Origin of the sequence: Lactobacillus sp. ESL0679 (assembly GCF_029433515.1) — a bacterium.
Taxonomy (GTDB): Bacteria; Bacillota; Bacilli; order Lactobacillales; family Lactobacillaceae; genus Lactobacillus.
In genome coordinates this window covers 115,343-163,266 of sequence record NZ_JAQTIG010000005.1, presented here as the reverse complement: position 1 = coordinate 163,266, position 47,924 = coordinate 115,343, and the positions used below count along the sequence as shown (strand labels likewise).

At 38.4% G+C, this 47,924-nt stretch carries 69 protein-coding genes, 2 tRNA genes and 1 other annotated feature (1 of these 72 cut by a window edge); of the genes, 9 read left to right on the top strand and 62 right to left on the bottom strand.

Features of this window, described 5'->3' with window-relative positions:
• Window positions 1–86: 86 nt before the first annotated feature.
• The 40 genes from PT287_RS07830 to PT287_RS07635 form a co-directional block, all read right to left on the bottom strand.
• On the bottom strand, window positions 87–296 hold the full coding sequence (locus PT287_RS07830) for a hypothetical protein (RefSeq protein ID WP_277133961.1): 210 nt from the start codon (window positions 294–296) through the stop codon (window positions 87–89).
• Window positions 277–687: a DUF6838 family protein gene (locus PT287_RS07825; protein ID WP_277133959.1), complete on the bottom strand. Its 411-nt coding sequence runs from the start codon at window positions 685–687 to the stop codon at window positions 277–279. The genes PT287_RS07830 and PT287_RS07825 overlap by 20 nt, the downstream gene beginning before the upstream one ends.
• Window positions 684–1,085 carry an HK97 gp10 family phage protein gene (locus PT287_RS07820; RefSeq protein WP_277133957.1) on the bottom strand — a complete coding sequence of 134 codons (402 nt, stop codon included), beginning with the start codon at window positions 1,083–1,085 and terminating at the stop codon, window positions 684–686. The genes PT287_RS07825 and PT287_RS07820 overlap by 4 nt, the downstream gene beginning before the upstream one ends.
• The gene (locus PT287_RS07815) at window positions 1,082–1,444 is read right to left on the bottom strand and encodes a hypothetical protein (RefSeq protein ID WP_277133955.1); all 363 of its coding nucleotides are present in this window, start codon (window positions 1,442–1,444) and stop codon (window positions 1,082–1,084) included. Before PT287_RS07815 ends, PT287_RS07820 begins: the two co-directional genes overlap by 4 nt.
• Entirely contained in the window at window positions 1,441–1,836 is a 396-nt protein-coding gene (locus PT287_RS07810; protein WP_277133953.1) for a hypothetical protein, read from the bottom strand. Before PT287_RS07810 ends, PT287_RS07815 begins: the two co-directional genes overlap by 4 nt.
• 16 nt (window positions 1,837–1,852) lie before the next feature.
• On the bottom strand, window positions 1,853–2,836 hold the full coding sequence (locus tag PT287_RS07805) for a hypothetical protein (RefSeq protein ID WP_277133950.1): 984 nt from the start codon (window positions 2,834–2,836) through the stop codon (window positions 1,853–1,855).
• Window positions 2,837–2,839: 3 nt separating this feature from the next.
• On the bottom strand, window positions 2,840–3,448 hold the full coding sequence (locus PT287_RS07800) for a phage scaffolding protein (RefSeq protein WP_277133948.1): 609 nt from the start codon (window positions 3,446–3,448) through the stop codon (window positions 2,840–2,842).
• A 118-nt stretch (window positions 3,449–3,566) separates the two neighbouring features.
• Complete coding sequence (locus PT287_RS07795; protein ID WP_277133945.1) at window positions 3,567–3,713, bottom strand: hypothetical protein; 147 nt, start codon at window positions 3,711–3,713, stop codon at window positions 3,567–3,569.
• 15 nt (window positions 3,714–3,728) lie between these two features.
• Window positions 3,729–3,962, bottom strand: coding sequence for a hypothetical protein (locus PT287_RS07790; RefSeq protein WP_277133944.1), 234 nt, complete (start codon window positions 3,960–3,962; stop codon window positions 3,729–3,731).
• Window positions 3,955–6,492, bottom strand: a complete 2,538-nt coding sequence (locus PT287_RS07785) for a minor capsid protein (protein WP_277133941.1) — start codon at window positions 6,490–6,492, stop codon at window positions 3,955–3,957. Before PT287_RS07785 ends, PT287_RS07790 begins: the two co-directional genes overlap by 8 nt.
• Window positions 6,473–7,906 (bottom strand): phage portal protein, encoded by a 1,434-nt coding sequence (locus tag PT287_RS07780; RefSeq protein WP_277133940.1) that lies wholly within the window; start codon window positions 7,904–7,906, stop codon window positions 6,473–6,475. The genes PT287_RS07785 and PT287_RS07780 overlap by 20 nt, the downstream gene beginning before the upstream one ends.
• The gene (locus PT287_RS07775) at window positions 7,897–9,147 is read right to left on the bottom strand and encodes a PBSX family phage terminase large subunit (protein ID WP_277133938.1); all 1,251 of its coding nucleotides are present in this window, start codon (window positions 9,145–9,147) and stop codon (window positions 7,897–7,899) included. The genes PT287_RS07780 and PT287_RS07775 overlap by 10 nt, the downstream gene beginning before the upstream one ends.
• Window positions 9,137–9,583 (bottom strand): terminase small subunit, encoded by a 447-nt coding sequence (locus PT287_RS07770; protein WP_277133978.1) that lies wholly within the window; start codon window positions 9,581–9,583, stop codon window positions 9,137–9,139. Before PT287_RS07770 ends, PT287_RS07775 begins: the two co-directional genes overlap by 11 nt.
• Before the next feature lie 18 nt (window positions 9,584–9,601).
• On the bottom strand, window positions 9,602–9,991 hold the full coding sequence (locus PT287_RS07765; RefSeq protein ID WP_277133937.1) for a hypothetical protein: 390 nt from the start codon (window positions 9,989–9,991) through the stop codon (window positions 9,602–9,604).
• A gap of 2 nt (window positions 9,992–9,993) precedes the next feature.
• Window positions 9,994–10,263 carry a hypothetical protein gene (locus PT287_RS07760; protein WP_277133936.1) on the bottom strand — a complete coding sequence of 90 codons (270 nt, stop codon included), beginning with the start codon at window positions 10,261–10,263 and terminating at the stop codon, window positions 9,994–9,996.
• A 59-nt stretch (window positions 10,264–10,322) separates the two neighbouring features.
• A tRNA-Gly gene (locus tag PT287_RS07755) sits at window positions 10,323–10,396 on the bottom strand.
• A 251-nt stretch (window positions 10,397–10,647) separates the two neighbouring features.
• Complete coding sequence (locus tag PT287_RS07750; protein ID WP_277133935.1) at window positions 10,648–10,800, bottom strand: hypothetical protein; 153 nt, start codon at window positions 10,798–10,800, stop codon at window positions 10,648–10,650.
• Entirely contained in the window at window positions 10,800–11,129 is a 330-nt protein-coding gene (locus tag PT287_RS07745) for a hypothetical protein (protein WP_277133932.1), read from the bottom strand. The genes PT287_RS07750 and PT287_RS07745 overlap by 1 nt, the downstream gene beginning before the upstream one ends.
• Window positions 11,130–11,221: 92 nt before the next feature.
• The gene (locus PT287_RS07740; RefSeq protein ID WP_277133930.1) at window positions 11,222–11,692 is read right to left on the bottom strand and encodes a DUF3850 domain-containing protein; all 471 of its coding nucleotides are present in this window, start codon (window positions 11,690–11,692) and stop codon (window positions 11,222–11,224) included.
• Window positions 11,685–12,095 carry a hypothetical protein gene (locus tag PT287_RS07735; protein WP_277133928.1) on the bottom strand — a complete coding sequence of 137 codons (411 nt, stop codon included), beginning with the start codon at window positions 12,093–12,095 and terminating at the stop codon, window positions 11,685–11,687. Before PT287_RS07735 ends, PT287_RS07740 begins: the two co-directional genes overlap by 8 nt.
• 2 nt (window positions 12,096–12,097) lie before the next feature.
• Window positions 12,098–12,274 (bottom strand): hypothetical protein, encoded by a 177-nt coding sequence (locus tag PT287_RS07730; protein ID WP_277133926.1) that lies wholly within the window; start codon window positions 12,272–12,274, stop codon window positions 12,098–12,100.
• A gap of 184 nt (window positions 12,275–12,458) precedes the next feature.
• Window positions 12,459–12,923: a RusA family crossover junction endodeoxyribonuclease gene (locus PT287_RS07725; RefSeq protein WP_277133924.1), complete on the bottom strand. Its 465-nt coding sequence runs from the start codon at window positions 12,921–12,923 to the stop codon at window positions 12,459–12,461.
• Entirely contained in the window at window positions 12,920–13,402 is a 483-nt protein-coding gene (locus PT287_RS07720; protein ID WP_277133923.1) for an ArpU family phage packaging/lysis transcriptional regulator, read from the bottom strand. Before PT287_RS07720 ends, PT287_RS07725 begins: the two co-directional genes overlap by 4 nt.
• 20 nt (window positions 13,403–13,422) lie before the next feature.
• Window positions 13,423–13,920 (bottom strand): hypothetical protein, encoded by a 498-nt coding sequence (locus PT287_RS07715; RefSeq protein ID WP_277133921.1) that lies wholly within the window; start codon window positions 13,918–13,920, stop codon window positions 13,423–13,425.
• The gene (locus tag PT287_RS07710) at window positions 13,913–14,377 is read right to left on the bottom strand and encodes an ArpU family phage packaging/lysis transcriptional regulator (protein ID WP_277133919.1); all 465 of its coding nucleotides are present in this window, start codon (window positions 14,375–14,377) and stop codon (window positions 13,913–13,915) included. The genes PT287_RS07715 and PT287_RS07710 overlap by 8 nt, the downstream gene beginning before the upstream one ends.
• Window positions 14,370–14,780, bottom strand: a complete 411-nt coding sequence (locus PT287_RS07705; protein WP_277133918.1) for a hypothetical protein — start codon at window positions 14,778–14,780, stop codon at window positions 14,370–14,372. Before PT287_RS07705 ends, PT287_RS07710 begins: the two co-directional genes overlap by 8 nt.
• Window positions 14,780–14,992 (bottom strand): hypothetical protein, encoded by a 213-nt coding sequence (locus PT287_RS07700; RefSeq protein WP_277133916.1) that lies wholly within the window; start codon window positions 14,990–14,992, stop codon window positions 14,780–14,782. Before PT287_RS07700 ends, PT287_RS07705 begins: the two co-directional genes overlap by 1 nt.
• A 206-nt stretch (window positions 14,993–15,198) precedes the next feature.
• Window positions 15,199–15,399, bottom strand: a complete 201-nt coding sequence (locus tag PT287_RS07695; protein ID WP_277133914.1) for a hypothetical protein — start codon at window positions 15,397–15,399, stop codon at window positions 15,199–15,201.
• A gap of 11 nt (window positions 15,400–15,410) precedes the next feature.
• On the bottom strand, window positions 15,411–15,866 hold the full coding sequence (gene ssb / locus PT287_RS07690) for a single-stranded DNA-binding protein (protein ID WP_277133912.1): 456 nt from the start codon (window positions 15,864–15,866) through the stop codon (window positions 15,411–15,413).
• Window positions 15,867–16,097, bottom strand: coding sequence for a hypothetical protein (locus PT287_RS07685; protein WP_277133910.1), 231 nt, complete (start codon window positions 16,095–16,097; stop codon window positions 15,867–15,869).
• Complete coding sequence (locus PT287_RS07680; RefSeq protein WP_277133908.1) at window positions 16,090–16,260, bottom strand: hypothetical protein; 171 nt, start codon at window positions 16,258–16,260, stop codon at window positions 16,090–16,092. The genes PT287_RS07685 and PT287_RS07680 overlap by 8 nt, the downstream gene beginning before the upstream one ends.
• Before the next feature lies 1 nt (window position 16,261).
• Window positions 16,262–17,065, bottom strand: a complete 804-nt coding sequence (locus tag PT287_RS07675) for a DnaA/Hda family protein (RefSeq protein ID WP_277133907.1) — start codon at window positions 17,063–17,065, stop codon at window positions 16,262–16,264.
• 11 nt (window positions 17,066–17,076) lie between these two features.
• Window positions 17,077–17,895, bottom strand: a complete 819-nt coding sequence (locus tag PT287_RS07670) for a conserved phage C-terminal domain-containing protein (protein ID WP_277133904.1) — start codon at window positions 17,893–17,895, stop codon at window positions 17,077–17,079.
• A 1-nt stretch (window position 17,896) separates the two neighbouring features.
• Complete coding sequence (locus PT287_RS07665) at window positions 17,897–18,685, bottom strand: ERF family protein (RefSeq protein ID WP_277133902.1); 789 nt, start codon at window positions 18,683–18,685, stop codon at window positions 17,897–17,899.
• 11 nt (window positions 18,686–18,696) lie between these two features.
• A complete protein-coding gene (locus PT287_RS07660; protein WP_277133901.1) occupies window positions 18,697–19,176 on the bottom strand; it encodes a siphovirus Gp157 family protein in 480 nt (159 codons plus the stop codon).
• Entirely contained in the window at window positions 19,163–19,423 is a 261-nt protein-coding gene (locus PT287_RS07655; RefSeq protein ID WP_277133899.1) for a hypothetical protein, read from the bottom strand. The genes PT287_RS07660 and PT287_RS07655 overlap by 14 nt, the downstream gene beginning before the upstream one ends.
• Window positions 19,423–19,854, bottom strand: a complete 432-nt coding sequence (locus tag PT287_RS07650) for a hypothetical protein (protein ID WP_277133896.1) — start codon at window positions 19,852–19,854, stop codon at window positions 19,423–19,425. Before PT287_RS07650 ends, PT287_RS07655 begins: the two co-directional genes overlap by 1 nt.
• Window positions 19,855–20,193, bottom strand: coding sequence for a hypothetical protein (locus tag PT287_RS07645; protein WP_277133894.1), 339 nt, complete (start codon window positions 20,191–20,193; stop codon window positions 19,855–19,857). It lies immediately after the preceding gene.
• Between the two features lie 80 nt (window positions 20,194–20,273).
• Window positions 20,274–20,501, bottom strand: coding sequence for a hypothetical protein (locus PT287_RS07640; RefSeq protein ID WP_277133891.1), 228 nt, complete (start codon window positions 20,499–20,501; stop codon window positions 20,274–20,276).
• Between the two features lie 11 nt (window positions 20,502–20,512).
• Complete coding sequence (locus PT287_RS07635) at window positions 20,513–20,848, bottom strand: hypothetical protein (protein WP_277133889.1); 336 nt, start codon at window positions 20,846–20,848, stop codon at window positions 20,513–20,515.
• A 77-nt stretch (window positions 20,849–20,925) separates the two neighbouring features.
• Here PT287_RS07635 and PT287_RS07630 point away from each other — a divergent pair, with 77 nt between their 5' ends.
• The gene (locus PT287_RS07630; RefSeq protein WP_277133886.1) at window positions 20,926–21,663 is read left to right on the top strand and encodes a DUF4145 domain-containing protein; all 738 of its coding nucleotides are present in this window, start codon (window positions 20,926–20,928) and stop codon (window positions 21,661–21,663) included.
• On the opposite strand, the gene PT287_RS07625 is transcribed toward PT287_RS07630, so the two are convergent.
• From PT287_RS07625 to PT287_RS07615, 3 genes are read right to left on the bottom strand one after another with little or no spacing between them, the layout of a single operon-like run.
• The gene (locus PT287_RS07625; RefSeq protein ID WP_277133883.1) at window positions 21,652–21,873 is read right to left on the bottom strand and encodes a hypothetical protein; all 222 of its coding nucleotides are present in this window, start codon (window positions 21,871–21,873) and stop codon (window positions 21,652–21,654) included. The genes PT287_RS07630 and PT287_RS07625 overlap by 12 nt on opposite strands.
• Window positions 21,874–22,665 carry an ORF6N domain-containing protein gene (locus PT287_RS07620; RefSeq protein WP_277133881.1) on the bottom strand — a complete coding sequence of 264 codons (792 nt, stop codon included), beginning with the start codon at window positions 22,663–22,665 and terminating at the stop codon, window positions 21,874–21,876. It lies immediately after the preceding gene.
• 14 nt (window positions 22,666–22,679) lie between these two features.
• Complete coding sequence (locus PT287_RS07615) at window positions 22,680–22,868, bottom strand: XRE family transcriptional regulator (protein WP_277133880.1); 189 nt, start codon at window positions 22,866–22,868, stop codon at window positions 22,680–22,682.
• A 79-nt stretch (window positions 22,869–22,947) separates the two neighbouring features.
• Between PT287_RS07615 and PT287_RS07610 the strand changes: the two genes are divergently transcribed.
• Window positions 22,948–23,199: a hypothetical protein gene (locus tag PT287_RS07610; protein ID WP_277133879.1), complete on the top strand. Its 252-nt coding sequence runs from the start codon at window positions 22,948–22,950 to the stop codon at window positions 23,197–23,199.
• On the opposite strand, the gene PT287_RS07605 is transcribed toward PT287_RS07610, so the two are convergent.
• The gene (locus PT287_RS07605; RefSeq protein ID WP_277133877.1) at window positions 23,188–23,367 is read right to left on the bottom strand and encodes a hypothetical protein; all 180 of its coding nucleotides are present in this window, start codon (window positions 23,365–23,367) and stop codon (window positions 23,188–23,190) included. The two genes, PT287_RS07610 and PT287_RS07605, sit on opposite strands and share 12 nt — an antisense overlap.
• Window positions 23,368–23,657: 290 nt before the next feature.
• Between PT287_RS07605 and PT287_RS07600 the strand changes: the two genes are divergently transcribed.
• The 5 genes from PT287_RS07600 (at window position 23,658) to PT287_RS10100 (ending at window position 26,756) form a co-directional block, all read left to right on the top strand.
• On the top strand, window positions 23,658–24,023 hold the full coding sequence (locus tag PT287_RS07600; protein ID WP_277133876.1) for a helix-turn-helix transcriptional regulator: 366 nt from the start codon (window positions 23,658–23,660) through the stop codon (window positions 24,021–24,023).
• Window positions 24,016–24,456, top strand: coding sequence for an ImmA/IrrE family metallo-endopeptidase (locus PT287_RS07595; RefSeq protein ID WP_277133875.1), 441 nt, complete (start codon window positions 24,016–24,018; stop codon window positions 24,454–24,456). Before PT287_RS07600 ends, PT287_RS07595 begins: the two co-directional genes overlap by 8 nt.
• 82 nt (window positions 24,457–24,538) lie before the next feature.
• Window positions 24,539–25,051, top strand: coding sequence for a hypothetical protein (locus PT287_RS07590; protein WP_277133874.1), 513 nt, complete (start codon window positions 24,539–24,541; stop codon window positions 25,049–25,051).
• 59 nt (window positions 25,052–25,110) lie between these two features.
• Entirely contained in the window at window positions 25,111–25,485 is a 375-nt protein-coding gene (locus PT287_RS07585) for a transporter (protein WP_277133872.1), read from the top strand.
• A gap of 143 nt (window positions 25,486–25,628) precedes the next feature.
• On the top strand, window positions 25,629–26,756 hold the full coding sequence (locus tag PT287_RS10100; RefSeq protein ID WP_277133871.1) for a site-specific integrase: 1,128 nt from the start codon (window positions 25,629–25,631) through the stop codon (window positions 26,754–26,756).
• A 70-nt stretch (window positions 26,757–26,826) separates the two neighbouring features.
• Here the strand turns inward: PT287_RS10100 and PT287_RS07575 are convergent.
• The 11 genes from PT287_RS07575 to PT287_RS07525 form a co-directional block, all read right to left on the bottom strand.
• Window positions 26,827–26,899, bottom strand: a tRNA-Arg gene (locus PT287_RS07575).
• A 53-nt stretch (window positions 26,900–26,952) separates the two neighbouring features.
• A complete protein-coding gene (locus PT287_RS07570; RefSeq protein ID WP_277133870.1) occupies window positions 26,953–28,281 on the bottom strand; it encodes a PTS transporter subunit EIIC in 1,329 nt (442 codons plus the stop codon).
• Window positions 28,278–29,516, bottom strand: a complete 1,239-nt coding sequence (locus PT287_RS07565; RefSeq protein ID WP_277133975.1) for a DEAD/DEAH box helicase — start codon at window positions 29,514–29,516, stop codon at window positions 28,278–28,280. Before PT287_RS07565 ends, PT287_RS07570 begins: the two co-directional genes overlap by 4 nt.
• A complete protein-coding gene (locus PT287_RS07560) occupies window positions 29,513–30,223 on the bottom strand; it encodes a lysozyme (RefSeq protein ID WP_277133868.1) in 711 nt (236 codons plus the stop codon). Before PT287_RS07560 ends, PT287_RS07565 begins: the two co-directional genes overlap by 4 nt.
• A gap of 144 nt (window positions 30,224–30,367) precedes the next feature.
• On the bottom strand, window positions 30,368–31,369 hold the full coding sequence (locus PT287_RS07555; RefSeq protein WP_277133866.1) for a D-2-hydroxyacid dehydrogenase: 1,002 nt from the start codon (window positions 31,367–31,369) through the stop codon (window positions 30,368–30,370).
• A gap of 110 nt (window positions 31,370–31,479) precedes the next feature.
• Window positions 31,480–32,958 carry an MFS transporter gene (locus tag PT287_RS07550; protein WP_277133864.1) on the bottom strand — a complete coding sequence of 493 codons (1,479 nt, stop codon included), beginning with the start codon at window positions 32,956–32,958 and terminating at the stop codon, window positions 31,480–31,482.
• A 132-nt stretch (window positions 32,959–33,090) separates the two neighbouring features.
• Window positions 33,091–34,272 carry an amidohydrolase family protein gene (locus PT287_RS07545; RefSeq protein ID WP_277133863.1) on the bottom strand — a complete coding sequence of 394 codons (1,182 nt, stop codon included), beginning with the start codon at window positions 34,270–34,272 and terminating at the stop codon, window positions 33,091–33,093.
• Between the two features lie 87 nt (window positions 34,273–34,359).
• Window positions 34,360–35,544, bottom strand: a complete 1,185-nt coding sequence (locus PT287_RS07540) for an amidohydrolase family protein (RefSeq protein WP_277133861.1) — start codon at window positions 35,542–35,544, stop codon at window positions 34,360–34,362.
• Between the two features lie 43 nt (window positions 35,545–35,587).
• Window positions 35,588–35,827 (bottom strand) — a binding site (T-box leader).
• Window positions 35,828–35,871: 44 nt separating this feature from the next.
• Window positions 35,872–36,237 carry an ester cyclase gene (locus PT287_RS07535; protein WP_277133859.1) on the bottom strand — a complete coding sequence of 122 codons (366 nt, stop codon included), beginning with the start codon at window positions 36,235–36,237 and terminating at the stop codon, window positions 35,872–35,874.
• Between the two features lie 640 nt (window positions 36,238–36,877).
• The gene (locus tag PT287_RS07530; RefSeq protein ID WP_277133858.1) at window positions 36,878–38,062 is read right to left on the bottom strand and encodes an amidohydrolase family protein; all 1,185 of its coding nucleotides are present in this window, start codon (window positions 38,060–38,062) and stop codon (window positions 36,878–36,880) included.
• A 30-nt stretch (window positions 38,063–38,092) separates the two neighbouring features.
• Entirely contained in the window at window positions 38,093–39,292 is a 1,200-nt protein-coding gene (locus PT287_RS07525) for an amidohydrolase family protein (RefSeq protein WP_277133856.1), read from the bottom strand.
• Window positions 39,293–39,474: 182 nt separating this feature from the next.
• On the opposite strand from PT287_RS07525, the gene PT287_RS07520 reads away from it, so the two are divergent.
• On the top strand, window positions 39,475–40,662 hold the full coding sequence (locus PT287_RS07520) for a hypothetical protein (protein ID WP_277133973.1): 1,188 nt from the start codon (window positions 39,475–39,477) through the stop codon (window positions 40,660–40,662).
• Window positions 40,663–40,731: 69 nt separating this feature from the next.
• On the opposite strand, the gene PT287_RS07515 is transcribed toward PT287_RS07520, so the two are convergent.
• The gene (locus tag PT287_RS07515; RefSeq protein ID WP_277133971.1) at window positions 40,732–41,241 is read right to left on the bottom strand and encodes a GNAT family N-acetyltransferase; all 510 of its coding nucleotides are present in this window, start codon (window positions 41,239–41,241) and stop codon (window positions 40,732–40,734) included.
• A 292-nt stretch (window positions 41,242–41,533) separates the two neighbouring features.
• On the opposite strand from PT287_RS07515, the gene PT287_RS07510 reads away from it, so the two are divergent.
• On the top strand, window positions 41,534–42,988 hold the full coding sequence (locus tag PT287_RS07510) for a DASS family sodium-coupled anion symporter (RefSeq protein WP_277133854.1): 1,455 nt from the start codon (window positions 41,534–41,536) through the stop codon (window positions 42,986–42,988).
• A 67-nt stretch (window positions 42,989–43,055) separates the two neighbouring features.
• Here the strand turns inward: PT287_RS07510 and PT287_RS07505 are convergent, their stop codons facing one another.
• The 6 genes from PT287_RS07505 to PT287_RS07480 form a co-directional block, all read right to left on the bottom strand.
• Window positions 43,056–43,208 carry a hypothetical protein gene (locus tag PT287_RS07505; protein WP_277133852.1) on the bottom strand — a complete coding sequence of 51 codons (153 nt, stop codon included), beginning with the start codon at window positions 43,206–43,208 and terminating at the stop codon, window positions 43,056–43,058.
• A gap of 3 nt (window positions 43,209–43,211) precedes the next feature.
• Entirely contained in the window at window positions 43,212–43,433 is a 222-nt protein-coding gene (locus PT287_RS07500; RefSeq protein WP_277133849.1) for a hypothetical protein, read from the bottom strand.
• A 47-nt stretch (window positions 43,434–43,480) separates the two neighbouring features.
• Window positions 43,481–44,986: a gluconokinase gene (locus tag PT287_RS07495; protein WP_277133846.1), complete on the bottom strand. Its 1,506-nt coding sequence runs from the start codon at window positions 44,984–44,986 to the stop codon at window positions 43,481–43,483.
• A gap of 114 nt (window positions 44,987–45,100) precedes the next feature.
• Window positions 45,101–46,291 carry an HNH endonuclease family protein gene (locus PT287_RS07490; protein ID WP_277133844.1) on the bottom strand — a complete coding sequence of 397 codons (1,191 nt, stop codon included), beginning with the start codon at window positions 46,289–46,291 and terminating at the stop codon, window positions 45,101–45,103.
• 37 nt (window positions 46,292–46,328) lie between these two features.
• Window positions 46,329–47,249, bottom strand: coding sequence for a hypothetical protein (locus tag PT287_RS07485; RefSeq protein WP_277133843.1), 921 nt, complete (start codon window positions 47,247–47,249; stop codon window positions 46,329–46,331).
• 50 nt (window positions 47,250–47,299) lie between these two features.
• Window positions 47,300–47,924 carry the 3' portion of a GIY-YIG nuclease family protein gene (locus PT287_RS07480; RefSeq protein ID WP_277133842.1) on the bottom strand. 572 nt of this gene lie beyond the right edge of the window, so the window shows 625 of its 1,197 coding nt (coding positions 573–1,197); its start codon lies off the right edge, out of view; it ends in the stop codon at window positions 47,300–47,302.

Sequence of the window (47,924 nt, the reverse complement as noted above, 5' to 3'; positions counted from 1 at the left end):
TCAGAAGTTGGTTGAGCAACGCCTTTAACATTAATATATGCTCCAGGACGTCGCTTATTCTGCGTTTTCCATGTTCCGCCTGCCATTTAAATACCCCCTTTAAATTTCTTAATTGCTGCTTGCAATTCTTCAATCGTGTATGTCTTACCATCTTCTAAAACAGTACGTAAGATGTCCTTATCAACGGTTGCAAACAAGTTACTATTAAGAATAGCTTTCTTCGTAAACCTGTTTTCTTGCTTAGTAATAGTGCTAAACGGTTTTTCCTGCACTGTTTCAGTTTTTGACTCCGCCATTTACATCTACCTTTCTTTGTTTAATCGTTCTATCTTGCTTAATTGCCCATGTCCAAACCTCAAATTTGACTTCTAACACAGTGTTAGCTGTATCAATTTCAAATTCGCGATTATGAATACTGGCAAAATTAGTTAATTGCGTAAAATTGTTTAGCAGCTTATCTTCCACACGCTCCATATCTGCATTGGGGTGATCAGGATCAGGAAAATATACTAATTGATAGTGATATTTTCGGTCTTGATTCTCAAATAACAATGATGCAGTTGCAGTTAAAATTTTTTGAATAAAAAAAGACGGCTCCTGAAAGTTGCTGTCTTGGTTCTCTGTATAAATTACTGCGTCTGGAAAAATTGCTGCTATTTCGCCTGCTATTCGTTTTGTAATCGTCATGATAATAAGTTCCTAAACTTAACTAACAATGGTGTAATTAAGAATGGCAATTGACTTTCAATCTGGTTCTTGGACTTTTCCATGAAGAATTGTCCTGGTACCCAACTGCCACCGCCACGAGTTCGGTGACCGTTCTCAACGAAGGATGCATATTCAGTGTTGTTACTGAGTTTCATGCTCCAGCTCATGCCGTCATAGTGCGGGCCAGCTACAGTCCAAGAGCGCCTTAAATTGCCAGTATCAACTGGCGTATTAGCTTTGAACTGCTTGAGTGACTGCTGACCAATTCGGCCAGCACTCTCGCCAATTGCTTGTTTAAGCTGGCCACCATTTACGACATTCGTAATCTTGTCAGTGAATGCCTTGAACTCAGCATCATCAACCGTTCCCAAACTCATGCTTTCTCATCCCTCACCATTGCTAGTTCTTGATGACTAGCATAACCGGTATAGCCTTTGCTGGCTCGCTTATACTGAACCGTTTTGCCATTTACATCAGTTACATTGATACGACTACCTGCTGGAATATCTATGCCTGTTCTAATCAGCAATTCTGCATCATATTCATCAGTACCGAAAAACGATTGTGTGCTGGCTTTTTGCCCTTTTAAGATAACTTTGCATGGCTCATCAGATACAATCGTCACGGTTTCGCTATCAGTGATAGCGCCATGCTTAATTGTTCGTTTGCCAGTAATCGTTGCTTTATCATACCAAAGCAGTGGTGCTGCTCTGGTCAGTCCGCCAAACATACTCATTGTGGTGGTAACCTCCTAAATCTGTTCAATATCGAGCGATAATCATCGCTGATGGCATTAACTACCTGCAAATCTTTATAGACCTCGCTTGGTTGCTTAAACGTAACTGAAACATCGCCCTCGGTGATTGAACCCACGTTGCTGTCGTCCTGCTGACTGTTAAGCCAGCCGTGAGTATCAAGCAATTGTACAGCTAGACTAACAATTGTGCTGCATAGCTCCGCTGGTAGCTCGTCAATCGGTGTATTGCAGTAAGTAGAAACATCATTGACTGCTTTCTCAATCGTAAAGTCAACGGTGCTGTCATAGCTAGGATTATTGTCACTATTGGGTAGCAGCAGTTTAGTCTTCTTAACTACGTCATCGTATTTGGAGTAGTCTTTGTAGTCCATTCAGGCCACTTCCTAACTACTTGCTAGACTTAGTTGCCGTCTTCTTTGTGTCATCTGTCGAATCTTCTTGCGTACTTGGTGCAGCTGATTCACTTGAAGGTGTGCTTGGCGTTGATACAATTGGTGCATCTTTAACCGTAGCAACCAATACTTTACTTGCATTCTGCATATATGGTGCTGAAATTTTTGACGCATAAATGCTATTAATTTGTTTCGACACATCACGTGTATTTTCTACAAGCAAATCGCGCTTGTTATAAATCTTAAATGCACGTCCAGTATTGAACTCAGTAATCTTGCCATTTTCGTCTCGATCACTGTTAGCTTTAATGTCATCACTGCCAGAATAGACAACTACAACTTTACCCTTAGCCATCTTGTCAGTAGTAACAACAGAAGCACCGAGTGCTAACGGCACTGCACCACTAACAACCAATTGCGCACCTGTGTCAGAACCACGTGTGTAATCACGTACAGCACGGCTAATTTTAAGCGCATCTGCTGGATTGGCAATAATTGTGTAAGCTGGGCTTCCACTCTGTGTACCGAACGTTGCTCGGAAAGTATCAATCCCATCAATACTTAGCGGTACATTTGATAATGTGTTGCTTGATGTGAGTGCAGCCGCCAGCAGTTTGTCATCAATTCCTTGTGCAATCGCATTTGTTAACTGATTAACTGCTTGCTGAACTGCAGCACCAACCGAATTAAGAATTGCTTCATCTGTAAGTTGTACTCCTAAACCAATTTTAGAAACCTTTGTTGTCGTGAAGCCTTGCTTCAATTGCGATACCGGAATTGCTTCGCCTTCACCTACATCTTGCGCACCACCAATCGTGCCCCAGGTTGGTACCGTCACAGTATCTCCCGGCTTACCAACTAATGTGTTATCAACATCAGCTAACGGCAAGAATGCCATTTGTTTTGTATATCCATTTTCAATAATCGGAGCTAAGACTTCTGGGTCTAAAAACTCTTGCGTTGTTGTTAAATCTGCCATATTTTATTCAATTCCTTTCTTGAATTCTTCATTTTCTCGTTCAAAAAGTTCTGGGTTATCATGTTTCAGTTGAACGCGCTCAACAAGTGATAGGTCTTTAAATGCCTTGGTATTAGTTGCAGGGCTGCCGCCAGCTGGATTATATGGTTGTGTGCTGCCTTCATCAAATAGGTAAGCATCACTCTTTTTAATTGCAGCAATTTGCTCATCTAAGCCAATCAATTCACCTTTATCGTTTAACTTAATATCGTCCATATTCAGCAAACCTTTAATTGCCTTAGGATTGCGTACCTTATCAGCTGTCAGAGCTTGATTGATTGCATTGGTCAGCTTAGTCTGACTTAATTGCTCATTAAGCTGCTCGGTATCTTGCTTATACTTGTCTTGCAGCTCCTTAAGCTGACCAGAAACATCATCATTGTCCCTGACTTGCTTCTTTAGCTTGCCCAAGTCTTTATCTCTGTCAGCAATTTGTTGCTTCAAGCTCTCGTTTTCCGTACTAAGCTCCGCAGATTTTCCTTTAGCTGCATTAATATCTTCGCCATTCATCGACATAACCTTGTCAATGACTTCTTCACTCAAACCTAATTCTTTTAAACTATCTCTTTTCATAACTGCTCCTTTAACATCTTTTTACGAGTTGACTTCTCGCAAGGGTATAAAAAATAAGCCTTTTTATGCCATGCTCAGGGCAAACAAATAGCGGTTAGTAGATTTTACTAATCGCTATTTACACATATCTTACTATTCCGTTCTTATCAGGCTTCTCATCCATTGCTTGCATGTATTCAACATATTCGTCCTTAGCCCATTGAGGTGCTTTTGGATTAATACCGTCATCAGTCCAATATTTAAGTCCCTTAGGTTGACCTATCATTCTAACTTCCTCCTTCTAAAGATTTTCATCTTCAGGAAAGCCGTACAATTTATTAGCTTCTTTAATTTTCTGTCTTATTTTTTCAGCGTGTTCATTATGATAAAAAGAATCAGGTAAAGCTTTGACTTGTCTTATAAGATCTTCATGTTTTTTCTTTTCTTCTTCAGTTTGTGGATGATCCCTACCGATTACTTTTCCACCAAGAGGCATGTGCCATCTTAAACCAGAATATGGTTCTTCATCAGTCAATTTCATCAACCTCCAAAAAAATCTTATTATCTTTCAGATAACCATCTAACACTTTAAACTTAGTTCCTCGCTTAAATAATACTTCTTTTTCAGCTTCAAGTCCATATCCAGCTAAGTCACGACCATTCTTATGATGTTTAACAATAATTTGTATATTATCATCAGAAGCGTAAACCCCTTTACTTGCTGATGTATAGCTTGGTTCTTCTACTATTTTCCCAGGCTGCCATTTTTTTAAAAATCTTATGATATCTTCTTCATTAAATAACTCTATTGAACGCTGTAATTGCTTATCAGATTTATATTTAGGCAAGTTGTTTAAAGCGGAATCAAGTTTCTTCATAGTCGCTTTATCAAAACTATCAAGTTTAATACCACGCCTAAGTTTATCATTTATTTTATACGACCATGAAGACAGATAGCTATTCAAGCCCTGTTTTTCATCAAAGGTAAGTTTAGCTTTCTTAATCTGATTACGTTGAGCTTGCTCTGTAGGTATAACTTTAGCTTGATCTGATTTATTAAGGACTTCCAAAGCCATTTTTTCGAATTCCTGTTTAAAAGCAAGAGCCTGTTTACCTGGCGTTGGACCATAAGCTTCTGTCATAATTTCAGCAAATGCTTCAACATGACTATGCTGCTTTTCTAAAGAGCTTTCTGCATATCTTCCTATTGCTTTTACATCAATAGGATTGCCTTCATTTGCTATTCTAGTAAATAATTCATCAGAAAAGCCTTTCCCCATGAGTTTAGACAATTGCCTATCTATATGATGACAAAATTCATGCAGCATTATATGATTTGCATCTGCATTATCTGAGAACCAATGAGATTTTACGTTTGCTTCAACTGTTCTCTTTAAATATTCACTGTCTTTAAAGAATAACGTATTCAAGCCAAATTCAACCGGCGTGTAGTCATGGACATAACTTGAATACCAAGCTATTGTATTCCCCATTTTTGACTTTGGATAAGCATGCAAAACAGGTATCTTATCAGGAAACGCACTATATAGATCTTTGAACTGATCAATTGTCTTTATAGTTTCCTTCAAAGCAATATTAGATAATTTAGTTCTACTTGTCTCTTCAAATTGCATCCCATAATTGCTACTGATATAGTTACGCAGCTCATCATTAGTAGCTTTGTCGATATCAATACCCAATGGCTTAGGCTTAAACAAATCGGCAGTATACTTTTGAGATGTTTGCTCTTCAGTAATAGGCTTAACTGGCTTAGATAGATAATCTTTGTATTTCTTTATCCAATTAAAAACAGAAGATTGTTGCTTTTCATCGCCCTTATAATATTCGCCAAGTGTGTCTTTGACATCTTCATCATCCCAACGCGCCATTTTGTCTAATGATTCAGAACCTAATGTGCGTCCTTCTGGCGATTCAAAACTAATCTGCTTACCAAACATATCAGAATCAGAAACTCTAATATGTTTTGGCCACTGCGTCTTGTCCATTGGATCAAACTTAGATTCTGGTGCAACGCCATCAACATATTGCTTCTTCCAATCTTGAAAGCTCATGCTATCGACTAACTTGCCTTTGCCAGTTTTTGGGTCACGCATCCAGCGTGTTTCAATGTCTGGCAGTGTATTGTCATACGGTACAGTTGTGCAACGACAGTAAGGATGAATTAGTGGGTAATTCTCACCGTCAATTCTATCCTTAACATTAAAAATCTTGCCATCTAAATAACCACACTGCTCGCAGGTATGCGACTCAAGTGTGGCCATATATTCGTACTGTTCAATTTTCGAATCTTCATAAAACTCAGCTGTTGCGTTCTCAGCAGCGTGTCCCATTTCCGTAACAACTAACCGATGAATCTGATTGTTCGTAACATCAGCAAATCGATCTTTGAGCATTCTTGTAACTCGATCAGCAGAATAACCAAGCAATGTTCCTCTTAGCAAAGCGTCTGTCAGTTGGTTAGGCAAAACATCATGGTAATTCTTCCAAATTCTCTTAGAAAAGTTACTACCTTGCCAGGGCTGATTAGCAATTTGCTTTAATTGCGTTTCGTTAAAGTGTGTGAAATCAATGCTGAAGCCATTATGCGAATCCTGCCAATTATAATTCTGATGCAGGTAAGTGTCTTGAAACTGGTTTGCTAACGCGTCCCCCATTCTGTCGGACTCTTTGTCCGCAAATTTACCACCTAATTCCTGCAGTTGCTTGTTAATGTCCTGTAAACGAGCAATTCTGCTCTTGAAATACTCGTTGTCTAACTCTTTATCAAAGCCGCCTGCCTTAGCCTTCTCTTCAAATTCTTTAAGAGTCATCTGCCAGTTAGTCGTATTGATATGAGCTAGTAACTTTCTTGCACTAGGCACATCAATGTCATTGTTTGCTGCATAACGTGCCAGGAACTTGTCAATTTCTTTTTGAATCTCATTAAACAACATCTTCATTCTACTACGAAGTGCTGCTTCATAGTCTGTGGCATTGTCTAACTGTCGTTGTTTTAACTCAAGCTGTCGGTTCTTCCAGTAATTTCTAGTCTTCCTTGTCGTCATCTGGACCACCGTTTAACTTACCAGGCTTATCATGCTCATCATCACTAGCATATGGATCACCTGCAGCAATATCTTGCTTCTGGTCTTTCAGTTCTTGCTGCCAATCATCAACTAACGGATTGTTCTTTGCAATTGCTTCCTTACTGGTGTAATTTGCCAGCTGAGCAATTGTTTGCGCTTGTGTTAAATCATCTTCAACCTGTGTTCTCGTCCATGTCTGCGTGATTTTACGCCCTTCTGGATTAGATAAATTCAGATAGTTCATGATTGCCCTAACTAATTCGTTAATTGCATCTCTGAAATGTGTCTCAGTATTAGCTGCTTTCATTTCCAAATGTGAATACAACATTTTGATAGCTACACCACTCGCATTAGTTGATTCAAACTTGCTAGGGTCAACTCCTTGACCATAAAGGAATATGTCTTCACGAGTGATTTTCAGTGCATCATCTCGAGCTTCTGTTGGTATATCAATCGTCAGCTTATCAACGCCAGACTTGTCACCCAAACCATCATTTTCAAACTTTATAGCACTGTGCTTTCGTAAATCAGCCATAAACTGATCTAAGTCAGCCTTACCAAAGTTAGTCAGAACTAATATTACTTGCTGAACATCGTCAAGGTCATTCAAGAAGCCATTGTAAATGTCATCGTAGGCATCAATCAGACCTTTGTATTTCAACAAATCAGGTTGTTGATACTTATTCTTTGGGAATGCAATAAATGGCACACGTCCTAGCTCATGCTTGTAAACATTACTCTGACCTGTTTCATAGCCGGCTGTCATGTCGTAACTAGTAAAGCAATTGTACGGCTCCAATTCGAATCGATCTGCATTATCAACTTCTCTATATACTTGGCATTCTTTATCTGTCCAATACTCATGAATATTGAAATACTTACCTGTATCAGGGTCCAACTGCCGATAACTGCGAAGCACAGCTAATAACTTGCGATTAAGCTCAGTCGACCATATCGGTGTTATCTGACTAGGTTCAATCACACCATATCTGAAATTACCGTCTTCATCTATCCAATAGTGCAGCCATGCAAGACCAGCATTAGCTGCGTCAATGACCAGCTGGTTCAAGGCTAAATTAAAATTATCGCCTAACACTGCACTAACTTTATCGCTATCTGCCTGACTGCCTACATCAATCTGTGGTGCTACTGTAGCTACATAACCTGCTTCTTGGTTAACTAATAGTTGATGAAAGTTTGAACTGACACGGTTATCTGCGTGCCTTAATGGCTCGTCCTTGCCGTCTTTATTCATCTCAGACTTGCCTCTGTTCTTGTTAGTAATATCATTCTGCGTCTTGTAATAGCGTAACGATTTCTCATAATCTGCAGTAAAACGGGCTCGTTCTTTTGCAGTGCCCAATATTAATTCTTGTACTGCCTTTATTTCCAAGGTACATAACCTCCTCTCTTCATTGCTGTTCTCATACCATATCTGACTGCATCAATTGTATGGTCGTTACCGTCTGGATACTTTTCGATGAAATTCCCCATACCATCACGTTGATATTCATAGCCTTGAAACTCCCTTGCTGCGTTAGGGCATGCTCTAGGATCAATTACAATCTCAGATAAGCCTTGCAGCCACTTATAAGTAAAGTCACGACTCCCAGGGCCTTTCTTAACGCCCACAACATTCAAGCCTAAATCACGCAATTCTCCAATTGCATCAGGTGAAGCTGAGTCCGCTGAGATCATTTCATTCCTTGGATTTAACGGCTTAATCTTTGCAGCAGCTTCACGACTCAACATTTGCGTTTGATAAATTTCATCAAGCAGGAATATCCGCCGCCTATTTGGCTCATAGGCAATATCCAGATATGCTGTTGGGTCCTTAGCATAACCAAAGTCCATGCCGTGATAAAAGTCATCAAAGTTAGCACGTTCTTCCTGCGTAATAACTCGGATAGTAAGATTGTCAAATACCTCCGCACCTGTACCAGTTACTTCACCCAAATATTCGTGCTGATAGGCTTTTTCATTATCATGTTTGAGCTGTTCAGCGTCAGCAATAAACTCTTTACCAAGCCATTCTTGCGGGACTGAGCGGTAATCAGACGAATGTACTAATGTATCTTTTCGTAAACTTTGCTGTTCTGTTGCTTCGTTGACCCAATTACGCTGACTAGCTGGTGGGTTATAGCTGCTAAACGTAACAATGCCGCTGCCACCTCTGTTAAGTGACTGGTTAATGTTACGTATCTCTTCCATGCCCTTGAAGTCACTGATTTCTTCAAAGTGCTTGAATTTCGTGTAGCCATGTCTAAACTTCTGCGACTTAATCTTTTGCGGCTTGTCAGCACCTTTAAAACGTATTTGCTGACCTGTCGGTAAATATGTTAGCTGCATTGGACTGGTTGAGCTTGCCCAGTAATCAGCAACGCCTAGCTTGTCAATCGCCCACAGATATTGGTCAAATACCGAATCACGTAGCGTTGCAGCAACCTTACGAATAACCACTGCATTGGCTTCTGAGTCTTGCATCATGCCCAGGATAATTACGAGCGAAACAAAAGAGGACTTGGTCGAACCACGTCCTCCTTTTAGCCAATAATTAGCATATTTATGATGCTTTACATCTTGATAGACCGAATAAAAAGACGGCGCAATTAGCTTTGTTAGTCTAACTGTCATCGTCTTCGTTCTTTTCTTCGTCTGGTACATCGTCAATAATCTTTACTGGACTTGCTATATTCGCATTAACCTCATGCTTCTCTGTCCACATTGCTGACCGCTTGCCTAGCAGTTCTGCTGCTTTAATCCTGTCTCTTGCACCAACTGGAACATCTTTGTAAATTCCTTTAGCAGTTGCCACGTCTTCGACCTGTTCGCCTCGCATGACAGATGACAAATACTCAAGTATTTCTTGCTGATCAGCAACTTTATCGCCAGAAACTTTCTTCTGCAATTTTTGCAGGTATGTCGAAATTTCAACTTTCTTCAAGTTTTGTTGTCCAATCGAATAGGCTGTTTTTTTCGAATACCCAGCCTTTCTCGCTGCGTCCGTAGCGTTTCCCGAAATAATATACTCTTCTGCAAATCTCTTTTGTTTAGCAGTTAAACTCAATATTTATCATCTCCTTTCAAGCTAACTTGCTAAGTATTTATCTATGTTTTCTTTGATTTTCTTAGAAAAAGCAGCATTTTCCTTACTCATTTTCTGAAATTCTTTGTCACGATCTGTCATGACCTTGCTTGTTTCTTCATCGAATTTATCAAAATCAGTTGCATCATTCGCTACACATTTTTTTATTTGACTTATTAGCTCTTCTGCTATTTTTGCAGCATTTTTAAAATTAATACAATCTTGTGGTGCATCGCATTTTTTCACTTCATCAGCTGCAAACATCGTTGTACGATTTTCTTGATCATCATAATAATTAACAACCAAAAAATTATTAATAAGTTCTATACTTGTTGCTGAATTACACGTAAATTCTTCAATACCATTTTTAAGTTTAATTGTTACTTTTCCCATTTTTAGACTTCCTTCACAAGCTCATATGTTTTCTTGAAAATGTCAGGCTTGCATGGATAAAGCTCACCATTTACGCCTTTAATGATGTAATCACCTACATTAGCAATCATCATGCCTTCAAGTGTTTCAATTTTCAGCACCGGATGCTTCGAATCTTTATAATCAACTCTTACCGGATCAAGTCCTAACTCATCTTGCAATTTGTTCATTACATCAACATCGTCTAAAAATTTAACTGCATCGATAACTACGGGTTTCTTTCTATATTTCATAATTATTTTTCTCCAAACAAAAGACGGCTGATTAAACCGTCCATAGCTATTAAGAATTATGCTAGAGGCTGGACTCGAACCAGCGACATAAGGTTTGGTTACCTCTTTGCTCTACCGACTGAGATACTCTAGCAATAGCAATGGCAGGAATCGAACCTGCATTATAGCTGACATAGCTATCCTCGTACCTAACGCACTGCTGCCTTTTGTATTTGCACAATTTTTTCGCCTGTCAAAGCTGCTTTTCCATCACCGCTTCGACAATACCACTATACCCCCTTATGGCTCCATGTGTTCGCCACCGTTTCGCCAGGCTTTCGCCACCAAATCTCCACCGTTTCGCCACCTTAAGCAAAAAGCCACGAGAATAATCCCGTGACTTTTTTATTTACTCGGCATGTACGCTATTAACACCGAATTGCTATCTCGCTCACGTTTGACACTCTTAATAAATAAATACTCGCCAGACAGAATAAAACTGAAAACATCCCGTTTTACCTTTTCAAAACAATCATCATAGATAAGCAAGGTGTGCATTAATTGTCCTCCTTATCCACGCCTTGTTTCGCTTCATCAAATGAAATTGTCTTGTCTTGATCATCTGAGTTTTTATCTATTGACACATAATCGTCATCGTCAGGCTCATCAAACAGGTCACCTTGCCCGTCTGGAACCTCGCCATTGTCATCAATCATTTCCTGTTGGCTTGCTTCTAACTGGAAACTTAATCCGCCAGCCTGTGCAATCTCACTTAGTTGGTCCAGTGACATATCTTGTGCGTCTGCAGTAACTGTGATAGTTACCGTACCGTCTTGCGCCTTAAAATTTTTGATCTTACCGTTAAAATCTAACGTTTTACCTGCCATGTTGTTCTCCTTAATTTAAAAAACGCCCATTTTTTGATTTAACAAGCTGATATTTACTCTCTTAATTCAAAAAAGAGCAATTTTTTGATTATCTACCATGCTTTATCTAGTTTTTTTGTTCCTAATACTACATATCCATTTTGCTGCTTATAGTCAGTCACAAAGGTTACTTTTACAAATAATGAGTGTCCTGTATATCTTTTATTCTCATACTCTCGCAGCCGTAATATATCGCCCACTTTGAATTTTTCTTCATGATCGTCTTTTCTAATTTCGAATTGCTTTGAACCGTCTATTTGAGCTTTAAAATATTTAGGCTCAATTTTTAGTTCAAACATTTTAGGAGCAGGCTTACAGTAGTCCCACCAGAATTTAGTAATGCCTATAACATCTATAATTTCGCATCCAATAAAATGCTTTCTTTGCAGTTTCTCTAAGTCTTTAAAGGTAAAGGGATCTGGCGTTGGCCCATAAAGCCAAGAACCTTCAATTTTTAATTCATGTTCACTATCAAATCGTGCGACTATTTTACCGTTATCAAAAATACGTTTTTCTTCAGTCATCAACTGGCACCTTCTCGCAATCTTCAAGATGATATTTTTTAATTTCAGAATCGGTAAAATGAAATGAATCGTCATCTCTAGAGCTTAAACTTGCAACAATACATGTAGAATCGCCACACTTACCAATTTGATACCAAGAACTGGGATAAGTATGTGGTACCTTTACATACCATTTCTTTTCTGGAACTCCAAACTTATCCCAAAAAGTACTTACTCCCCCAGTAAACTGAATCAAGCACTTTAATTGCTCAGATACTTTATTGCCTAGCGCATAACTCTCAAATTCATCTTTGGTCATAGGTAAAGCATATCTATTACTTTCCCTACCCATGTTCAATATTTTGTTTTCAGATCTATAAACTTTCACACCATTTTGCTCAATGGTTCTTTTTTCTTCACTCATCGCTATGCCTCATCCTTATTTAATAAGCCTAAAATTTCATTCGTATCATCAACAACATCAGATACCAAGTCGCTTAATAATTGATGCGCACTAGCATTCTCACTAAGTTCCATCTTAGTACCAGCCTCAATCGCTTTATTTTGTAATTCGTTAAGCTTAGTAATTACTTTTTTATCCATTATTCTTCTCCATATTCATTTCACACTGTTTAAAATATAATTTTCCAGCTCTTTCGCGGCTTTATTAAAGGCTCTAATGTATCTATCCAAGCAAGCCTGACTGCAAAATATCATTGTGCCTTTTCTAATAGCACTAAAGTTAACTAACCTTCTGCATACACTACAATATTCATATTCAGTCATGCTATGCCTCAAATTCTGTAACTACTACCTCAACTCGTGCAGGCTCGCCATACAGTTTGGTTGTTTTACCAGCGATAACTTGCTTATCATCTAAATAAAGCCCCTCAGCTTTAACAACTCGCTTTCTAGTTGCCTTGTTTACGCCAGATAAAGGATTCATGCCATCAAGAACTATCTTCTCGATGTTGTCCTTATCTGGCTTTTTTGTCGGTCTTTCAAGTCCCGCTAAACATCTTCTCTTTTTCTTCTTAGAAAAATATTTAGGTATCTTGAAATACGCCTTTATGTCGACTACCACAGGTACAGTAATCATTCGCACTTGTCTAGTAGCAGCTTCGCGAACTCTAGCTTCATAGTCCTTTGTTTCTTGTGGCGTATAAATGTGGATATGACCTCCCCTTATGGTTGCTCGCGGACGTTGCTTGCCAAACGGGTCCCCCATGATCGTAAATTCATACCGTTTCAATTGGTTTCTTCTTTCTTGTATACATGCAAGTCAGGGATGCGTGTGCCGAAGCGATATGCCCAAACCTCAATTCTGTCGGCGAATTCACATAGTGCGTCCTGCTTCTTGTTGTAATAAGCAGTTTCGGACAATTGCAGTCTGTCTTGAACCTGCCAATTCTCCAAATCTTGAATGTACAAACCATGTAGTATCGTTTTGTTACGTACCCCACGATTGATATTTTCGCGACAGTTATCTATCGCCTTGATAATAGCCATACACTTGTTCTCGCAATCCAGAATCAACATCATCTTGCTTTCAGCACTATTGCCTCCATGACTGCTCACTCCTGTCGGGTCTAACTGTGGTGAACTAAGGTCAGTCTTATGCATACCAGCCTTATCAAGATAGTGGACAAAGGTTTTAGTCAAAAAGCTGCTTACTTTTTCAGCTGTTTTAACTCTGTCAATGTCCAGCTCCTCTAACTCATTGAATTCCACAATCACAACCCCTTTACTTATTACTTAACAAAAATCGTTTCGTTGTTGCCCTTAACCATATAGTTGTCGCCTCTATCAAGGTCGAACCAGTGATTGTCAAAGCGGTACAACTTAAAACCTAGCTTGCTGAATGCACGCTGATCTGCTTTAAAGTTTTCACGCACTTTACCAAACGGCTTTAGATTTTCTAACTGCTCCAGGAAAAACGGACAGCCATACGGGTCAACTAACATATAGCTAAACTTAGGCTTTAGCTCTAGACGGCGTTCCTTCATAACAGCAGATATTTTTCTGTAGTCAACTTTAAGTTCTTCTTCAACTTCCCTGACACCGTACCCAATTTCGATATATCGGGCAATACTGTCAGCACTTTTACTATCTGGATTCATAATCAGAATTATCTCGTTCAGCTTGCGAATGTCGTCAGCATTGCCGCTCTTTTCAACTTCATCTAAATTGTTGTCATACCGGTCCTCAAGATAGTGAAGCTGGTCCCAGGGGATTTTAGTTCTAGTCATCTTTAATGACCTCCAAGTTGGGAATATCTGCGTCGTACTTAATCTTTTGAACCTCAAGCGCTTTTGCAAATTGGCACAATGCCTGTTGCTTTAAGCGACCATAATTTGTCTTGGCATATCCTACTTTTTGCATTACTTTCCAGTCCTCAAGTTCATCCAGATATACTTCAGACAAAATTGCTTTAAATGGTTGCTTAGGCTTGTTAGGCAAGCTATCTATTGCCTGATATACTGCTTTGCACTTGTTCTGCATATTGTAGATATGCTTCATTTTTTGTTCTGCGCTGTTTCCGTTATGCGAAGCAATGCCAGTCTGGTTTATTTGACTTGTCTTTAAGTCGGTACGATGGTACCCTGCTTCAATCAAATAATCAGGGAAAACAGTTTGAAAAAAATTTCGTACATTCTTGGCTGTCTTTACATTATCCAGCTTTGTAATTTCTATTTCTTCACTCATCAGCTGGCACCTTCTCGCAATCTTCAAGATGATATTTTTTAATTTCAGAATCAGTGAACTTAAATGAGTCATTAGGTACACATTCGATATTTGTAATAATCATTGTAGAATCATTGCATTGACCTATTTGATACCACGAGCTTGGATAAGTATGTGGCACTTTCACATACCACTTTTTTTCTGGAACAGGGGTACCGTACTTATCCCAGAATTCGTCAATACTAATAAAGTTTATCAAGTCCCTAGTTTCTTCATAAAAATAATTTTTTATAACTTTTTTAAAAGTTGATTTAGTAACTGGCGTTGGTGCCATTCCACACCTTTCCCAATCCCACCATTGCATTGGTTCATTATAGAAAAGTACATATCCATTCTTACTAAATATTCTTTTTTCTTCAGTCATCATTCTGTTCCTAACTTTCTGCCACACCAAGGACAGTAATCAACTAAAAATTCCATAGTACTATTGCCATAGCTTGAATATATTTTAATCTGCGCAAACATTTTTCCATTCTTATCTTTGCGTCTATGCAATCTAACCAGTCCACTTAAATCATCATCTTCGCCATAAATTGCCGCATTGTCTTGACAGTATTCACATTTGCTCTTTGCCATTGTTCCTTATCTACTCCCGCCAAACAGTCCTCGAGCTAATCTAGTGTTAAAGTCCTGATTAACCCAAGCATTATCAAAATCAAAGCAAAAACTGGTGCTACACTCCTTAGTACAAAAGTAATAAGTTTTACCTTTAAATGAGACTTCCCAGTTCTTTCTTGCAAATTCTCTACCACAGTAATCACAAATATTCATAATATTGCTCCTTACATAAGGTCAGCTAATTGTTTAATAGCTTTTGCTTTTTTAGCTTTTGCTAAATCATATTCCGTTTGCCAGCGTATATCTTCTGAAGAGCCCGCATCTGTAAAACGTATGTCTGACCTACATTCAGACATAATCTCATTCATGTGTGCAATAGTTCCTCTTAGTGAACGCTTTTGAAAATTTCTTTCCTGATAATCCATAGTATCGCTCCTTAAAATGGCAAATCATCGTCACTGATGTCAACCGTATCGCCACTACCTGCGAATGGATCTCTACCACCAGACTGATTATTAACACCATTACCATTGTTATTTGGCGTGTAACCGCCTTGCTGTCCTTGATTGCTATTCTTTGAATTAAGCAGCGCAATCTGATCTGCAATAACTTCGGCTACATAAACTCTCTGTCCATTCTTGTCATCGTAGTTTCTAGTTTGAATACGACCGTCAACTCCCAGCATTGAACCCTTGTGGCTGTACTGGCTGATAATTTCTGCCGTCTTCTTCCACGCTACACATTGAATAAAATCGGCATCACGTGAGCCGTCTTGGTTTTTGAAGTTTCGGTCAACTGCCAATGTGAATGACAAAACGTTTGCTCCACTTCGAGTCGTTCTTAATTCTGGGTCCCGTGTCAGGCGACCAACTAATACTGTCCGGTTAATCATCTACTCCATCTCCATTACTGTGTCACTCAGCTTAACTGGAACGGCTCCAGCTTCGATTAATTTCTTTCTTGCTTCAACTACACTCGTTGCTATGTCAACGCCTCTGTGAGTGCCCACATCAACCGTTACCACAATGTAGATATAACCCTCTAGTCCCTGCTTGACTACTTCAACCAATTCGTAGCACTTTCCGTCCTTAGCCTTGTAGGCTTTAATTTTCTTATTATGCATTTACTATCTCTACTTTCTTTCCTAACTGGAAACCACTCAACATAAACTTGGGTTCGCTTTCATCATTACAAACAATAATGCCGCCATCTTGCATGGCCTGTTTAGCCCAATAGCTAGGATTGTTCTCATACACCCATTCGGGTATCTCGCACATGCTGCTCATGTTACAGTCCCCGGCGTTTATCTCTAATTTTGCTAAAGTCAATCACGTGCCCTGCTCCGCCTTCTTGCATACGGCTAACAAGCCTTGAATGGTATGTCTTGTAAAGATCGTCCATGCTCAGATTAGTTGTTGTAATAATGCGCTGATTGCTTTCATAAATATCAAAAATCGTATCTTGCACAAAGCTAGTCGCTTGACTGTTGGCGCTCTCTGCACCCAAATCGTCCAAGACTACCAGGTCTGCTTTGTGAACCAATTCAGCCACATGTTTAGGTGACCAAACCTGAGTCTTGTCGCCAAACCAATTCTTCATCTCACGAATTAGCTTATTTACGCTTAAGAATAAGCACCTTTGCATTGGTTCTGCGTTGTCGTTTACGGCGTTGAGTATAGACATAGCTAAGTGAGTTTTGCCCGCTCCTGCGTTACCGTAGAATAAGCAGTTAAACTTCTTATCAGGCTGTTTAAGATACGTACCAGCAACTTGTCTAGCAGCCTGCTTGGCATAGTGTTCACTTGTTCCTGTGTTGCTTTTGAAAGTCGCAAACGTGTAGCCAAAGGTATCAGCACGGTCAACCAGCGATTGTCCTTTAAGATAGCCGCGAAATCGGCTTACTTTATACTCTTCGTGCATGCGTTTATCTTGGGCATCGCGCTGCTCAATTGTGCATCTCATGCAAAACGGCTTAACCTTTTTAACGCCCTGGATATAAACAAGACTAGTTCCATGTATTGGACACACTTCGTCAGTGCGTTTAACCGCCCGATTAATTGTGCCAATCATGTTTCCCATTGAATTTGACATGACGCTCCTTTCTAGAACGGTAAATCATCTTCATCAACGTCTGGTACTGTAGCTAACATGCGTGGGTCTATCTCATGCTCTGAATTAGCAATAGGTGCCTTTTCATTGAGGTAACCCTCAAACTTAGGGCCAAATAAAGTATCCGGACGTAAATATCTGTACATCTTCTTGTCGTTAAGCCATTCTGCGCATTTGGTATCAATTACTTTCTTAAAATCGGGCACATCGAAGCCATCATTTACACGGGCGTTGATAAGACGTTGCGTAGACTTATTCGTATATTTAAAATCTCTATGCGCTTTCTTGTTTAAGTAGTCAACAACTTGCTTAAAGACTGAATTATTTTTCTGCAAAACAGGTGGTTCTGCTTTAGCAGGACTATCTATATCTTTACTAGTTACTTCTTGATAATAGTTACTATTAATATTAGTTAGTGCCGGATTTCCCGAAGTACGGTTTTTACCGTGTTCGGTGTTTTCGGCACTTTTTGGCGAATTATTGCCGATTTTACCGTGTTCGGGAAAACCGCCATCACGGTGAACATAATCCGACAAAATCCAACTTTTACCAGCAAATGAACCATCTTTATCATGCTTATTTACAATTTTTAAATAGCCGTAAGTTTGAAGCTCCTTTATGCCTGTTCTAAGTGCTTCTTCACCATCTTTGGCATGCTTAGCAACTTCTTTAAAGTAGAATTGCCAATTGTCTGATTGCCCCCACAAGTAAACAAAGATGCCTCGTGCTTTCCAACTAAGTCGGTTATCGGAAACTATTTGTTGGCTAACATTAACGTATAAGTTTCTTTTGTTTCTAAGAATTTTCACCATGCTATGCACCTGCTTCCGGGGTTTGTTCGATGTTACCGACTGCTTTACTAAGTGCTTCATCTTGGGCATCAGGTTTGCTATTAAGCCACTTCTTATGCAGTCCACGCTTATAAATCTGAGCATAGGCTAACTTACTTTCGCCGCCTAATTCGTGTAAGGTTGCCTTGCTGTCGGCTTTACCCAGCGATGCTTCTGCAAGCACCTGTACTAGCTTAACTTCGCCTCGTTTGTCAGTGATCGTGTACGCCATCAATTCATCATCAGTAAACTGCTTAGCGGGCGCTTCTTGCTTCTTTGGTGCAGCCTTTTTGCGACTAGGCTGCCGTCTTTGATAGCCACCACCAGGATTGCTGTCTTGCCCATCAGGGTCTTCGTCCCGGTCAGTAATGTTGAATAATTGTTTATAGAAATATTTTTGAGCTGACGTGCAAGCCTTTTGAACGGCTTTCTCACCGGTATCTGCGCCAGCCCCTGGCATTGCACCTACAAGCGTTTCAACGCCGTCAGTGATTGTGAAAGTGCCCAACACATACACAAAATTATTTACGCCACGGTTTTTAGTCGGCTGCTGTTCACGCTCAACAATTTCAAACTTGGGAATGATCGAAAAACCATTCTCTGACGTTACCCGTTGTACAGCTGCTTTAATTGCTGCTTCTGTTTGAAAAGAATAGCGCTGGAAGTTGTTATTTCCATCTTTGGCAATTACACCAATATCCTTGTTGGCTTTAGCAATCTTGACTGCCAGTGGCACATAGTCTTTAGGCTGCTTTTTATTTTCTTCTGCCATGTGCTTTCCTCCTAACTGATTGTTGTCTTACGGTTAGGCTTGAGGTGCGCACCAGCTACTTCTTTACCGTTTTTCAAGTCTTGATAAATCTTCTTACGGTCAATCTTGACAACTTCTTCTTTGATTTTGTATTCTTGCGGCAATAAATTGCCGTCTGAAACAATTGTCTTGTCACGATAATTGCGTGGCTTTAAGATATGGTTCTTAGTTTGCAGCTTCTTGATTTTTGCTTCATCCAAGATATTAGTCATGTACTCTTGCAAGTTATTAATTCTGTTTTGATTAAAGTGTTTCTGGTCAGTCAACTTTCTAATTTTTTCCGTTAAGAAATCGTCTTCTGCTCCACACTTTTCAATAACAGCTGCTAAGCTATCTAGCTTCTCTTCACGCGTCAATTCAAGTGAGTCAAGCGTATCTTTCATTGTTACTGAGTCGAGGTCGTCTCGGTCCATGACTTGCTTAATTGCATCGTTAATTTCAAAGAGCTTCATCATTGCCACCTGCCAATCTATCAACTAAACCTTTAACGCCCTCAAGATTTTCTAAAACTAAATTAGTTAGTTTCTTTTCGTGGGCAGCAACTAGATGATTCTTTAATTGCTTGAATTGCTCTGTATTTTGAAGCGCTTGTAGGTCTTGACGCGTCTGGTCATCAACTGACAGCTTGCTGAATTGCGTATCAACTAAGTCTCGTGCTTGATCATGAATTTTATCGACTAAGAAATTTTTATCAATCATTATTTGTCCTCCTTAACAGGCTTGGAATATGTATCCCATAAAGTATTTGCAAAATCATTATTTGTATATATGACACGTCCGCTATTAAATAAATATCTAAGTGCTTCTCTAAATTCTTTAAAGGTTACTGGCATAGCTTCATCTGTATCGTCTAAGAACCATTCATTATGGCATTTATACAGGTTTGTTTTACCAATTGTAAAAATTCGCTTTTCTTCGTATGGAATTGCCATGTCCCAAATTTTTTGCTTTATTTCAGTTTCACTGAAAAAATAATTAACAGCATCAAAATCAGCACAGGATAATTCCTTTTCAAATAATTCCGTCTTAGTAAAAGGTTCTGCATTACCTCCATCAAAATAAATTGTATTTTCAACAAAGTTAATTGACTTACCATCAGATGCCTCTAAAATTCTTTTTTCTTCGCTCATTTATAAGTCCTCCATATTCTGCCCATCAAAGAATTGCTCTGCGATGCCGTTCCAATAGTCATCATCAGCTGCATTCTCAACAAAATCTTCTATCATGTCTTTTGCGTTAGCGTAGTCAATACTCTGTGCAAATTCATCAGCTGTCCTAGACTGCTCTAACTGCTTGATTACAAATTCCTTACCGTCTGGATAATCACAATCTTTGTCGCCAAAGGTAACTAATTCGTCAAAAACGTCAAAGGCTGTCCATAGTTCTAAGCCGCGGTACTGGTCAATTGCTTCCTGTTGTCGCATCAGCTTCTGGGTCATCTGTTGCCCAGTTATACTTTTTGCTTCCATGTGTTATACTTTCTTTAGATTTATTATTTCTAAGTCGTTGATAGTCCTAATATCAACGGCTTTTTTGTTTTGTTCACCCGTCATTTTTCGTCACGCTTTAAAAAGTAAACTGCACTGATGAACATGCCAATTGCTGCAACTAACAAACTTGCACCCACATCTTCTAAGAAGCGTGTAAAATTCGTCAGCCACAATCTGTTAGCATCGTAGAAAGCAAACTCGATAATGCCCATTATCAGTAATGCCATTAATGCTTTAACTGCATCTTCTTTATCCTGTTTTACTTTAGGATTTTGATTAAATTTCATTTTTTATCTCCTTAAATTACTCTCGCATTCCAATCGATTTCGTGCCGATGGTCTTTCATCCATTGCTTTGCCTCATCTTCATGAATTCGAAAAGCTTTTCCTTTGCCAGGATGAATGTCTTCAACCCAGCTTGGCTTAAACTCATAAAAAATATTCTGCTTAATCCAGTCTGGCGTTTTTTTGACGTATTTTTTATTAAACTCGTTAAGATTAATAATTTGACCGGTAGCAGCTTCTACCATAGCTTTTCTGCGGCTTTGTAATTTAGCAATTACTTTTGCTTCCACAAGGTCAGCAATTTTATCGATAGACTTAGTTGACAATTCAACACTTATTGTTTCTTCCATTACTTTTCGCATCCTTTCTTAACTGCAAGTGATAAAATTTATTAGTACATGTAATTTTTAATATGAGGTCAATTATTATGAATGAAAGTGAATTTGAAGATTTACCTATACCTGAAAAATGTCCATATTGTTTAGAAAGACAAATTCCTAAAGAATGTTTTAGCAAGCCATATCCAGACTCTGCAGAAAATCTCATAAACATTTATGATGTAGATGATTTACCAGATATTTTTCGCGTATTTCAATGTCTTAAATGTAATAAATTTTTTATGCAAGTTTATACAATTGGTACAAATAATGAGGGCTACCTTAGCTACATTCCAACCGAATATGAATTAGCATTAGATAATATAGATATTGAAATTAATCAATCCATTAAGGACCTATCTCCAGATTTTGTTGAAATATATAGTGAAGCCTATCAAGCTGAACGATATGGTCTAAAAAGAATATGTGGTGTTGGATATCGTAAAGCTATTGAATTTTTGATAAAGGATTATGCGATTGATAACAATCCAATAGACACTCCCAAAATTTCTGAAATGGCTTTAGGTGCTGTTATAAATGAATATCTTTCTGACATTCCTAAGTTGAAAAATATGGCTAAAGTCGCAGCTTGGATAGGTAACGATGAGACTCATTACTTAAAACAACATCCCAGTAAAGATATTTCAGATATGAAACAATTTACCAAAGTAACTGTTATGTTTATTGAAGCCGAAATTTCTGCTCAAGAAACTCTTGTTGAGGCAAAAAATCCCACTTTTGCTGGTATTAAAGAAGATGCAGTTTCAGATAATGACTTACCTTTTTAAATTTTTTCTTTGTTCGTTAAACTTATCAAATGTATTTATTAGTTTTGATACAGCCTCAAATTGAACGTCGATTAATGTTTGTGAAAAATCTAAACGTTGATTTAAGTCTCTGACTTCGTACTCTAAAGACCTAATTTGTTTATCTTTTTGCTTTAAAACCTCTGAGTAGTCATTTGATGATTGCTCTTTTTTTCTGTTTTCATCTTCCATTTAAGCCAACTCCTTCTTAATTTCTGCCATCCCCTTATCGGTATACAGCCATTGCGGCACCTCTTTGTCCGAATTCATTGACTTTGATGCCGCCCATCTGCCATATTGGTTTTGACCAGGCTGCTCTGCTTTCAAGCCTAGCTTGTTAGCTGTGCGCCCAACCATGTTCGCGGAAACACCTAACTTGGCAGCAATTTGCCCAGCTGAGTACTCTTTCTGTTTCATAGTAGGCAAGGTCATCTCGCCAGTTAGGACCTTAGCGGCTTGTGCCAAAAGAATTTGTTTAGTTGTGTCAGAATTGACTTCATCTGCAATTTTCAGCAGTGTTCTTGCTTTTCTGGTTGCTGCATTGTCTTCCATAATTGAAAGCCTTCTTTGTTGAACTAGTGATGGCTCATCATTCTTGATTGCTACTCGCATGTTAAAGTAGTTATCGACTAACTGGTCGTATATATCCCACGCTTTGTCATCGTCTAAAATTTTCAATAGTTTTGCGTAACCACGTTCTGAAAGAAGATAGATATTATTTGAATTTGCAAATGACTGCTTATTAAATCCAAAACTCGATGGCTCAAACCCATTGAGTTTTTTTAAGTCAATTAAATCAAGGTTATCTTTAAATCTTTTGCGATTATCGTTAATTCTTCTATTGATTTCTCCGAGTGGCTGATTATGAATTTGTGCAATGTCCTTAACCAACATTGCTTTTTTGTCCTTGCCGAATCCGCCTTCAATTCCTGTGAATTCGAGCTTGCCGATATGTTCGGTACCTAACACTTTTAGTTCTTGCATTTTGTTTTTCCTTTCTAAAGCTTGTAATAATGAATTACTCCTAAAATAAAATTACTGGCTTTTTCTCCATCTCTTTTGCCGTTAATAAAATCTCCTGCCTCTTGTTTAGTTATTCCAAAAGTCTTGGCTAAATCAGATACATTAAATTCACTATTTTTGATGAAGTTTTGAACCAGCTCCCTCCCGGGATCAATTGTTAGCATAGTCTCACTTCCTTTCTAAATTTATGAAATCCCCTCCTACTTTTATGAGATAATTTCAATAGAAAGGAGGCAATTCAACATGGATATTTATGATAAAAAAGATAAATTGTTATTTAGCGCCGTTAACTTAGCCTGTAGTCAAATTACTGCCAACTCAAAATTTCTTAAAAAAGAAATTACCAGAAAAGATTGTATTAAACTGGTTGAGAATTACTGGCAAGATTTAATTGGCTTAAAAACTCCTGGGGAAACAAACGGCGGTTTTCCTGAAGAAATGCTAGCTAAAATCCCAACGGATGAAGAACTAAAGGATGACAATTTACCTTTCTAGTTTTCTGCGCCAAGTATCATACAAATCAATTGCTAATCTGATACTGTCAAAGCTATTGGTATAAAGAAGTCTAGCTATGGTTTCTCTTGCAAGCTGATCAAGTTTATATTCTGTTATGCCGTCAAAAGGACGTTTGTTATTCAATCGTCCTTTTTTATTGTTTTCCATTTATCTCACTTCCTTTCTTTGCTGAATTGATATTTACAATTTAGTAAGCAAAAAAGTAATAAAAAGTATTGCATTTTTTATAGCAAAGCTATAAAATTGGTGCATAAGAAATAAGGCGTTATGCAAGTCCCCACCTGTAAAAATCGCTATTTATTACTTATTTATGAATTACTTTTTTTATTACATTTTAGCTTACGATATAATAATAACAACTAAGCTGTAATAAGTCAACTATTTTTTACAGCTTTGCTATAATTATTTTTCGCAGCTCTATTTGAGGTGCTATAGAAATGACCGTTGTTTTTGATAATGTTAAAAAATTAGCCAAAAAATATGGCTATAGCTTACAGAAAGTTGCAGAAAAAGCTGGAATAGGTACTAATGCTATTTACGGCTGGAAGCGATATAATCCAAGCCCAGACAGCTTATCCAAAGTTGCTAAAGTATTACATACTACTCCAGAATATCTACAGGGCGTCAAGCCGACATCTAAAGATGATGAGCTTACTTGGCAAGATTTTGGTATGGCTTATGGTGGACGAATTCCTGATGATTTAAAAGACATGTACGATGCCTTGGCTGAACAATATGTTAAAAATCATCCTGAAGTTCTTAAGGATACGTTTGATGAAGAAGATGATGAACTAGATGATTGAAGTAATTGAGCCTGTAATGCAATGGCTAGATGACTATGCTAAACGTCATCGAATAAATTTGATTTGTGAGAGCGACTTAGGTCCATACGATGTTTCATACACCTACAGAATACCGCGTACAATTTACTTTAATGAAAATTGGCATTCTATAAAAGAAATGCCTTTTATATATGCTCATGAAATTTGGCATGCCATATGTAATAAAGAAGATTTGATCATTAATTGTAATCTTCAATCAAATATTGATGAAAACGAATGTAAAGCTAACCGTTTCGCAATTCGATTATTGCTTAAATATTGTAGACAGAATGATGTGAACATCAATTCGTCTTATGAGTTTGCACGTTCATTTGGTGTACCTAGTAAACTGCAATATCTTGTAGATGATATCTTTAAAAAAGAATTCGGCAAACATCAAAAAGCATTTTTTTAGTGTCTAAAAAAATAAGCGTATTAATTATTAACTTACTTTGATAAACTATGTTTGTAATTAATATTTTTCAAGGAGAAAAGTTATGAAAAAGAAAATATTTATATTAGCCACAGCTTTGTTGGCAGCTACATCATTGACAGCCTGCAGCAGCAATAACAACGATACTCAAGGGGGAACTAAAGTTTCTAAGTCTGCTCAGAAAAAAGCACAGCCAAAAATTAATTATTATAAAATTGGTGACACAGTTAAAGTAGGTAAAGTCGAATACACACTCAAATCTGCTAAAGCAGTTAGCGAGCGTAACGAATTTGCTGATACTAAACCAAAAAATGTTATTAAAATTGTTTATCATGTAAAAAATGATAGTAAAAAAGATTTGCCTATTGGTACGGATCTAAATGTTTACGGTCCAAGTAATACAAAATTAAAAAATTATCCTATTAATAACAATACCTTGGATTCGGTTGCAGCAGGTAAAGAAGCAAACGTTACAACGGGATTTGGTACAAAAAAACTCGGCACATTTGAATTACAATTTAAGTCATTAGTTGACTTTGAATCAAAAGCTGCAAAATTTAAGGTTACTATTAAATAATTAGTGTCCACAAAGCCAGCGACAGTAAACCTATGGCAATAGTTTTTAGGGGAGAAAGAATGAAGAAAAATCGTTTAGCAATTAATACGTGGACGGGAGTTCTTGATATTATCAATTGTGTATTATTTACATTATCCTGGTTCGTAATTTTTGGTTCTGCATTTTCTGATGCAATGAGTGGTACTCATAATACTTCTGGAATTGGTACGTTTTTCTATGCAATGGCATGGATTGGCGTGATTCTGAGCATTATAGCTTTAGTTTTATCAAAAAAGCATGATATTTCAATGGTAGGCTCAGTCCTAAGCTTAATCGGTAATGCACTATTTGGCTTTACTGCTGCACTTGCATTTCCTGCAATTGTAGTTTTAATTGTCGGCATTGTGTTTTTATTTTTACAGCACCCAGCAAAAAATAATTCTGCAGAAAATTAATTAACTATACTAAAAAACTCTCAAGAACGCCGCGACCAAACATTGTTCTTGAGAGCTGAATTAAATGTAAACAAAAGATGCTGAATTAGTATCAGTGCTTTTTGTTTACACTTAATTTTAACATATTTAAAGGAGTGATTTAAGTGGCTATATATAAGCGTGGCAAAACATGGACTGTGCAGGTATCCTGGTACATTCTTGATGCTAATTCTAAGACTGGGAAAAAGAAAAAATATAAAACTAAAGGTGGCTTTTTAACCAAAGCAGAAGCCAAAAAATGGGAAATTGAACAAATTTCTGCCAAAAATTCTAACCAAATCACCAATGCAAATCCGATATTCGTTGATTTTTTTTGGGACTGGGCTGCAACCTACCGACTTCCAGGAACAACCGATGCAACTAAAAGACGTTATACAAGTCAAACCAATATTTTAAGAAAATACTTTGGCCTAACTAAAATAAATAATATTAATCGCAATGATTATCAAAAATTCATTAATGATTATGGCGAAAATCATTCTAAGATTACAGTTAAGAAACTACATGGCGTAATCAAAGCATGCATTTCCGATGCACACGATGAAGGAATCGTGCCACAAAATTTCACTAATAGAATTAACGTTGTCTGGAATGACAAAAAAACACATCATATTGAATATTTGTCAATTGCTGAAATACAAGCTTTGATTGATGTCACTAAAAGCTCGTTAAATCATGAATTTACCACTCCATACATGATTTTAACTGCCATATATACAGGAATGCGACTTGGCGAAATTATGGCTCTAACATGGTCTGATATTGATGAGAAGAATCAGACAATCAATATCAACAAGTCCTATGATTATATTTCTCAAAAAATCAAAGCACCTAAAAATAGCAGTTCTAAAAGGACAATCTATATTTCAAAATCATTGATTAAAATTCTCAATAATCTAAAGCAAAATGACCACAAGTTTGTATTTGCTGAAAGTAATAATACGCTGCCAAGTAACAATGCTGTTAATCATGCACTCAGAGTTCGTATGAAAAAAGCAGGTATTAACAAAAAAGGATTCCATTTTCACAGTTTAAGACATTGCCACGTAGCATACTTAGTGGCTCATCATGTTGACTGGTATGAAATCAGCAAAAGACTTGGACATTCAAATATCGGTATTACTATGGATACGTATTCTTACATGATAGATGAAATGAAAGCCACCCAACAAAAAATATTAGCTCAAGCTTTAGATTCTATGGATAAACCACAAAAATTGCATTTAGCATAGCTTGGCTAACAATTGGCTAACATAGTAAGTTGAAAGTGTTAATTTATAAGGCTTTACCGCCATACTTCAATGACCCCGGTGAGATTCGAACTCACCTCTACGGTTTAGGAGACCATTGTTCTATCCAGATGAACTACGGGGCCATACAAAATTAACTTTACCAAATTTACGTGATAAAAGCCAATTTTTTTAGTAATTAATATTGCCTTGTATAATATGGTCGCGGACTGTTGGCATCGGCCAATTTATCTGCTGCAAACACGAACGGGGTCCAGATTGCCAAGGCAATCAACATGTTAACAATGCACAAGACCACGGCGCGCCAATCATAGTTGCAAGCTAAAAACGGCCCAATAATCGGCGGTAAAATTCCCGGGACAGCCGCTTGGACAGGATTAACTAGACCGAGCATGCTTACCCCATAAGAAAAGGCAACATTAACTAACGGTGCCACGATAAACGGGATAAAGTACACCGGATTAAGAACCACTGGCAGTCCCAACACGACTGGCTCATTAATGTTAAAAATTGCCGGCGCTAATGCCACTTTGGCAATTGTTCGGTAGTCGCTGCGTTTGGAAAAAAGCAAAATTGCAACTATCAGCATTAATGTTCCACCGGCACCACCAAACCAGGCAAACACGTCAAACGAACCGCGAACCCACAATAGTGGTGCAGGCTTACCATTACGCACAGCCGTAATATTAACATTCTGCGCCGTCAGCCAAATCGAATCTAGCATTGGCGCCATCACGCTTAAGCCATTAATCCCAAAGAACCAAAAGATTTGAACAAGCAAGGTTACGAGCATCACCATGCCGAAGCCTTGTCCCATCTTAACTAACGGCCACTGGATTGTATGTAATAACCAATTACCAAAGAAAGTACCGGTTACTGCTTGAAAAATAAAATTAATTGCACCAACCACAAAAATTGCAATCGTTGCCGGTACCAATGAGTCAAAAGCCCGTCGTTCCGCATAAGGTAGATTAGCCGACAAATGAATCATAATACGCGCTTTAACACAAAACGCATAAATTAAAACGCCAATCGTACCAAACAAAATTGCCGTAAAAATACCAGTAGTTGAAAACTGCTCAATGTCAAATGCATGTTGCATCACGACTTCATGACCTGCAACTTGGACTTTCGTCAAATTGGCAATGCTCATTGCTAAAGACGACAATGAAACTACGGCACCAGCAAGTGGGTCAACCTCTAAGATTTTGGCAAAATGATAACCTAGTGACAATGCTAAAAAGAGCGCAAATAAAGCAAATGTCCCGCGCCAAACCACATTACACATTAACGCTAGTGGCTGCATTGTCCATGCAAAAGTCTTCCAACCTAGATTGGTTTTAGCTACTGCAATCAAGCTTTTTATCAACACGGCGGCCGAACCCGCAATGGTAATTGGCATGACGGAGATAAACGCATCCCTTAGCGCCACAAGCCAACCCACTTGCCCAATTTTATTAGCTACTGGCAGCACATAGTCTTCCAGCCAAGCTACTAATCGACTCATTGTTTCCCCTTCTGCTTTAAATAATGTGGGTGATAACCCTTATTTTTATTTTGATGTTTTTTATGCTTTTTCTTTTTAATTGGTGCTGGCGCAGCAGCTTCTGCAGTAACTGCCTTTTTAGCCTTTTTCTTGCGTGGTAATTGCGTTACCAACTTAAAACCAGCAAAGTAAACCCGTTCTAAAGTGGTACCATCGCCCAAGAGCTTCTTCAAATCACGAAAATCATGGTCATCGCCAAGAGTTACTACATAGCCATTGGCTCCCATGCGACCTGTTCGACCAGCACGGTGTAAATACGTATTGATTTCACTCGGAATGTCAAAGTTAATGACATAAGTTACGCCAGGAATATCCAATCCGCGAGCGGCCAAATCAGTTGCTAGCAGCAATTTATTTTTTCCAATTTTCAAATCATGGAGTGCTTGCTCACGTTTTTCCTTACCAAACTCATTTGCCAATAGCGTAAATTTTGTTTTAGTATGAGCAAAAATTCCGGCAAAACGCATCATCGTTTGGTTAGAATCAAAGAATAAAATTCCCTTGAAGTGATCTAGCCGTGTCAGCCGCTGCACAAAGTCAATCTTATGCGCATTGTCAATTTGCAAGAAATAATTCTTAACAGTTGTTTCCTGCTGGCTGCGCACATCAATCAATAAGAATGTCCGCCCCAAAATTTCTTCGGCTTTTTGCGTGATTTCCGATTCCGTCGCACCAAATAACAAAATTTGCGCATCAGCGGTCATGTTTTGTCCTAAAGAGCTAAGTAGTTCCATCTTACTGAACTCTAAAATATCATCAGCTTCATCAATAACCAGCGTTTTAATCTGTTCTACCCTAATGCAATTACTGGAAAAGAAATCAAAAAAGCGTCCCGGCGTTGCAACGACAACTTCTGGGTGTTTCTTCTTTAAATTATCTTCCTGACGCTGCCGGTTGCCAGCACCAACTAAGCTAACCCCTTTTAAGCCTAAAGCATGGACAAAGGGATTAATCGCATGGCGGATCTGCACGGCTAATTCGGTCGTTGGTGCGATAATTACTAAGCTGTTGGACATTCCTTGCTTAACGCGCTCTAATGCTGGCAGTGCATAGGCCAGCGTTTTACCCGTTCCCGTTTTAGCTAACGCCACCACGCTAGCGCCGTTTAAAATCGCGTCACGTGTCTCTTTTTGAATTAACGTTGGCTGTTTCAAGCCTAATTTATTTAAAACTGTTTCAAATTCTTGCTTCATTATTGTATTAACTGCCCATATTTCTGTTTATATTGTGTTACCGTGCCGTTGTAAGCAAACATAGTAACACCACCGTCTTCCAACTCGCGGACATTTTTAACACGACCATTAGTCGAGTACCGCCAAAAAGTATATTGAAGTTTATTCGGCTCACGTTTGCTGGTTATAATAAACGAGACGTCAGCTGGAAAATACTTTTTGTACTTAATCGGCAAGTCAACCATCACCCGCTTACCAATGTTAAGCAATAGCTGCGTGAATTGTGCCATCTGTTTAATATAGACCAATCGCTGTTCGCTTACTGCTGGCTCAACCATAATTGGCAAACTGCCCGTGTTTAAGCCGACTTTTTTCATAAAATAAGTATAGTGCTGCTGGGGTGTCGACTCATCACTATACGCCACACTTGTGCCAAAAGCTAACTTAGTTCCCAAAATTTGGTCACGATAAGCCAAGTAGTCATCATCAAAAAATGACCGTCCCTGCGTGCTGCGTAAATAAACAAACGAGATTCCGTTTGCCTGTAATTCATGCATTGCAACATAACCATAATTCTGATTAAGTTCCACACCAATTGCATTTGAATTAGCATCTGGCGGCAATGTCGTCTGCCTTTTCAAATTAAATAACCCATTAAACAAAAGCGTAATCGCAATTGCCAGCATCAGCAAAATCGCCGGTAGTGTATACTTGTGATGAAATCGCTTCATTTAATTCTCCATTATTACCACAACGACATCAATTATACCAACACTCTAATTATAAGCGAACAAACAAAATTTTGATAATTTTACCTCAAAAAATAAGCGATTAACTTAAAAAAGTTAATCGCTCGTTTAGTTTAAAATTTCCAATTACAATTCAACAAGATAAACTGGCTTTTGGCCATTCAAAACTCGCTTAATATCGGTCATACTGTGCTCAATCATGTTCTTAACTGACGTCTTAGTATAGTAAGCTGAGTGCGGTGTAATGACAACATTTGGCATCTTGGCTAATTCTTGGTAAGTCTTTGGCAATTCAGAAATATCATCAAATTTCTTCATAAAGAAATCATTTTCTTCTGTCAAAACATCCAAGGCAGCACCGGCAATTTCATGATTCTTTAAAGCATCTACTAGGTCTTCAGTGTTAATGAGCGGCCCACGGGCATCATTAATAATAATTGCCGTGTCCTTCATTTGCTTAAATTGCTCGGCACTAATCATATTAACAATTGATGGGTCAAGTGGCGTATGCAAAGTCAGAATATCTGATTCCTTAATAACTGTGTCAAAGTCAGTGTATTCCAAGAAAGCCTCGTTAGCTGGGTTTTCAATTAAATCATTACCGATAACTCTAGCGCCCAAGGCACTGAAAATTTCAGCAGTTGCCGTACCAATTCGACCTAGACCGATAATTCCGACTGTCTTATTGTAGATTTCGTCACTCATCAGGTTTTCTTCACGAACAAAGTTCAGGTCGCGCTTTTCATTTTGAAGGATTTGACCCCAGTTACGAAGCAAATACATGGCAGAAGTCAGCGTGTTTTCAGCAACAGCTCTTGGTGAGTAAGCCGGTGTATTAGTGACAAACAAGTTATATTTGTGGACATAGTCCCAGTTAATAATATTGTAGCCCACTGACCGCAAAGCCAATTGTTTAATGCCAAAAGAAGCTAATTTCTTATAGACTACTTCTTGGTCAATATCGACAACTTGCATCATACTGACACAATCAAAGCCCTTGGCCATGTCAACTGTTGACGCATCCAAAATCTCCTCGCTTGTTTCCAAATCGTCTTCAGGGTGATTTTTGCGCCATTTATCAACGTAAACCATTTGCTCAGGTGTCATATTATATAGTAAAACTTTCATTAGGATAAATCCTCCTTTAAACAAAAAATCTTTGCTTATATTTTAACTAATATTAGCAAAGAATTAAAGTTTTATTTTAGAATTTATTTAAATCTATATTAAATTTATTTTTACTTATTAACCTCAAATGTTTTTTGCATATCAGTATGCCAATTGAAATAAAAGTTCAAACCAAACGCAATAACTAGTAACAGTAGTGATACCATCATAATTTCTTTAATACCTGCATGAAAAATCGCCCGCATTGTCGGCAATAATCGTGCCGATAGCAATTTTGCCGTTTTAGCATCACTTAACTCATTCATCATATGCATTGTAATACCGGTATGCTGCTGGACACCGCGTGCTAACGCCATGTTCATAATAACGCCGTACACAGCCGACATCACTGTTTGCGCCAAAATTCTAATTAAATAAGAAGTTGACGTCGCTGTTGCCATGTTGGTCATCCCCGCATCTACCTGCACTTTAACTTGCAGCGCGACAAAGATAAAGCCAACACCAATTCCAGAAAACGCACAAACAAAGGTCAACCATTGCAGCGGCGTTTGCAAGCCAGCCAAAAACATCCCGCCAACTGAAATCATGATGCTAATAATCCCAATTAATACCAGCGTAAACGTGCGCACCCGATCACTAATAAAGGAAACACTCTGCGACGCGGTAATATCAACAATTGAATTCGGTACCAAGGTCACGCCACCAACAAGCGCTGTGGTACCTAAGAGCGCTTGAGCCCACATTGGCAAGTAAGTATTGACAGCCAAATATGCGCCCCAAGTAAACGCAAAAAGTAAGAAATCACCATCTAACGCCTTATTTTTGAAAATCGACAAGGGAATAATTGGATTGGTAGCCCGCTTTTCTCGCCATAAAAAGCCACCAATGAAAATTAAACTAACTGCAACCAATAATGTAACAACTAAGTTACTGGTCAATCCTAGAAGCTGAATTCCCATTAAAAACGTTAATAAGCCCAGCGCCAATAATAATGCACCAGAAAAATCAAACTTACGGGTAGATTTGGGCGTTATCGGTCGGAAATACAGCATACTCAAGATAACCGCAATAATTCCAATTGGTACATTCAGGTAAAAGACCCAGTGCCATGACATCGTGTCAATAATGGTACCACCAACGAGCGGTCCCATAATCGCAGCCACGTTGAAACTCGCGGTTAAATAGCCCAAAATTCGCGTCCGCGTTTTAATATTTGGATAAATATAACCGACAATGATGTACGGCAAGGATCCCATACCACCGGCACCAATGCCCATGACCAAACGGGCAACTAGAAAGAAGAAAATATTCGGTGCCAGGCCTTCAAAAATAGAGCCGATAATGAACAGTACCAATGATATTTCAAACGCCAACTTATTAGTAATTTTTTCACCAATTTTAGTCCACAAGGGAATCGAAATCGACATCCCTAATAGAAAGATGGCAACAATCCACCCCATAAATTGAATCCCATGCAAGGCGGCAACAATTGCTGGTATCGCGGTGTTAATCACCGTACCATCCAGCCCCGACATAATATTGCCAAGCATCAGCGCCAGCGTGACATATTTAATCTGCTTTTTAGTCATTCTTGCTCCTCAAAATTAAATCACATAAAAAGTCCTACCACGTTGCAGTGATAGGGACTTATTTTTCTTGTTTCAATTATGAAGCTATCTGCTAAAAAAGCAAGAGGGATAGACTTAGTTTTTGAATTAAATTTAGTATGCCCGTCGGCCTTTTTTATAAACGGCCTTATCTTCCTGAGCAACTGCTTTAATATCTGCTAGTGGATCAACATCCAAAACCAAAAAGTCAGCGTATTTACCAACTGCTAGCGTGCCATATTCGTCATCGATTTTCATAAGTTTGGCGGAATTGACACTAGTTTGCAAAGCTTCAAAATTGCTAAAGCCATCATCAGCTAGTAATTGTAATTCCACAGGAGTCTTAGAAAAGCCGTTAAATGTTGTCCCAGCATCTGTACCCAATGTTATTTTGACGCCGCGGTCCTTAGCGTGAGCAATATTCTTACGCAAATCAGCTAATGCCTTCTTCGCCTTGTTCATTTCCCAGTCAGGGGCAATTCCAACCGCATATTCTGGAAAGGCCCAAGCTGCAATAATTGTTGGTGTCAGGTACGTGCCCTTTTCGAGCATCAAATCAATGGCTTCATCATTGACATAAAAGCCATGTTCAATCGAATCTACACCGGCTTCAATTGCATTCATAATGCCGGCAATACCTTCGGCATGAGCCGCAACCGTAATTCCTTTATGGTGTGCTTCTTCAACTGCCGCCTTAATTTCGGCAACATTAAGTTGAGGATCATCCATAAAGTCGCGTTCAGTCATGATGCCGCCAGTTGCCATCACCTTGATTACCTTAGCACCACGCTTCAGTCCTTGCCGAACTGCCTTGCGCATTTCATCAGGAGAATCAACAACATAGCCAAAGTTGGGAATATCACCGTGTCCGCCAGTCATCGAATATGGGCGCCCTGATGGCATCACTTCAGGTACATTGGTGATTTTGCCTTCATTAATCATCTTAGCAATTGTCAAATCAATGTCAAAAGTTGAACCGCACTCACGCACATACGTAACACCAGACTTCAGCATTTCATGCAGGTGCTGAACAGAATCAACTGTTGTTTCCACCACGTTAAAGTCAGTTACGCCACGCGGATCTGTTGGGTCCATCACCATATGGTCGTGACAGTTAATCAGTCCCGGCATAACGTACTTTCCTTGTAAATCAACTACTTTATCAGCCTGTGGCGCATTACCGCTGCCTAAAGCAGTGATTTTACCGGTTTGCTCATCAACTTCCAGCCAAGAATTTGGCTGAATACTATCTTGCTCACCATCGTATAAATTTAAATTTTGGTATAGAACTTTCATAATGTTCTCCTTTAGTTTTATTAAATAAAACCATTTTATGCTCTTTTAAGCACGAGGACAACTTCAATTTAAAAACGTATTGCTTCCTTAATATGCACGCAAGCCCTTCTTGTAGACGGCCTTATCTTTTTGAACAACTGCTGTAATATCAGCTAACGGATTTTTATCTAAAACCAAGAAGTCTGCGTATTTGCCGGCTTCCAAAGTACCGTATTCATCATCAATCTTCATTAACTTGGCATCATTTAAACTTGTCTCTAGGGCTTCGAAGTTAGTAAAACCTTGCTCAACTAATAACGGTAATTCCTGCGGTGTCATCGTAAAGTCGTTGAATGGCGTGCCGGCATCTGTACCCAAAGTAATCTTGACACCAGCGTTCTTTGCCTTAGTAATATTGCCGCGCAAATCTTTCCAAGCTGCCGAGATTTTAGCCATTTCCCAGTCAGGAATCTTGCCGGGAGCGTACTCAATAAAGGCCCAAGCACCAACAATTGTTGGCGTTAAGTACGTACCCTTTTCCAGCATCAATTTAATTTCTTCGTCATTAACGTAAAAGCCGTGTTCAATTGAGTCCACACCTGCCTTAATCGCATTCAAAATCCCCGGATTGCCTTCAGCGTGGGCCGCAACTATTAATCCCTTGTGGTGCGCTTCCTCAACTGCCACATGCATCTCAGCTTCACTTAATTGGGGTTGATCTAATGCATCATGCTCAGTCATTACGCCACCAGTAGCCATCAGCTTAATTGCCTCAGCTCCATCTTTAATTCCTTGACGGACAGCTTTGCGCATTTCATCAGGAGAGTCAACTAAATGAGCAAAATTTGGCATATCACCATGCCCACCAGTCATTGAATAGGCTTTTCCAGATGGCAAAATTTCTGGTACCCTGGTTAATTTACCCTCTCTAATTAGCTTAGTTAGTGTAATATCAACATTATAGGTACTGCCACATTCACGAATATAAGTGACGCCAGACTTCAGCAAATCATGCAAATGTTGAACAGCACGAACTGTCGATTCAACCACATCAGCAGATGGATCTCCATCATAAGTTAATGGATCATCATTAATATGCGTGTGGCAATTCATTAATCCAGGAATAACATACTTGCTTCCTAAGTCAACCGTTTTATCAGCCTGCGGTAATTGTCCCGCGCCTGTTTGGATAATTTTGCCCGTTTTATCATCTACCAGCAAATAATTATCCGCCTTAATTTCATTATCTTTGCCATTAAATAAATTAATATTGGTAAAAATTGTTCTACTCATCAAAATGCCTCCTATTTTGGCAATTAAAAAGCACCCGTCCTAATTTAAGGACGAGTGCTCGTGTTACCACCTTTAATTTGTTTACCATTTACACGGCAAACCTCACTAGCTATCTAACAATAGCTTGCATTGCTAACGGCTGCAGCACCGCTGCTGACTAACTATCGCCAGCAGTCATCAATTCGAAGCCCATGTTCACTACCGTTTGCCTAACGACTTTCACCATAACATCGCTTCTCTTTTAAGACTCACAAATAATTACTCTGCTTTTCAAGATGTTTTACTTTTATTTGTAATTAATTTATCATCATTATTTAATGATGTCAACTAAAAAATCGAATTACCACTTACTGTCTTTTTATCTTCAACATTATGCTCAATCACATCCCAGTGCTCCTGCAATTTTCCGCTCGCAATCCTATAAATATCACACACCTTATTGACGTGCCCATTTTTGAGCGTACATTTGAAAAACACCTGCACAATATTTTCGTCACTAGTTACTGCAAGCATCTCAATTTTAGGATTAAACTGCCAAAATTGTTTAATAAATGCGATAAAACCGCTCTTTTTATCGGCAACTTCTGGACTATGCTGGCGATAATCGTCAGCCATATAATCGTCTAAATTACTTAAATCGCGATTAGTAAAAACCTCATTGTAAAATTTTTTGATTAATTCTTTATTTGACATACTTTTCCTCCATCTGACTTTACTCAAATATTGTACTAAGTATTATTCTTATTCGTAAGCACTTTTTAAATTTGAAACAAAAAGCTACGTTAATTTTTCAAAAATCTGGCAAAATAAGTTCAAAATTATAGAAATATTTTGCTATAATTAATTCAAAGATGAATAAAGCTAAAGGGCGGTGGCTGTTTAATTCCAAGGAGATGGTTGCCTATGGAGACATGGAGCAAATTATTGAAAGGAAAAATAGCCGATGAGTGTTTACGAAGCATTAATGCTGATGTTTACATTCGGTATGTTTATACTTGCGGTGTTGTCATATATCGACAAGCATGACAAAAAATAAGTGTACTAAAAAAGCCGTCCGATACCTTTTGGCGAAGATTACGACGACTTCTTTAGTCTAATATAATTATGCCACCGCCTTTGAAGCGGAAACATCTTTTAAGAGCCAAGTTCCAGCTTGGCTCTTTTCTTTATACGATTATTTTAGCATATTCATATTTGAAAATGAAATTTTACGCTAACCTAACCTAACATTATATTTTATGTATATCTTATTTTAAGTACTCCCGCTAAAATTGCTAAGCCATTAAAAAGTCCTCTCAGACTATAGTGAGAGGGCTTTTTTATCTAATTAAGTTTAATATGCTCGTCGTCCCTTCTTATAAACGGCTTTATCCTCTTGGGCAACTGCTTTAATATCATCTAATGGATTACCGTCAAGTACCAAAAAGTCAGCGTACTTACCTTCAGCCAAAGTACCATATTCATCGTCAATCTTCATCAATTGTGCAGAATGGACGCTAGTCCTCAATGCTTCATAATTGGTAAAGCCTTGCTCTGCCAACAATTGTAGTTCAATCGGAGTCATTGAAAAATCGTTAAATGGCGTCCCGGCATCAGTACCCAAAGTAATCTTAACGCCACGCTCCTTAGCGTGGGTAATGTTCTTACGCAAATCACCAAGTGCATCACTAGCCTTCTTGATTTCCCAATCAGGAACCTTACCTTCAGCGTAAGTCGGAAAGGCCCAATCAGCAACAACTGTTGGTGTTAAATAAGTTCCTTGCTTTAGCATCAAATCAATTTCTTCATCATTAACGTAAAAGCCGTGTTCAATCGAATCAACACCAGCCTTAATGGCATTCATGATCCCCGGATTACCTTCAGCATGAGCAGCAACAATCAGGCCCTTGTGGTGAGCTTCTTCAACAGCCGCATGAATCTCGGCAACACTCAATTGAGGATCGGTCATAAAGTCGTTCTGGGTCATAACACCACCTGTGGCCATTACTTTGATGGACTTAGCGCCTTTCTTTAGTCCTTGACGGACAGCTTTGCGCATTTCATCTGGTGAATCTACTAGGTGACCAAAATTTGGCATGTCGCCATGACCACCAGTCATTGAATATGGCCGCCCTGATGGCATAACTTCTGGGACCCTAGTAATTTTACCTTCATCAATCATGTGAGCAATTGTAATGTCAACATCATAAGTCGATCCACACTCACGAACATAAGTAACACCAGACTTCAACATCGTATGCAAGTTTTTAACAGAATTAACAGTCGTACGGACAACATCAGTTGCCGTACCACCAGTTGGGTCATCTGGGTCCATAATCATGTGATCATGGCAGTTAATCAATCCTGGCATGACATATTTACCTGCCAAATCAACTGTCTTGTCCGCAGTCGGCGCAGTTTCTGTTCCCAATGCCGTAATTTTGCCAGTTTCATCATCAACAACCAAATAACTATTTGTGGTGACTTTTTCCTGTTCACCATCATAAAGATTCATATTTGTATATGCGGTTTTAGTCATTTAAAAGACCTCCTAAAAATTCGTTTTTAATTATTTGACCAATTTACCATTCTGGTAAACTTGCTTATCTTCTTGAGCAACTGCCTTAATATTCTCCAGTGGATTTTCTCTCAGAACAAGGAAGTTAGCCTTCTTGCCAGCAGCCAAACTACCATAATCTTCACTTAATTGGATTAATTCAGCAGCATACTTGGTTGCACCTAGCAAGGCTTGAAGCGGTGTTGCACCAACTTCAACAAGCAATTGCATTTCTGTAGTTGTACCATTGTCAAAACGATTAAATGGTGTGCCAGCATCAGTACCAACAACTACACGGACACCTTTTTTGATTGCTTTGCCAACATTTTCAAAAAAGTCCTTCTTAACTTTTACGTTTTTGGCAATCATGTAATCAGGAATCGAACCCTGAGGTGCATCAAAAATACATTGACAGGCATTCAAAGTTGGTACTAAGCAGGTCCCTTGCTTAATCATCAAATCCATCTGTTGCTCATCAACGTAAATTCCATGCTCGATTGAGTCAACACCGGCTTCAAGCGATAATTGAATACCACGATTACCCTGAGCATGAGAAGCTACTGTCATATGCTTAGAGTGTGCCTCTTCAACTGCTACGTTTAATTCCTCAGCACTTAACTCGGTATCATCAACACGATCGGTTGGTGACATAACCCCACCAGTAGCCATGACCTTAATGTTTTTCGCACCATGCTTAAATTCTTCCCGCACGCCTTGACGCATATCAGCACCACAGTTTGTCAAATGTCCCCAAACTTCTTTACCATCATCACCTTCTGGGAAGTCACCATGACCACCCAAAATACTCATTGGTCTACCGGAAGGTACAATTTCAGGACCTACAACTCGCCCTTGGTGCATTAACTTCATTAACTTAATATCTGTATCACTGACAGCACCACAATCGCGAATTGCCACAACCCCACTGCGCAATAAAATCTTCAAATTCTTAATTGCATTAACGGTTGCTTCTGTTTCCGATAAATAGGCGGTATGGTTATCCAGTGGATCCATCATGATATGCGTGTGAGCATTAATCAAGCCCGGAATCACGTACTGTCCTTGCAAATCGACCTTTTCATCGGCAGCAGGTGCTGGGCCTTTACCACTAGCTCCCACTAATCCTTCGTCATTTACTAGTAACCATGCGTTATTTTGCATTTCTTCATTTTCTGCATCAAACAAATTACAGTTTGTATATAAAGTTGTCATCCTTTACTCCTCATTACACTTTTATTTATTTTTTAATTTAATGATTATATTTTATGATTATTTTTAATATTTTACAACATGATTTTTGAAAAAGTTGTTGCTAAATCTAAATTTATCTTTTATAATCAATTTCATACAAATTTAATTTATTTTTTAGGAGTGATTAATTTATGAATCCAGCAATGTACGCTGCACTTTCCTTTGCAGTAGTGATGTTATTTATTATGATTGGTGAGTGGGTTTCCTCACTGACTAATGCGTATGTGCCATCAGTCTTTATTACGGCCGTCTTGTTCGCCATTGGATATTGGACATTTTTACCAAAAGACGTTGTCGCCAAAGCATCGTTTGGTCCTGATTTCGCTAACATTTGTATTTCATTGCTGCTTGTTCACCTTGGTACTCTAATGAACTTAAAGGAATTAATCCAGCAGTGGAAAGCCGTTTGTATCTCATTGTTGGGAGTTGCTGGGACATTGCTGTTAACCTTAACGATTGGCACCAAAATCTTTGACTGGCATACAGTTATCGCTGCTGTACCACCATTAACTGGGGGACTTGTTTCCGCATTACTCATGACTAACGGTCTAAAAGCCGTTGGCATTACTTCTTTAGTCGCATTGCCGATCGCCATGTTTGTCATGCACTCAGTTGTTGGTTATCCATTAACAGCTTGGATGCTTAAGCGTGAAGGTCGCCGAGTTGCTGGTGAATATCAAAAAGGCAATATTAAAAAGCCAATTTCTGTTGAAGAAGAAAAAGAAGAAACTGGTAAAAAATCCGGCTTCAAGTTGCCAAAACAATATCACACTGCTGCTTTTATTTTAGTCAAAGTTGGTATCGTTGCATTACTGGCAAATTGGTTCTCTTTCTGGTTGAAATCTTCATTTAATGTTGACCTAAATGCTAATGTCGTCTGCCTAATCTTCGGTGTTATCGCCCACCAATTAGGGTTCCTTGAAGACAGCGCATTAAACAAAGCCAATGTTTTCCAATGGTTAATGTACGGTTTGCTTGCTTACATCTTCTCTCAATTAAGCATCACTACTCCACAAATCATTGGTCAAGTTTTCGTACAAATTATCGTCTTAATGCTGCTAGGGATCTTGGGCATGTTCATCGCATCTGCTATTCTTTCTAAGCCATTTGGCATGAGTCCCGAAATGGCCTTTGCGTGTTCACTCACGGCTCTTTTCGGTTTCCCAGCTGACTACATTTTAACAACCGAAATTTGCCATAATGTTGCTAAGGATAAGGATGAAGAAGCAGTCTTAGTTGATCAAATCCTGCCCAAAATGCTCGTCGGCGGTTTTGCGACCGTATCGGTTGCTTCCGTCATCATCGCGTCTATTTTCTTGAAGCTATTATAAAAAAACTAAACACCAATTTATTAAAAACGTCTTTCCACATAACTATGAAAAGACGTTTTTTAGTACAAATTATTCAATTTTAAAATGATAATACCCTGAACTCATCTGCTTTAATGCTACAGTTGTAGAGTCAATATTGAGCTGTCTAGCAGTTGTCAACAGCTGAAATTGCCCATCAGAATCAATCAACTTCGATGCTGTTTGGTGAAAGCCATTCTGCTCATAAAAATGCAGCCGGCGGACACGCTGACAATAATTCTTAGCTGTTTTGATTACCGGCTCAATGTCCAGCGTTAATTGCCGCTCAGGAAATCGCGCCCTAAGCTGCTGTAAAACACGCGTACCATAACCTCGATTGCGCAAGTCAGGACTGATCGCTAAATATACTACATAAACAGTTTGTGCACTAACAACATAGTAAATCAGACCGCAAAACTCGTTATTGTCATAAAACGCTTGAAAATGCACACATTGATGCAAAGCCATCAAGTTTAACTGCCACAGCGAAAAGCGTTCCCACTTAGGAAAAGCTGCTAAATATAATTTTTTAGCTTCGCGATACGAATGACTAGAATAAATTGCTGCCTTAAAAATTAAAATAATATCATCTTCTTTTCCACTTAAAAGTCATTACCTGTTAATAGTAGCGCTATTTATGCATAAGTTAACTATTTTCTCTGAAATAAACATAGTCATTTTAGTCAAAACGCTCTAAATACCTATTAATGCTAGATTTATGAAAGCTATAATTCGCCAGCCTATTTGCAATATTTAAAATAAATTACCAATTAATTAAACTTTTTAAAATTAACTAGTTCACTAAGTAAAAATTTATGATAAGATTGTTTTTAGTTATTTCAAAGGAGAATCTATGAAAAAATTAGAACAAATCCATTATCAAAAATTTATTTTTCCCTTAGCGGTGGGGCTAATTATCTGGCTAACTACTGCAATCAGACCCGACGGCGTTAGTGCCCCAGCCTGGAAGATGTTAGCCATCTTCGTTGCGACAATTTTAGGTTGTATTACTCAGCCATTACCCATTGCTGGCGTTACGTTACTTGGTTTTACCTTCACTATTTGTACCGGACTAGTCCCATTAGCTGACCAAGTAGTTAATGGCAAAATAATTGCTAAAGGCGCGATTGATGCTTTCAGTAATTCTTCAGCATGGCTAGTAGCTATGGCCTTCATGATCTCACGCGGAATTGTTAAGACTGGCTTAGGTCGTCGCATTGCCCTTTACTTTGTTAAGTGGTTTGGCAAAAAGTCACTTGGTCTTGGTTACGCTATTGGAGCAATCGATCTGATTGTTTCCCCTGCAACCCCTTCAAATGCAGCACGTGCTGGCGGTGTTGTTTATCCGTTAATTCAGTCCCTAGCTGATGCCTTTGAGTCTAAGCCTAACGACCCTTCCAGAAAAAGGATGGGTGCGTACTTAACCTTCACGGAATTTCAAGTTAATATTATTACTTCCTCACTGTTTATGACAGCCTGTGCTCCGAACTTAATTGCAGTGTCACTAGCTGGTAAAGCAGGGGTCACGATGAGTTGGATGGGCTGGCTCTTAGCAAGTATTGTCCCCGCAGCAATTTGTTTAGCTGTTGTCCCGTACTTCATCTATAAGATGTATCCACCCACTGTTAAAGAAACACCCGATGCCAAAAAATGGGCCAATAAACAGTTGGCTAAATTAGGTAAATTTACAATGCCGGAAATTACGATGTGTATAATTTTCTTAATTACTTTGTTATTGTGGATGCTCTCTAGCAGCTTACATATTGATGCTACACTGATTGCCTTTATTTCAGTTTCCTTATTGTTGTTAGCTGGTGTGCTAACGCCCAATGATCTATTACACGAAACTGGTGCCTGGAATATTTTAATTTGGCTATCAATTCTTGTCTTTATGGCAGAAAAATTAACTCAGTTTGGCTTTATCGGTTGGATTTCTAATAGTATCGCTAACAGCTTAAAGGGTATCAACTGGCTCTTAGTCTTGATCATTTTAGCCCTAGTTTTGTTCTATACTCACTACTTATTTGCTAGTGCTACAGCTCACAACTCGGCAATGTACCTGCCTTTGTTAACAGTTGCTATCGCCGCTGGCGCTCCTAAAGCAGTTGCAGCCCAATTTTTAGCCATGTTTTCAGCAATTATGGGCTCAACCACGCATTACTCTAGTCCTGCCGCTTCCGTTCTTGCCGCTTCTGGTTACGTTAAGCAAGACGAATGGTGGAAGATGAGCTTTATCTTTGGTCTTTTCTACATTCTGGTATACACCATCATCGGCTTAGGCTGGATGAAAGTAATCGGGATGTGGTAATTTAAAATTTTAAGTATATTAAAAGCGACTGCTCACAATTATGTGAACAATCGCTTTTTTAGAATTATCAAAGAATAAAATTGTCATAAATGCCTTTATCAGCTATCAGGTCAACAATATCAAAATCAGTTAGGTCAATAGTTTCACCGCACTGCTCATCAAACAGCTCATGGTATCTAGCAAAGAGCTTCCATTCCTTAAACCACTTTTGACAATTCATTAATTAGCTAACGCCACCAATATCTTCATTAATACCCTTACTCTTCCCCTTAACCAGATAAATAATTTGTTTACCCGCAACATAATAGACTAAGCCGCAAAATTTTTCATGATAATAAAGCGTCTTAAACTGGACGCGCTTGTGCAGCGCCATCAAATTAAGCTGCCACAACGAAAATCGTTTCCATTTGAGAAAATGCGACCCAATATAATCTTTTGTCTTCACGGTACTCATGATTAGGATATATAACAGATTTAGAAATTAAAATAATATCAACCTTCCTTTTGGATTGCAGTAATTGCGGCAAATTCCGATTGTAATTTTGGCAGTAAATCGCGGTAAATTTTGAATAATTGCTGATACTTAGGTAAATTAGCGGGTGTTGGCAAAAACTTGTCTTGCACATCGTGCTGCTGTGCTGCATCTTTAAATGCAGTAATCTTCTGCACGGCTTTGAGCCCAACAATATTCGCTCCCAAGCAAGATGATTCAACATCAGCAGGTACGATAACGGGATATTCGAGAATATCTGCTAAGATTTGACACCATAATTTTGATTTTACCAAGCCCCCAGCTGCAAGTACAACATCTGGCTGCCCAACAACTTTTTCAAGAATTTGCAAAACATGCTTCAGGTTGTAAGCAATGCCTTCAAGCACGGCCCGGATCATATCACTCCGGTCGTGCACTTGACCCAAGCCGAAAAAAGCGCCGCGAGCATTGGCATCCCACAGCGGTGCTCGTTCACCACCTAAAAATGGATAAAAGATTAAGCCATGAGCACCAGCGGGAGATTGAGCTGCCAATGAACTCGCTTGCTCGTATGGCAAGTTACTTCCCTGCGGCAACAAGTTTCTAACCGCCCATTCATATACGCTGCCACCGCTGTTAACTGAACCGCCAACTACGTAATGCTTACTGTCGAGCAGATAACAGAATGTCCTTGCATGTTCATCAAGTACGGTATGGTCGGTAATCACTCGCAGTGCACCAGAAGTGCCGACAGTCAGTGCCATCACACCCTGTTCAGTTGCTCCCAAGCCAACGTTGGATAAAGCACCATCAAATGCTCCCTGAATAAAAGTGACATCTTCAGGACAGCCAATTAAGCTGGCATACTTAGGCTTAAGCTTAGGCAATTTTTGGTACACATCAACAATTGGTGGCAGCTGCTTGGCCGTAATTCCAGCAGTCTGCAGAGCAACTTCATCCCAAGCTAAATCTCTTATGTTAAACAAACCTGTGCAACTAGCAACCGACATATCCATTTGCCAAGCGCCAAATAAATGGTAAATAACATATTCCTTAATGCCGCAGTAATAAGCAGCTTTTTGAAAAATCTCTGGCTCTTCGCGCTTCAACCACATTATTTTAGCCAATAACGACATGGGATGGATGGGCGTTCCCGTATTTTGATAAATCTTCTTCCCCAGCGGCGTTGCCTTTAACTCTGCCGCATACTTCGCTGAACGGGTGTCGGCCCAAGTCTGCAACCGCGTTAATGAATGAAAATCCTTGTCTAAGGCAATCAGACTTTGATTAGCACTGGAAAAAGCGATACATGCCAAATTGTCATTCTGAAAATTCACTTTGGTCATGACCGCACGCAAAACCTCGGCAACCGCATTCAAAATATCTGCCTGATTTTCTTCTGCCATACCCGTCTCATCGCGAAACAACTTGTAACCCTGATGACTGCTGGCAACCACCTGATTGTCATGGTATAGCAGCGCCTTAGTGCTTGTCGTACCAATATCAATTCCAATTGAATAATCCACAATTTCCTCCTGTGTCGCTATTGCTCTTCTTTTAAGTATAACGCGTAATTGGGCTTTTAAGCACATTAAAAAAGTCTTCTCACATCGTTAGTGAAAAAACTTTTTGGGGAAAATTTATTTAATAGTGTAGCTTACTTGTTCTGCAATATCGCGGACCTCAGTGATTTTTGTCATAATTGCAAGAATATCACGAGCTGAATAATTAGTTTCAATTTGAAGGCCATTCTTCAAAGTTGATGGGCTACGCAAACTTGAAAATAACTTTTTCTGCAAACTTGAATCCTGCTTTATCTGCGTTAAATTACTGCTATCCTCATCCCAAAGATAATCCAGTAGCGTAATCAAAGCCGCACGCCAAGATGTCACTGAATAACTGGTATCGCCAATAGTAAGTGAAGTTGGTTTTCTACCAGTAATATTGACTTCATCGGTAAGATTATACTCACCAGCTAATACCTGCTCAGCTTGCTTCTCACTATAAACCTTCGGTTTAGGAAAAATCTGCAATAATTCCGCAATTAACCGTTTAGCTCTAGTAGCTATCGCTGTTTCATCCCAATTAAAATAACTTTGCGCAACTTCACGAGTTAAATTAATGTTTGAATCACGGTAAAATTCTTTCTTTTCTGTAAAAGTCCGATTGCTCATTTCTTGGTTGTACTTAGTCAACGTCAAGTTACCCAAGCTGCCACCATATTGCTCATTAACCCGATCCGCATTTGTGACCTGCACACGCCAGTCAGTTGTTAAATGCTGCGGCATAATATGCTCAACTTGCGCATCTTCAAAGTTAATTACTTCTTTAGTGCGACTTTCTTCTAGCATTACGAGAGTTAACTTAGCCATGTTATTACGCAACTTATATAGATTAGTAGTCATCAGACTAGCTTTTAGTTCACTGTCACTTGGAAAAGTATTCTTCAAAAGTCTTAATTCTCGGTCCAATAAATGATCGTCGCCTTCACAAAGCGCCACCACAATCTTATTTAAACCATTTGTCGGTCGACTGCAAATTTTAATCCGAAACAAATAATTCTCAAGTATTGCCACAAGTTCAATAATTTGATCTGAATCGATTTCTTCATCTGCTAGCAATTTCAATAAATATGGATATAAAACCCTGCTGTCCATGACATTAATGTGCAATAAAATTTTATTTAATGCTGGCGACGCAGTATTTGCCTTTAATAACTGTTTGTAAACTCTAGCAAAATTGGTCAGCTCACGTAAAGCACTCTCAGAGCTCAATTGTTTATCATAAAAGAAGTTCTTGTAGGCAGATTCTTTTTTTATATGCTTTTTCAATCAAGTATTAAGAATTCTCATTCTATCCCCCAAATATTTACGCTTCTTGATAAAAAATATGTTCTTTTTCCAACATATTTTTCAGCTCTGCTTTCCAATTATTAGAATGAATAATCCTTCTTTCTTCCAAATGATTTTCTAATATTTCTTTTTTTGTCAACTTCGAAACTTCTTCCCATGATCTATTAAAAATATAGGTTGCATTACCATACATTACAGAATCAAATACATAAATTTTAGCTTTTTTGAATTCATATACTAAATATCCAGTATATCCACCTATGCCTTGATAAATTTTGTCAGGTATAAATCTATTTATGTATTTAAATCTCTCGTCTATTCTCTTACTTTCACTTTTAGAAATAAGTTTTCGACTTTTTCCTTCATTTATTACTTTCCAAATCCTTTCTCCCTTTGGAAGAATTTGCCAATTAACAGTTTCTTTAATAGATTCTATCTTTCGAGATTCTTCATTAATTTCAAAAGTTTCAGCTTCAGAAAATATTTCAAGAAGCAAATTAATTGCAAATTTTATATTATTAAGCTCATTTTTGTTATTTATAAACTTTTTACTAATAATAAGTTTTTTATCGATACATACGAATTTGAAATTCTTAGGACTTTTAAATATTCTAGGATACCTTTCATACGGATCTTCACTTATCCCAGAATGCAAATTTCCACCCCAATCTTTTAAAACCCATTCATGTGTTCTATAAGCTATTTCTTTTGGCTTGCTTTTATCTGGTATAAATTCTCCTACAGTATTTCGCTGCGACATTTTGCCTATATATGGCCTTGGAATAAATAATTTATCACCATTTACCGAATCGAATTTTTCGTTAATTATATTCATAACATTCGAATTTAGTCTTACTCCCAACATAAACTCAGCATCTTGACTTATATCAGATAAATATTTTTCAACTTTTCTTATACGTTTCTTTGTTATTTTCATTATAATACTCCTAACTAAAAATACTTGATTGCTTTCTTATACTCATATTTCTATTCTTCCATTCGTAATTTAGAAATAATCTGATTAACAATTTCTTCAATGGTTTTTAAGTCAACTACAAACCATTCTCTAGGTTGAAGCATTTTTCCATTTGGAGCTGGAATTTCAACATTCAAGCGATACTTTTTTAATGCATGATGAATAGCTGTTTCCAAAGATTCAGGATTTAGATTCACAACTTTCATTTTTTCAACTATTTGGACAGGTGCATATAAATATGTTGACTCATTTTCAGCATTTGCAATTCTTTTTTCAACTGTACCTGCTGTAAAGCCAACCTTATAAAGAGAATGGTTAGACTGAATTTTTCTAACAACAGTATTTGAACTATTGGATTTTAAAATGTAGACATAACCAGTAACATGATCATCTGCAGTAAATTTAAAAGTTGCATCAGGTTCAGTTACTACTTTTCCATGTCTACCGTATAAAGAAGCCATTAGTCCATTTCTTAAAGGGTAATTTTCAGTTCCATTATCATAAATCACATGTAATCGTGCATTCGTCTTTCTCGAATTGTTACCTTTAGTTTTATATTCTTCCCCGACCGCTTCAATGTATAAAAGTTGTCCATTCAACACGTAAAAGCCATGCTCTACCAATTGATTATTTCGA

Coding starts and splice junctions, on each gene's coding strand:
- PT287_RS07635 (WP_277133889.1), bottom strand. CDS start 20,848: ATGGAAGAAACAATAAGTGTTGAATTGTCAACTAAGTCTATCGATAAA.
- PT287_RS07525 (WP_277133856.1), bottom strand. CDS start 39,292: ATGACAACTTTATATACAAACTGTAATTTGTTTGATGCAGAAAATGAA.
- PT287_RS07740 (WP_277133930.1), bottom strand. CDS start 11,692: ATGACTGAAGAAAAACGTATTTTTGATAACGGTAAAATAGTCGCACGA.
- PT287_RS07825 (WP_277133959.1), bottom strand. CDS start 687: ATGACGATTACAAAACGAATAGCAGGCGAAATAGCAGCAATTTTTCCA.
- PT287_RS07520 (WP_277133973.1), top strand. CDS start 39,475: ATGTACGCTGCACTTTCCTTTGCAGTAGTGATGTTATTTATTATGATT.
- PT287_RS07745 (WP_277133932.1), bottom strand. CDS start 11,129: ATGGCAGGTAAAACGTTAGATTTTAACGGTAAGATCAAAAATTTTAAG.
- PT287_RS07815 (WP_277133955.1), bottom strand. CDS start 1,444: ATGAGTATGTTTGGCGGACTGACCAGAGCAGCACCACTGCTTTGGTAT.
- PT287_RS07640 (WP_277133891.1), bottom strand. CDS start 20,501: ATGAAATTTAATCAAAATCCTAAAGTAAAACAGGATAAAGAAGATGCA.
- PT287_RS07620 (WP_277133881.1), bottom strand. CDS start 22,665: ATGCAAGAACTAAAAGTGTTAGGTACCGAACATATCGGCAAGCTCGAA.
- PT287_RS07535 (WP_277133859.1), bottom strand. CDS start 36,237: ATGTCAAATAAAGAATTAATCAAAAAATTTTACAATGAGGTTTTTACT.
- PT287_RS07695 (WP_277133914.1), bottom strand. CDS start 15,399: ATGGATTATCAGGAAAGAAATTTTCAAAAGCGTTCACTAAGAGGAACT.
- PT287_RS07705 (WP_277133918.1), bottom strand. CDS start 14,780: ATGACTGAAGAAAAAAGAATATTTAGTAAGAATGGATATGTACTTTTC.
- PT287_RS07595 (WP_277133875.1), top strand. CDS start 24,016: ATGATTGAAGTAATTGAGCCTGTAATGCAATGGCTAGATGACTATGCT.
- PT287_RS07530 (WP_277133858.1), bottom strand. CDS start 38,062: ATGACTAAAACCGCATATACAAATATGAATCTTTATGATGGTGAACAG.
- PT287_RS07730 (WP_277133926.1), bottom strand. CDS start 12,274: ATGGATAAAAAAGTAATTACTAAGCTTAACGAATTACAAAATAAAGCG.
- PT287_RS07610 (WP_277133879.1), top strand. CDS start 22,948: ATGGATATTTATGATAAAAAAGATAAATTGTTATTTAGCGCCGTTAAC.
- PT287_RS07665 (WP_277133902.1), bottom strand. CDS start 18,685: ATGGCAGAAGAAAATAAAAAGCAGCCTAAAGACTATGTGCCACTGGCA.
- PT287_RS07650 (WP_277133896.1), bottom strand. CDS start 19,854: ATGAGCGAAGAAAAAAGAATTTTAGAGGCATCTGATGGTAAGTCAATT.
- PT287_RS07605 (WP_277133877.1), bottom strand. CDS start 23,367: ATGGAAAACAATAAAAAAGGACGATTGAATAACAAACGTCCTTTTGAC.
- PT287_RS07820 (WP_277133957.1), bottom strand. CDS start 1,085: ATGAGTTTGGGAACGGTTGATGATGCTGAGTTCAAGGCATTCACTGAC.
- PT287_RS07585 (WP_277133872.1), top strand. CDS start 25,111: ATGAAGAAAAATCGTTTAGCAATTAATACGTGGACGGGAGTTCTTGAT.
- PT287_RS07655 (WP_277133899.1), bottom strand. CDS start 19,423: ATGATTGATAAAAATTTCTTAGTCGATAAAATTCATGATCAAGCACGA.
- PT287_RS07775 (WP_277133938.1), bottom strand. CDS start 9,147: ATGACAGTTAGACTAACAAAGCTAATTGCGCCGTCTTTTTATTCGGTC.
- PT287_RS07545 (WP_277133863.1), bottom strand. CDS start 34,272: ATGAAAGTTCTATACCAAAATTTAAATTTATACGATGGTGAGCAAGAT.
- PT287_RS07750 (WP_277133935.1), bottom strand. CDS start 10,800: ATGCACACCTTGCTTATCTATGATGATTGTTTTGAAAAGGTAAAACGG.
- PT287_RS07765 (WP_277133937.1), bottom strand. CDS start 9,991: ATGGGAAAAGTAACAATTAAACTTAAAAATGGTATTGAAGAATTTACG.
- PT287_RS07510 (WP_277133854.1), top strand. CDS start 41,534: ATGAAAAAATTAGAACAAATCCATTATCAAAAATTTATTTTTCCCTTA.
- PT287_RS07615 (WP_277133880.1), bottom strand. CDS start 22,868: ATGCTAACAATTGATCCCGGGAGGGAGCTGGTTCAAAACTTCATCAAA.
- PT287_RS07795 (WP_277133945.1), bottom strand. CDS start 3,713: ATGATAGGTCAACCTAAGGGACTTAAATATTGGACTGATGACGGTATT.
- PT287_RS07680 (WP_277133908.1), bottom strand. CDS start 16,260: ATGAGCAGCATGTGCGAGATACCCGAATGGGTGTATGAGAACAATCCT.
- PT287_RS07670 (WP_277133904.1), bottom strand. CDS start 17,895: ATGGTGAAAATTCTTAGAAACAAAAGAAACTTATACGTTAATGTTAGC.
- PT287_RS07485 (WP_277133843.1), bottom strand. CDS start 47,249: ATGAAAATAACAAAGAAACGTATAAGAAAAGTTGAAAAATATTTATCT.
- PT287_RS07735 (WP_277133928.1), bottom strand. CDS start 12,095: ATGAGTGAAGAAAAAAGAACCATTGAGCAAAATGGTGTGAAAGTTTAT.
- PT287_RS07570 (WP_277133870.1), bottom strand. CDS start 28,281: ATGAGTCGATTAGTAGCTTGGCTGGAAGACTATGTGCTGCCAGTAGCT.
- PT287_RS07700 (WP_277133916.1), bottom strand. CDS start 14,992: ATGGCAAAGAGCAAATGTGAATACTGTCAAGACAATGCGGCAATTTAT.
- ssb (WP_277133912.1), bottom strand. CDS start 15,866: ATGATTAACCGGACAGTATTAGTTGGTCGCCTGACACGGGACCCAGAA.
- PT287_RS07505 (WP_277133852.1), bottom strand. CDS start 43,208: ATGAATTGTCAAAAGTGGTTTAAGGAATGGAAGCTCTTTGCTAGATAC.
- PT287_RS07590 (WP_277133874.1), top strand. CDS start 24,539: ATGAAAAAGAAAATATTTATATTAGCCACAGCTTTGTTGGCAGCTACA.
- PT287_RS07625 (WP_277133883.1), bottom strand. CDS start 21,873: ATGGAAGATGAAAACAGAAAAAAAGAGCAATCATCAAATGACTACTCA.
- PT287_RS07645 (WP_277133894.1), bottom strand. CDS start 20,193: ATGGAAGCAAAAAGTATAACTGGGCAACAGATGACCCAGAAGCTGATG.
- PT287_RS07560 (WP_277133868.1), bottom strand. CDS start 30,223: ATGAAGCGATTTCATCACAAGTATACACTACCGGCGATTTTGCTGATG.
- PT287_RS07710 (WP_277133919.1), bottom strand. CDS start 14,377: ATGAGTGAAGAAATAGAAATTACAAAGCTGGATAATGTAAAGACAGCC.
- PT287_RS07830 (WP_277133961.1), bottom strand. CDS start 296: ATGGCGGAGTCAAAAACTGAAACAGTGCAGGAAAAACCGTTTAGCACT.
- PT287_RS07785 (WP_277133941.1), bottom strand. CDS start 6,492: ATGACGACAAGGAAGACTAGAAATTACTGGAAGAACCGACAGCTTGAG.
- PT287_RS07805 (WP_277133950.1), bottom strand. CDS start 2,836: ATGGCAGATTTAACAACAACGCAAGAGTTTTTAGACCCAGAAGTCTTA.
- PT287_RS07600 (WP_277133876.1), top strand. CDS start 23,658: ATGACCGTTGTTTTTGATAATGTTAAAAAATTAGCCAAAAAATATGGC.
- PT287_RS07555 (WP_277133866.1), bottom strand. CDS start 31,369: ATGAAAGTTTTACTATATAATATGACACCTGAGCAAATGGTTTACGTT.
- PT287_RS07540 (WP_277133861.1), bottom strand. CDS start 35,544: ATGAGTAGAACAATTTTTACCAATATTAATTTATTTAATGGCAAAGAT.
- PT287_RS07630 (WP_277133886.1), top strand. CDS start 20,926: ATGAATGAAAGTGAATTTGAAGATTTACCTATACCTGAAAAATGTCCA.
- PT287_RS07660 (WP_277133901.1), bottom strand. CDS start 19,176: ATGAAGCTCTTTGAAATTAACGATGCAATTAAGCAAGTCATGGACCGA.
- PT287_RS07800 (WP_277133948.1), bottom strand. CDS start 3,448: ATGAAAAGAGATAGTTTAAAAGAATTAGGTTTGAGTGAAGAAGTCATT.
- PT287_RS07760 (WP_277133936.1), bottom strand. CDS start 10,263: ATGAAATATAGAAAGAAACCCGTAGTTATCGATGCAGTTAAATTTTTA.
- PT287_RS07550 (WP_277133864.1), bottom strand. CDS start 32,958: ATGACTAAAAAGCAGATTAAATATGTCACGCTGGCGCTGATGCTTGGC.
- PT287_RS07675 (WP_277133907.1), bottom strand. CDS start 17,065: ATGTCAAATTCAATGGGAAACATGATTGGCACAATTAATCGGGCGGTT.
- PT287_RS07685 (WP_277133910.1), bottom strand. CDS start 16,097: ATGCATAATAAGAAAATTAAAGCCTACAAGGCTAAGGACGGAAAGTGC.
- PT287_RS07715 (WP_277133921.1), bottom strand. CDS start 13,920: ATGACTAGAACTAAAATCCCCTGGGACCAGCTTCACTATCTTGAGGAC.
- PT287_RS07810 (WP_277133953.1), bottom strand. CDS start 1,836: ATGGACTACAAAGACTACTCCAAATACGATGACGTAGTTAAGAAGACT.